Annotated in this window: 41 protein-coding genes, 2 tRNA genes and 2 pseudogenes; 38 read left to right on the top strand and 7 right to left on the bottom strand. The window is 58.0% G+C overall.

Going from position 1 to position 51422, the window contains the following annotated elements; all coding sequences use genetic code 11:
• Positions 1-36: 36 nt before the first annotated feature.
• From DW925_RS10370 to DW925_RS07745, 22 genes and pseudogenes are all read left to right on the top strand, one after another.
• A pseudogene (locus DW925_RS10370) lies at positions 37-120 on the top strand (topoisomerase); the annotation flags it as partial.
• A gap of 12 nt (positions 121-132) precedes the next feature.
• A complete protein-coding gene (locus DW925_RS07840; protein WP_199577064.1) occupies positions 133-327 on the top strand; it encodes a hypothetical protein in 195 nt (64 codons plus the stop codon).
• Position 328: 1 nt separating this feature from the next.
• A complete protein-coding gene (locus tag DW925_RS07835; RefSeq protein WP_117790757.1) occupies positions 329-1078 on the top strand; it encodes a formate hydrogenlyase complex iron-sulfur subunit in 750 nt (249 codons plus the stop codon).
• 2 nt (positions 1079-1080) lie between these two features.
• A complete protein-coding gene (locus tag DW925_RS07830; RefSeq protein ID WP_006234107.1) occupies positions 1081-1863 on the top strand; it encodes an NADH-quinone oxidoreductase subunit B family protein in 783 nt (260 codons plus the stop codon).
• Positions 1864-2445, top strand: coding sequence for a formate hydrogenlyase maturation HycH family protein (locus DW925_RS07825; protein WP_099431578.1), 582 nt, complete (start codon positions 1864-1866; stop codon positions 2443-2445).
• Complete coding sequence (gene hycI, locus DW925_RS07820) at positions 2445-2948, top strand: hydrogenase maturation peptidase HycI (RefSeq protein ID WP_055286177.1); 504 nt, start codon at positions 2445-2447, stop codon at positions 2946-2948. Before DW925_RS07825 ends, hycI begins: the two co-directional genes overlap by 1 nt.
• A 39-nt stretch (positions 2949-2987) precedes the next feature.
• The gene (locus tag DW925_RS07815) at positions 2988-3827 is read left to right on the top strand and encodes a formate/nitrite transporter family protein (protein ID WP_117790756.1); all 840 of its coding nucleotides are present in this window, start codon (positions 2988-2990) and stop codon (positions 3825-3827) included.
• A 122-nt stretch (positions 3828-3949) separates the two neighbouring features.
• A complete protein-coding gene (locus tag DW925_RS07810) occupies positions 3950-6067 on the top strand; it encodes a molybdopterin-dependent oxidoreductase (RefSeq protein ID WP_117790755.1) in 2118 nt (705 codons plus the stop codon).
• A gap of 76 nt (positions 6068-6143) precedes the next feature.
• Positions 6144-7601 carry an L-seryl-tRNA(Sec) selenium transferase gene (gene selA / locus DW925_RS07805; protein ID WP_199577063.1) on the top strand — a complete coding sequence of 486 codons (1458 nt, stop codon included), beginning with the start codon at positions 6144-6146 and terminating at the stop codon, positions 7599-7601.
• The gene (gene selB / locus DW925_RS07800; RefSeq protein WP_117790754.1) at positions 7598-9565 is read left to right on the top strand and encodes a selenocysteine-specific translation elongation factor; all 1968 of its coding nucleotides are present in this window, start codon (positions 7598-7600) and stop codon (positions 9563-9565) included. Before selA ends, selB begins: the two co-directional genes overlap by 4 nt.
• 149 nt (positions 9566-9714) lie before the next feature.
• Positions 9715-9811, top strand: a tRNA-Sec gene (locus tag DW925_RS10135).
• Between the two features lie 155 nt (positions 9812-9966).
• Positions 9967-10599 (top strand): molybdenum cofactor guanylyltransferase, encoded by a 633-nt coding sequence (locus DW925_RS07795; protein WP_158565758.1) that lies wholly within the window; start codon positions 9967-9969, stop codon positions 10597-10599.
• Positions 10600-10614: 15 nt separating this feature from the next.
• Positions 10615-11010 (top strand): DUF3343 domain-containing protein, encoded by a 396-nt coding sequence (locus DW925_RS07790; RefSeq protein ID WP_117790752.1) that lies wholly within the window; start codon positions 10615-10617, stop codon positions 11008-11010.
• 333 nt (positions 11011-11343) lie between these two features.
• Positions 11344-12699 (top strand): NADP-specific glutamate dehydrogenase, encoded by a 1356-nt coding sequence (gene gdhA, locus DW925_RS07785; protein ID WP_117790751.1) that lies wholly within the window; start codon positions 11344-11346, stop codon positions 12697-12699.
• A 153-nt stretch (positions 12700-12852) separates the two neighbouring features.
• Positions 12853-13755 carry a xanthine dehydrogenase family protein subunit M gene (locus tag DW925_RS07780; RefSeq protein ID WP_199577062.1) on the top strand — a complete coding sequence of 301 codons (903 nt, stop codon included), beginning with the start codon at positions 12853-12855 and terminating at the stop codon, positions 13753-13755.
• Entirely contained in the window at positions 13755-16586 is a 2832-nt protein-coding gene (locus DW925_RS07775) for a molybdopterin cofactor-binding domain-containing protein (RefSeq protein ID WP_117790749.1), read from the top strand. The genes DW925_RS07780 and DW925_RS07775 overlap by 1 nt, the downstream gene beginning before the upstream one ends.
• A 140-nt stretch (positions 16587-16726) precedes the next feature.
• Positions 16727-16810: transfer RNA gene (locus DW925_RS07770), tRNA-Leu, on the top strand.
• 88 nt (positions 16811-16898) lie between these two features.
• Positions 16899-18200 (top strand): trigger factor, encoded by a 1302-nt coding sequence (gene tig / locus DW925_RS07765; protein ID WP_233540259.1) that lies wholly within the window; start codon positions 16899-16901, stop codon positions 18198-18200.
• Positions 18201-18362: 162 nt separating this feature from the next.
• A complete protein-coding gene (locus tag DW925_RS07760; protein ID WP_022095182.1) occupies positions 18363-18983 on the top strand; it encodes an ATP-dependent Clp protease proteolytic subunit in 621 nt (206 codons plus the stop codon).
• Between the two features lies 1 nt (position 18984).
• Positions 18985-20397: an ATP-dependent Clp protease ATP-binding subunit ClpX gene (gene clpX / locus DW925_RS07755; protein ID WP_117790747.1), complete on the top strand. Its 1413-nt coding sequence runs from the start codon at positions 18985-18987 to the stop codon at positions 20395-20397.
• Between the two features lie 210 nt (positions 20398-20607).
• On the top strand, positions 20608-23304 hold the full coding sequence (locus DW925_RS07750) for a valine--tRNA ligase (protein WP_117790746.1): 2697 nt from the start codon (positions 20608-20610) through the stop codon (positions 23302-23304).
• Between the two features lie 246 nt (positions 23305-23550).
• Positions 23551-24894, top strand: a complete 1344-nt coding sequence (locus DW925_RS07745) for a folylpolyglutamate synthase/dihydrofolate synthase family protein (RefSeq protein WP_117790745.1) — start codon at positions 23551-23553, stop codon at positions 24892-24894.
• A gap of 240 nt (positions 24895-25134) precedes the next feature.
• On the opposite strand, the gene DW925_RS07740 is transcribed toward DW925_RS07745, so the two are convergent.
• The 4 genes from DW925_RS07740 to DW925_RS07725 all read right to left on the bottom strand — a co-directional run bounded on the left by DW925_RS07740 (position 25135) and on the right by DW925_RS07725 (position 29911).
• The gene (locus DW925_RS07740) at positions 25135-26223 is read right to left on the bottom strand and encodes a Xaa-Pro peptidase family protein (protein ID WP_117790744.1); all 1089 of its coding nucleotides are present in this window, start codon (positions 26221-26223) and stop codon (positions 25135-25137) included.
• 467 nt (positions 26224-26690) lie between these two features.
• Positions 26691-27089: a DUF1667 domain-containing protein gene (locus DW925_RS07735; RefSeq protein ID WP_117790743.1), complete on the bottom strand. Its 399-nt coding sequence runs from the start codon at positions 27087-27089 to the stop codon at positions 26691-26693.
• Positions 27090-27093: 4 nt separating this feature from the next.
• The gene (locus DW925_RS07730; protein WP_117790742.1) at positions 27094-28446 is read right to left on the bottom strand and encodes an NAD(P)/FAD-dependent oxidoreductase; all 1353 of its coding nucleotides are present in this window, start codon (positions 28444-28446) and stop codon (positions 27094-27096) included.
• A 1-nt stretch (position 28447) separates the two neighbouring features.
• The gene (locus DW925_RS07725) at positions 28448-29911 is read right to left on the bottom strand and encodes an NAD(P)/FAD-dependent oxidoreductase (protein ID WP_117790741.1); all 1464 of its coding nucleotides are present in this window, start codon (positions 29909-29911) and stop codon (positions 28448-28450) included.
• 485 nt (positions 29912-30396) lie between these two features.
• Between DW925_RS07725 and DW925_RS07720 the strand changes: the two genes are divergently transcribed.
• From DW925_RS07720 to DW925_RS07670, 11 genes are all read left to right on the top strand, one after another.
• Positions 30397-30828 (top strand): zinc ribbon domain-containing protein, encoded by a 432-nt coding sequence (locus DW925_RS07720; RefSeq protein ID WP_117790740.1) that lies wholly within the window; start codon positions 30397-30399, stop codon positions 30826-30828.
• Between the two features lie 228 nt (positions 30829-31056).
• Positions 31057-32820, top strand: coding sequence for a threonine--tRNA ligase (gene thrS, locus DW925_RS07715; RefSeq protein WP_117790739.1), 1764 nt, complete (start codon positions 31057-31059; stop codon positions 32818-32820).
• Positions 32821-33145: 325 nt separating this feature from the next.
• On the top strand, positions 33146-33736 hold the full coding sequence (locus tag DW925_RS07710; protein ID WP_147349529.1) for a hypothetical protein: 591 nt from the start codon (positions 33146-33148) through the stop codon (positions 33734-33736).
• 70 nt (positions 33737-33806) lie between these two features.
• Positions 33807-34520 (top strand): sugar transferase, encoded by a 714-nt coding sequence (locus DW925_RS07705; protein ID WP_199577061.1) that lies wholly within the window; start codon positions 33807-33809, stop codon positions 34518-34520.
• Positions 34521-35351 carry a glycosyltransferase gene (locus DW925_RS07700; RefSeq protein ID WP_117790737.1) on the top strand — a complete coding sequence of 277 codons (831 nt, stop codon included), beginning with the start codon at positions 34521-34523 and terminating at the stop codon, positions 35349-35351.
• A complete protein-coding gene (locus DW925_RS07695) occupies positions 35344-36468 on the top strand; it encodes a glycosyltransferase family 1 protein (protein WP_117790736.1) in 1125 nt (374 codons plus the stop codon). The genes DW925_RS07700 and DW925_RS07695 overlap by 8 nt, the downstream gene beginning before the upstream one ends.
• On the top strand, positions 36449-37555 hold the full coding sequence (locus DW925_RS07690) for an EpsG family protein (protein ID WP_117790735.1): 1107 nt from the start codon (positions 36449-36451) through the stop codon (positions 37553-37555). The genes DW925_RS07695 and DW925_RS07690 overlap by 20 nt, the downstream gene beginning before the upstream one ends.
• The gene (locus tag DW925_RS07685) at positions 37552-38514 is read left to right on the top strand and encodes a glycosyltransferase (RefSeq protein ID WP_117790734.1); all 963 of its coding nucleotides are present in this window, start codon (positions 37552-37554) and stop codon (positions 38512-38514) included. Before DW925_RS07690 ends, DW925_RS07685 begins: the two co-directional genes overlap by 4 nt.
• Before the next feature lie 3 nt (positions 38515-38517).
• Complete coding sequence (locus DW925_RS07680) at positions 38518-39645, top strand: polysaccharide pyruvyl transferase family protein (RefSeq protein ID WP_117790733.1); 1128 nt, start codon at positions 38518-38520, stop codon at positions 39643-39645.
• 2 nt (positions 39646-39647) lie between these two features.
• Positions 39648-41069 carry a lipopolysaccharide biosynthesis protein gene (locus DW925_RS07675; RefSeq protein WP_117790732.1) on the top strand — a complete coding sequence of 474 codons (1422 nt, stop codon included), beginning with the start codon at positions 39648-39650 and terminating at the stop codon, positions 41067-41069.
• A 3-nt stretch (positions 41070-41072) separates the two neighbouring features.
• Positions 41073-42113: a Coenzyme F420 hydrogenase/dehydrogenase, beta subunit C-terminal domain gene (locus DW925_RS07670; protein ID WP_117790731.1), complete on the top strand. Its 1041-nt coding sequence runs from the start codon at positions 41073-41075 to the stop codon at positions 42111-42113.
• A 533-nt stretch (positions 42114-42646) separates the two neighbouring features.
• On the opposite strand, the pseudogene DW925_RS10365 reads toward DW925_RS07670, so the two are convergent.
• Positions 42647-42785 (bottom strand): annotated as a pseudogene (locus DW925_RS10365) (transposase); the annotation flags it as partial.
• A 107-nt stretch (positions 42786-42892) separates the two neighbouring features.
• Between DW925_RS10365 and DW925_RS07660 the strand changes: the two are divergent.
• Entirely contained in the window at positions 42893-43150 is a 258-nt protein-coding gene (locus DW925_RS07660) for a hypothetical protein (protein ID WP_199577060.1), read from the top strand.
• A gap of 391 nt (positions 43151-43541) precedes the next feature.
• Complete coding sequence (locus DW925_RS07655; protein WP_158565757.1) at positions 43542-44513, top strand: DUF2806 domain-containing protein; 972 nt, start codon at positions 43542-43544, stop codon at positions 44511-44513.
• Positions 44514-44548: 35 nt separating this feature from the next.
• Here the strand turns inward: DW925_RS07655 and DW925_RS07650 are convergent, their stop codons facing one another.
• Positions 44549-45439, bottom strand: a complete 891-nt coding sequence (locus DW925_RS07650) for a hypothetical protein (RefSeq protein ID WP_117790728.1) — start codon at positions 45437-45439, stop codon at positions 44549-44551.
• A gap of 787 nt (positions 45440-46226) precedes the next feature.
• Between DW925_RS07650 and DW925_RS07645 the strand changes: the two genes are divergently transcribed.
• A complete protein-coding gene (locus DW925_RS07645) occupies positions 46227-47681 on the top strand; it encodes a reverse transcriptase domain-containing protein (protein WP_117790727.1) in 1455 nt (484 codons plus the stop codon).
• A 224-nt stretch (positions 47682-47905) separates the two neighbouring features.
• Here DW925_RS07645 and DW925_RS10330 read toward each other — a convergent pair whose 3' ends face one another.
• Positions 47906-48037 carry a hypothetical protein gene (locus tag DW925_RS10330; protein ID WP_255413169.1) on the bottom strand — a complete coding sequence of 44 codons (132 nt, stop codon included), beginning with the start codon at positions 48035-48037 and terminating at the stop codon, positions 47906-47908.
• 208 nt (positions 48038-48245) lie between these two features.
• Between DW925_RS10330 and DW925_RS07640 the strand changes: the two genes are divergently transcribed.
• Together DW925_RS07640 and DW925_RS07630 are read left to right on the top strand one after the other, a co-directional pair.
• On the top strand, positions 48246-49064 hold the full coding sequence (locus DW925_RS07640) for a hypothetical protein (protein ID WP_117635105.1): 819 nt from the start codon (positions 48246-48248) through the stop codon (positions 49062-49064).
• Positions 49065-49547: 483 nt separating this feature from the next.
• The gene (locus tag DW925_RS07630) at positions 49548-50957 is read left to right on the top strand and encodes a hypothetical protein (protein ID WP_117790726.1); all 1410 of its coding nucleotides are present in this window, start codon (positions 49548-49550) and stop codon (positions 50955-50957) included.
• Positions 50958-51422 lie beyond the last annotated feature (465 nt).

The following is a 51422-nucleotide window of genomic DNA, read 5'->3' as shown; positions in this document are numbered from 1 at the left end:
GCTGAGTCCTGAGGCTGTTGCAATGAAGATGAGAATCAAGGAATCAAAACGAAAGATAGAAAGTCCTACAATGCCGTTGTAAAAATCGGAGAAAAGGGATATATTGATTTTATCTCTTTCCGCGGCAACACCGTGGGCGACGCGGCGCTGATCGTCGGCTCGCTCGACCCGTGCTACTCCTGCACCGACCGCGTGACGGTGACCGATGTCGCCGCCAAGCGCGACCACGTGCTCGACAAGGAGCAGTTCGAGAACGTCTGGCGCGACAAGTCGCCGCTTGCGGGCGAGGGCACCATGGCCGCTCCGCTCGATGAGGAGGCGCTCTAATATGCTGAAGCTTTGGAAGGTTAACGCCAAGGCCGGCGACGCGACGGTCAAGTACCCGTTTGCGCCGTTTCCCACCAACAAGGACATGCGCGGCAAGCCCGAGCACAACGCCGAGCTCTGCATCGCCTGCGGTGCCTGCGGCGTGGCGTGCCCGGCCGATGCCATTCGCATGGACACCGACCTTGCGGCCGATACCATTCGCATGGACACCGACCTTGCGGCCGATACCATCACCTGGTCGATTGACTACGGTCGCTGCATCTTCTGCGGCCGCTGTGAGGAAGCCTGTCCCATGGAGGCCATCAAGCTCACCGAAGAGTTTGAGCTGGCCGTTATGAGCAAGGACGACCTCACCAGCAAGAGCGTCTATACGCTCGAGCACTGCTCGCGTTGCGGCAAGCCGTTCGCCCCGCACAAGGAGATCGACTACGCCAAGCGCCTGCTGCAAAAGGCCGGCGGCATGGAGGCCATCCAGGCCGCCCGTACCGTCGGTATGTGCCAGGAGTGCAAGCGCGAGCTCGACGCCCTGCGCGCCGCTTCGGCCGTAAAGACCGGCAACGCGCACGGCATGGCTGCCAACGAGACGCTTGCGTCCGGTGAGCCCCAGGGCCCCGGCATGGAGTATCTGGGCGGCCACGGCGTGAACCCGGAGTATATCGACCGCGAGCTCAACCCCGATGCGCCCGAGATTCCCGCCGGTCCTGCGCCGGTCGAGGGCATCATCATAGATTTTGATACGAAGGAGGAGTAACCATGGCCGAACCCACGCTTTTGCCCGAGCGGCTTCAGTACCGCCCGACCAAGATCGAGCTCGATGAGAGCATCGAGAAGGCCAAGGCGACCCTTCTTAAGAAGATCAAGCGCTCGGTGTACGTCTACCGTGTTGACTGCGGCGGCTGCAACGGCTGCGAGATCGAGATCTTCGGTTCCATCACGCCCGTCTTCGACGTCGAGCGTTTTGGCATCAAGGTCGTGCCCTCGCCCCGTCATGCCGATGTGCTGCTGTACACCGGCGCCGTGACGCGCGCCATGCGCATGCCGGCGCTGCGCGCCTTTGAGGCCGCACCCGATCCCAAGATCGTGGTGTCCTATGGCGCGTGCGGCTGCACCGGCGGCATCTTCTACGACAACTACTGCGTCTGGGGCGGCACGGACAAGATTCTGCCGGTCGATGTCTACATCCCCGGCTGCCCGCCCAGCCCCGCGCAGACCGTCTACGGCTTTGCCATGGCACTTGGCCTGCTGGACCAAAAGCTCCATGCCGAGACCACGGTGGAGGCTGCCGGCGAGCAGGCCGACATCTTGCACCCCGGCGTGCCGTACAAGCTGCGCGTTGCCATCGAGCGCGAGGCTCGCGCCATGAGCGGCTACCGTTACGGCCGCGATCTCGCCAACGAGTTTATGGATACGCTCGAGGGCGCGCCCAAGGGCGATATCCGCGGTGCCATGGCGCTGCTCATCGACAAGCAGGACGATCCGCGCCGCGTTGAGGTCTACTCAGCGCTGCAGGATCTGGTGCTGGCCGGAGGTCGCTAGATGGAGCTCACGGACCGCTCTGGTTACTTTGCGGGCCCCGGCATGCTCGGCGGCTCCTTTGGCGATGCCTCGCGCGCAAGCGACGAGGCTGCCGAGGGCGTCGCCGACCCCTGCCTGGGCCATGCGCCCGACCAGGTGGTCTTCTATGAGCTCACGCGTAAGTTTGTGGAGACCGAGGAAGACGTTCCCCAGGAGGCCTGCGACGTGCTGTACTACACGCTCGCCGTGGGCCACCACACCGGCGTGCTCGACTGCTTTGAGCCGCGCCTGTCGGTGCCGGTGGATGTCTTCTATTCGCTCGTCGACGCGCTGCCGGAGGGGGAGGCCAAGACCAAGTTCGAGGCCATCCGCTCCTTTGGCGAGTGCCAGCTCGACAAGGCGGCGGTGCCGTCGCTGCTCGAAGCCTGCGATGCGCTGCTCGACGAGCGCGGTTTTCGCGGTTCTGCCAAGGCCGGCATCTCGGTGTTCGACGACGACTTTGGCCTGCATGCCCAGCAGGTCGCGTTCTTAATGAAGTTCCGCGATTTGGTGGAGCGCGTGCGCGATGTGTCGGGCGTGTATCTGACGGGAAGGTTGCAGTAATGGGTCGCGTTGTGGATGGACGCGTGAACGGCGCCCCGTTTGCGGGTATCGTGCTCACGGCGGGAAGCGTGCTGCGTGCCGACGATGCCGCCGGCCCCGTGCTCTCCAAAAAGATGGAAGACGCACCCATCGCCGGTTGGTACACCATCGACGGCGGCCAAACGCCCGAGGACGACATCATCGAGGTCAAGCGCGAGCGTCCGCCGCGTCTGGTCTTGGTCGATGCTGCCGACATGGCGCTGCCCGTCGGGTCCATCCGCTTGCTCGACAAGCGCGATGTGGCCCGCAAGTCGATGTTCACCACGCATTCGCTTCCCTTGTCGATTCTGATCGAAGAGATTGAGCAATCGTGTGATGATATCGTCTTCGTTGGAATTCAGCCGGGCGACACGGAGTTCTACAACCCCATGTCCCCGGAAGTCTTTGACGCCGTCGACGCCGTGTACGACGCCGTGGCCGCCAACGACTTTTCCCACTTTGTCCGCTTGGGGCAAGAGCAATAGGAGCGCTTGTCCCTGCTGATTAGGAAAGAAGTGATTGACATGGCAGATTCCAAGGTGGAGTACCCCGCCCCCGATTGCCTGGCACCCGCCGCGATCGAGGCCAAGACCGAGGCCGCCGGCGTGACTAAGGCCAACCTGCCGGTCGCAAAGGCCTTTCTGTTGGCAATGTTCGCCGGTGCGTTCATCGCCTTCGGCGGCCTGTTCTTTACCGTGTTCTTGAGCGATAGCACGCTGGGCTGGGGCGCCCAGCGCGTCGTGGGCGGCCTGTGCTTTTGCCTGGGCCTGGTGCTCGTGCTGGTGTGCGGCGCCGAGCTGTTCACCGGTAATTCGCTTATGGTCTGCGCGCTCAAGAGCAAAAAGATCACCCTGGTCCAGATGCTCAAGGCTTGGGTCGTCGTGTGGCTTGGTAACTTTGCTGGTGCCCTGTTCATCGTCTTTTTGGTGTACATGGCCGGCATTTACAAGCTCAACGGCGAGGCGGTCGCCAATTCCATGGTGAGCGTCGCCGCCGGCAAGGTGACGGTCGACTGGGTGACGATCTTCTTCCGCGGCATCCTGTGCAATATCTTTGTGTGCCTGGCCGTGTGGATCGGTACCGCCGGCAAGACCGTGGTCGATAAGGTCGTGGGCATTCTGCTGCCCATCGCCGCCTTTGTGGCCTGCGGTTTTGAGCACTGCGTTGCCAACATGTACTTTTTGCCCATGGGTGCCGTGATGCACGCGTGCGGCTATGGTGCCGACGTCGCCGGCGCCGATGCGCTCAACGCCGCGGGCATTGCGTTTAACCTGTCCGCCGCCACGCTGGGCAACATCGTGGGCGGTGCGGTTCTGGTCGCGCTCGGCTACTGGTTTATCTACGCCAAGAAGTCCGAGGCGTAAGGTACCGTCTGTTTGACGTTGGGCCTCCCGCGGGGCGTTGCCGTGCGGGAGGCTTTTTGGGCCTGGGGCTCGTTGCCGGGCTGTTGACCTGTTGTGTTTGGCTGGTGAAAGGGGTAATCGAGATGGCATCTGCTGTGGAGCGTAACGGTCGCGCCGTGGTGACCACATGCGGGGGATGCTATGCCGATTGCGCCTTTGCGGCACGCGTCGAGGATGGGCGTGTGGTGGCCGAGTTGCCGGTGCCGGGGCATCCGTGCGCGGCGCGTGCCCTGTGCGCCCGCGGTCGGCATCGCCTGTCTATGCCGTTTGACGAGCGCGACCGGATTTTGCATCCCATGCGCCGACGAGCTGATGGCTCGGGGTTCGATGCGATTTCGTGGGACGAGGCGTTCGCGCAGATCGCAGCGCGCCTTTTGGGGATTGTTGACGGGCATGGTCCGCGTGCGCTGGGCATGACGCTCGGCGTGCCCTCGTTTGACCGCTACTGGGCGTATTGTTTTATGCGTGCGCTGGGCTCGCCCAACGTATACGGTGCCGACGGTGCCTGCGAGGTAAGCCGACTTACCGGTTGGGAGCACAGCCTGGGCTACAGCCCCGCCTCCGACCTGGCGCATACCGATTGCATCATGTATTTGGGGCGTTCCATCGTCGATTCGTCGACGATGGGGGCCGTTGATGCGCTCAACGATGCCCGTCGCCGTGGGGCGAAGATCATCGTGGTCGACCCCCGGCGCAGTGGCTCGGCCGCGCTTGCCGACCGCTGGCTGCGCGTGCGCCCGGGCTGCGACCTGGCCTTGCTGCTGGGCATTGCGCATGTGCTCATTGCCGAGGACTTGTACGACCGCGAGTTTGTTGCCCGCTATACCTCGGGTTTTGACGAGCTGGCGCAGGCGGCTGCTGTTTGGACGCCTGAGTGGGCCGAGTCGATGTGCGACGTGCCGGCCGCAGAGATTGTCGCCACGGCGCGCGATCTGGCTGCTGCCGCGCCTGCCGCCGTGGTGGATGCGGGCTTTCATGGTGGCATCGGTATCGCGTATGCCAATAGCACCCAGACCGCGCGCGCTATCTGCTTGGTCGATGTGCTGCTGGGCTGCATCGGACACGCGGGCGGCGCGCTCAATCCGCCCACGCCGCTTGTGTTGGGCGACCTCGATCCCGCGCGCTTTGCGACGCCGCCGGTGCCTCGCGGGCCCAAGTTGGGGTCCGAGCGCTATCCACTGGTCGATCCGGCGCGCGGCCTGTGCACGACCATCGGTCAGTCGATTCTTGCCGGCGATTTGCGTGGGCTCATCGTCTATGCCAGTAACCCCGGTGTGGGCTATGGCAATGCGCAGGCTTGGTTGAGTATTTTGCAGCAGCTCGACTTGCTCGTGACGATTGATATTCGCTGGTCCGAGACGGCGCGTGCTTCCGACTTTCTGCTGCCCGACGTGACGTATCTGGAGGCCGACCGCGGCGTGGGAACGGTGATAGGCTCCAACGATGCGCGTGTGTTCTACCGCAACGCCGTGCTGCCCGTGCTGCATGACGACACGCGTCCCGGTCGGGAGATCTTTGCCGGTCTGGCGCAGGCCTGCGGCGTGGGTGAGTACTTTCGGTTTACGTCCGACAATCTGGCGGCTGCCCAGGTGGCGCCGTTTGGGATTGATCTGGACGAGCTCAAGGAGCGCGGCTGGGCCGATACAGGTGTTGCGTTGCCGTCGCGTACGGGCGAGCCGGCGATTCCCTTGGACGGCGGCAAAATTGCGCTGGTAAGTGACGTGTGGGAGCGTGCCGGTTTGGGTCGCGTGCCCAACTGGATCGCGCCCATGGTGGAGCCCGGCCCGGGGATGTTTCGCCTCATTAGCGGCAACCGTCCCTTTGAGTCGCATACCTCGCGAAGGATTGCGGCCCAAGGTGCCGCCGAGGCTGGATCGGACCTGGATGCCGTGCAGATGAATGCCGATGTCGCCGCTCGCATGGGTATCGCTGATGGCGAGGTCGTCGAGCTTGTGAGCGATATGGGCCGCGATCGCGTACGCGTGGAGACGACGCCCTATCTGCATCCGGCGTGCATCTTCACGTCGGCCGCTCCCGGCGGGCGTTCGTTTGGCGCCGATGCCGGTGGCGCTCAAGTCTTGGGCGTGGGCCCGCTCGACCATACGCCGTTGCGTTGGGACCCGTTGACGGGCGCCGCGCTCACCCAGGAAAACGCCGTTCGCGTGGAAAAGATCGCGGCGCGCGAGGATAATAGCGGATGATTGACTCAGCCGATCGAATTGGCTGATAGTTTGACGTTCGAACGATTGATTCACCTTTGGTTTTGAAAGGCCGCACATGAGCGATAGCCAGAACATGTCCGATGAGGTACGCGCCCGCCTGCGCGCCATTCCCTCCGTCAACGAGCTGCTTGCCGAGTGGCCGGTAGTGAAGGCGGCGGGGGAGACTTGCGACGCGGTGGTGCATGCCGCCGTCACGGCCGAGCTCGACGAGGAGCGCGCCGCCATTCGCGCCGGTGCCGCCCCGCGCTCCAAGCGCGAGCTGGCCTCGGCCATCGAGTGGCGTGCACATCGCTCCGCGCTGCCGAGCCTGCGCCCCGCCGTCAACGCCACGGGTGTGGTCATCCATACCAACTTGGGTCGCGCCCCGCTCGCGGAGTCGGCGGCAAAGGCCGTGGCCGAGGTCGCACGTGGGTACAGCACGCTCGAGTACAGCGTGGACACCTGCTCGCGTGGGTCGCGCAAGGAACATGCCGCGCAGCTGATCCGCTCGCTTACCGGTGCCGAGGATGCGCTGGTCGTTAACAATAACGCGGCCGCCGTGCTGCTGGTGCTGGCGACCCATGCCGCAGGCAAGGAGGTCATCGTCAGCCGCGGCGAGCTTGTCGAGATCGGCGGCAGCTTCCGCATCCCCGATGTCATGGCGGCTTCGGGCGCCAAACTCGTCGAGGTCGGCGCCACCAACCGCACGCATTTGAGCGACTACGAGAGCGCCATCACGCCCGATACGGCGATGATCCTCAAGGTCCATCCTTCCAACTATCGCATCGAGGGTTTCCACGAGGAGGTAGGTTCTCGGGAACTTGCGGCGCTTGCTCACAAGCATGGCCTGTTGTTCTACGAGGACCAGGGATCGGGCGCGCTGTTGCCCGATGACATCCTGGTGCGCGGCGGTGAGGAGCCCACGCCGGCTTCGGTCGCGGCGGGGCTCGATATCGTGTCGTGCTCGGGCGATAAGCTGCTGGGCGCCGCGCAGGCAGGCATTATCATGGGCCGTCGCGATCTGGTCCAGGCCTGCGGGTCGCATCCGCTTATGCGTGCCCTGCGTCCGGGCAAGTTGGCGCTCACGGCGCTCGAGGCCACACTGCGCATCTACATGGACGGGGCGGATGTGGCCCATCGTGATGTCCCGGTGCTCAGCATGCTCACGCTTCCGCAGGCTCATCTGGAGCGTCGTGCTTGCAAGCTGCGCGATCGTATGGTCGCCGGGCTCGATAAGGCCGGTTGCCCGTGTGCCGTCCAGGTGGAGATCGTCGAGGAATCGTCGACCCCCGGCGGTGGCTCGCTGCCTACCGTCGAGCTGCCCACGATGTGCGTGGCCGTCTGCCCGGTCGACGGGCGCCTGTCCGTCGACGCGCTCAAGCGCTTGCTCGTCCAAGACTTCGATACGCCGGTCGTCACGCGCGCCTCGCACGATCGTATCCTGTTTGATGTGCGCACGCTTGTGGGCGACCGCGATATCGAGACGGCGGCATCGACGCTCGTCGCGTGCGTTGAGAAGGCGGTTGCACGATGAGTGAGGTTCAAGCGCTGGTGGAGTGTCCCGTTATCGTTGGCACGGCGGGCCACGTCGACCACGGTAAGTCGGCGCTGATCGAGGCACTGACCGGCAAGAATCCCGATCGTCTGGAAGTTGAGCGCCGTCGCGGTATGACCGTGGAGCTGGGCTTTGGCGAGCTGGCGCTGCCGAGTGGCAAGATCGTGGGCCTGGTCGACGTGCCGGGCCACGCGCATTACTTGCGCGCCATGGTGCAGGGTGCCACGGGTATCGACGTGGCCGTGCTGGTGGTTTCGGCCGTCGAGGGCGTGATGCCGCAGACACGCGAGCACGTGCATGTGCTGGAGCTGCTGGGCGTCACACACATGGTGGTCGCGATGACGATGTGCGACCTGGCCGATAGCGAAATGATTGAGCTGGCCGAACTCGACGTGGACGATTTTCTTTCGGATACCGTGTTTGCGGACGCGCCGATCGTGCCTGTGTCGTCCAAGACCGGCGCGGGAATCGATGACCTGCTGGCTGCGCTCGACGAGCAGGTTGCCGCTTGCTGGGATGCCTGCCGTGCCCGTGCCGAGCTCACCGATGCCGCACCACGTCTGCCCATCGACCGCTGCTTTACGATCAAGGGCGCCGGTACCGTGGTGACGGGAACGTTGCACGATGCGCCCGTCGCGGTGGGGGATGAGCTCGTCGCGCTGCCGTCGCGTACGGTCTGTCGCGTGCGCGGGATTCAGGTGCATGGTGATACGCCGCGGGCGTTGCCCGGTCAGCGTGTGGCGCTCAACTTGGTGGGCGATGCCGTCGCCGCGCTCGATCGCGGTGAGATGCTCGGCGTGGCGGGCCGCTTTGGCCAGACGATGCGCTTTATGATGACGTTTACGTATTTGGGCCGCGAGGGAGCCAAGCCGCGTGTGCTCGAGTCGGGTGCGCGTGTGCACGTGATGGCGGGTACGGCCGAGGTCGTCGGTCGCATCATGTTCATGGAGGGTGAGGCCCCCATGGCGGTGGGCGAGACCCGTATCGTTCAGGTGCGCTTGGAAAACTCGCTGCCGCTACGTGCCGGGGACCATGCCGTGGTGCTGTCCTATTCGCCCGTGATGCTTGTTGGCGGCGGGCGCGTGCTGCTTTCGCGCTGCCGTCGCTCGCGCGAACTTACTGAGGGGGAGCGCGTGCTGTACACGGCGCTTGAGGCCGGAGATATTGCGGGCGGTGTGGGCGCTTGGCTGGCGTTGCAGACGCTGCCGGTTACGGCGATTGATGTTGCCGAGGCTTTAGATCTTGGTGTCGGCGAGGTCGATGCCGCACTGCGCGGGTTGGTGGCGCAGGGCTCCGTTCGCAAGCTTGCCGTAGGTGATGCAGACCTCTTGGCGGACGCCGTGGTGCTCGACGCCGCGATGGATGCACTGGCGGCGACCCTGTCAGCCATGCACGCGGCGGCTCCCAAGGAGACGGGCTTTACGCCCGGCGCCGTTGCCCATGCTGCGTGGCCTGCCGCTGATGAAGACGTTGCCGCGGCTCTGATTGCCGAGGGCTGCTCGCGCGGCGTATGCGCCGCCGAGGGCGCCGAAGTGTTCGACCCGCACTCCGCTGCCGCCGCGGCGCGCGTGGTGTACGAGTCTTGCGAGCGCATCGTTTCCTTGCTGGATGAAGCCGGCCTCGATGCACCGACGTTGCCCGAGGTGGGCGAGCAATTGCAGCTCGATCGCGACACCATGACGCGTGCCCTGCGCGAGCTTTCGCTCAACCGCTCTATCGTAAAGGTCGAGCGCGATGTGGCCCTGTCTGCAGCTGCTGAGGCCTGCGCGCGTGAGCTCGTCGCCTCTGCCATTGCCGACGCCGGTGGCGCTGCTACCACGAGCGTGCTGCGCGAGGCGCTGGGCGTGTCGCGCAAGCGTGCCATCAGCATCTTGGAGCACCTGGATGCCGTGCGCTTCACGGTGCTCGACAAAGAAGCCGGCGGCCTGAGGTCCCTGCGCTAGGCCGGTCACTCGCTCCCGCCTCCTCAGTTGCGGTGAAATAGTTCCTATTTGGAGGCTTTGGCAGCAAATACAGGAACTATTCCACCGCAACTTCTTGTTCGTCTTTTTGGGATGGAGCCGTTTCGGTTTGGTAAAATACCGCCGCACTTGGGAACGGATGGGCTCCGGTGGGCTCCGCGGTCCTCAAAACCGTTGCGAGGCGTGCAAAACGTCTTGGATGTGTTCGATTCACATACGTTCCCGCCATACGCTACCAGCGCTTTTGTGCTCGCGGTCTTGCTGCGTGCCGCAAAAGCGCTGTTTTGTTTTTGCATGGGTTTGCCGTGCCGCCCGCTTTATCGGCGACGGTATTTGGCTTCGTGTGTTGGGTTTTGAGCATGCCGATGGGGGTGGTTTGCCGTATGACTACCGTAAGACGGGCTGATCTTTCTTGTGTCGTTCAAGCGGGCGGGTTGTCGTCGCGCATGGGCTGCGATAAGGCGCGCATGGCGTTTTGCGGCGAGCCGCTCATCGAGCGCGTGCTGGGTCGACTGGCGCCAGTTGCCGGCGAGCTGGTCGTGACGACGTCGCGCCCTTGCGAGCTTGCCTACCTTGAGGAGCTTATGTTTGATGGCCTGCGCCCCCGCGTGGTGATGGACGTCGACGGTCCCGCCGGTGCCATGCGCGGCATCGCGAGCTCGTTGGCCGCGGCCCGATTGCCGCTCGTGGCGATCGTCGCCTGCGATATGCCGTTTGTCTCGCCGGAGCTCATCGGCGCGCTTGCCGATCGTGTTGAGGCCGAGGCGCTCGACGTGTGCGTACCGCGCGAGGAGCGGGGGATTGAGCCGCTTTGCGCCGTCTGGCGCCGTGACGCGTGTGCGCCGGTTGCCCAAGAGTTGCTCGCCTGTGACCGCCAGCGCATTCGCTGCCTGATCAATCGCGTTCAGGCTGGTTATATGGATGAGCCGCAGATCGTTAAGTCCGCGGGTTCGACGCTCTGCTTCGAGAACGTCAATACGCCCGAGGAGTTTGCGGCGGCCGAGTTACTCGCCTAGACGATTGGAGTTGCCATGTCTCACGATATTTGCCCCGACACGGGAGAGCCTTGCACTTGCGATGGCTCCGAGCCCTGTACCTGCGGCTGCGGTGGCTGTGGACATACTGCTGAAGAGGAAGCGGCCGCCGCGGCGTATCGCGAGGCACACCGCGAAGGCCCATCCGGTGATGCCCTCGACCACGAGCGCAAGATTATCGTGTCGTTTGACAGCACCTTCGACGTGATGGAATGCGAGCAGCTGTGCCTTGATGCCGGCGTGCCCGGGCGCATCATGCCTTTGCCCGGCTCCATTACCGCCGGCTGTGGGCTTTGCTGGGTCATGCCGTTCTCGGGCGATGCGCTCGCCGCCTTTCGCGCTGCCACCGAAGGCCGCGTAACCCCCGCCGACTACCATCAGCTCGTCCTCTAACCGCCAACACCACCACATTGGGGACAGGCACCTTTGTGGTGGTTTCGCTGCTTGAATGGCCTTCTTGTGGCATTACGAGTCAAAACCACCACAAAGGTGCCTGTCCCCAATGTGGTGGTTTGGAACACGTGGACGAAACAGGTTTGAAACACGGGTTTTGCGCGTCAGACACTCAAAAACGCTTCTACCTGCATCGTAATCAAAATGAAACATCTGCTCGTCGGCTTATGCGAAACTTTGCTGCAACAGTGCGATATTATCCATACTCGATAAAGTTCGCGGCGCATAGGGTGCCGCGACCAACATTTTTCGTTTCCCATCATTGGAGGAAGCATGAGCTACACGCAGAAAGTTCTCGAAGAGCTCAAGGCCCGCTATCCCGAGCAGCCTGAGTTCATCCAGGCCGCGACCGAGATCCTCGGCACCATCCAGCCGGCGCTCGACGCCCACCCCGAGTACGAGGAGGCCGCCCTGCTGGAGCGCCTCGTCGAGCCCGAGCGCATCGTCATGTTCCGTGTTCCCTGGGTCGACGACCAGGGCAAGGTTCAGGTCAACCGCGGCTATCGCGTCGAGTTCAACTCTGCCATTGGACCCTACAAGGGCGGCCTGCGCTTTAACCCGACGGTCACCCTGGGTATGCTCAAGTTCCTGGGCCTGGAGCAGATCCTCAAGAACAGCCTGACCACCCTTCCCATGGGCGGCGGCAAGGGCGGCTCCGACTTTGACCCCAAGGGCAAGTCCAACAACGAGATCATGCACTTCTGCCAGTCCTTCATGACCGAGCTCTATCGCCACATCGGCCCCAACACCGACGTTCCCGCCGGCGACCTGGGCGTTGGCGGCCGCGAGGTTGCCTACCTGTTCGGTCAGTACAAGCGCCTGACCAACGAGTGGACCGGCGTCCTTACCGGCAAGGGCCTCTCTTTTGGCGGCTCGCTCGCCCGTACCGAGGCCACCGGCTACGGTCTGGTCTACTTTGTGGACGAGTACCTCAAGAGCCGCGGCGACTCCTTCGAGGGCAAGAACGTCGTCGTTCACGGCTCCGGTAACGTCGCCATCTACGCGGTCCAGAAGGTCGCCCAGCTCGGCGGCAAGGTGCTCGCCTGCTCCGACACCCATGGCTGGGTCGAGGATCCCGACGGCATCGACTACACCGTGCTCGAGCATGTCTACAACAAGAAGCGCTCTGGCCACGACAAGGGCGTCACGCTCGCCATGTACGTTGACGAGAAGCCCAACGCCGTGTGGCACGAGGGCGACGGCCGCGGCGTGTGGCAGCTGCCCTGCGACATCGCGCTGCCCTGCGCTCGCGAGAACACGCTGCTGCTCGAGGACGCCCAGGCGCTCGTCGCCAACGGCTGCAAGGTGGTCGGCGAGGGCGCGAACATGCCCACGACCATCGAGGCCACGACCTACTTCCAGGAGAACGGCGTCGCCTTTATGCCCGGTAAGGCTGCCAACGCCGGCGGCGTGCTCGTGTCCGGCCTCGAGATGAGCCAGAACGCCGAGCACCTGTCCTGGACCTTCGAGGAGGTCGACGGCAAGCTCGAGCAGCTCATGCGCGGCATGTTCCACAACGTGGACGACACCGCCAAGGAGTATGGCCAGGAGGGCAACTTTGTCATGGGCGCCAACATCGCCGGCTTCCTGAAGGTCGCCGACGCCATGCTCGCCCAGGGCGTCTGCTAATCCTTTGCTCGACATAGCTCCGCACAGCACCAGCTGATGATCTTAAGGCTCCCGACCATATTGGCCGGGAGCCTTTTTCTATGGTGGTGAGGGTCGTGCGCCCTCGTTTGGTACACTTAGAGGTACTGGACAAGTAAAGAGATGGGGGAGAACGTGCTCAAGTTCGGTACCTACGTCCGTGTTGGAAACGCGGCCGAAGCCTATGAGCTCTTACAGAAGAACCGCAACAACAAGATTGTGGGCGGCGGCATCTGGATGCGCCTGGGTTCGCGTCGCGTGGCGACGGCGATTGACCTTTCGGCCTGTGGACTCGATCAGATCGAGGAGACCGAGACCGAGTTTCGCATCGGTGCCATGTGCACCCTGCGCCAGCTTGAGCGCCATGCCGAGCTCAACGCGCTCGTCAACAACGTATTTGAGTTTGCCGTCCACGACATCGTGGGCGTGCAGCTGCGCAACACCGCCACGGTGGGCGGCAGCATCTACGGCCGCTTCGGTTTCTCGGACGTGCTCTCGGCCTTTTTGGCGCTCGACTCGTACGTTGAGCTGACGGGTGCCGGCCGCGTGCCGCTCGCTGAGTTCGTGGATATGGGCTATGTGCGCGACGTGATCGAGCACGTCGTGGTCGTCAAGCACGATTACCGTGCGAGTTACGAGGCCGTGCGCAAGGCCGCGACCGACTTCCCCTCGCTGAACGTCACTGCCGCCTGGTGGGACAACAGCTGGCATGTCACCGTGGGTGCCCGCCCGCTGCGCGCGACCCTGCTGCGGGGCGAGGCATGCGGCCTGGTGAACGAGCAGCCTTCCGAGGACGAGCTGCGTGCCCTGGCGGCGTCCGTACGCGCGCTGGGCTACGGCACCAACCTGTGGGGCTCGGCCGACTACCGCCGCCGCATCTCGGCCCCGCTCGCCGTCCAGGCCGTGCGCCGCGCCGCTGGCATCGAGCTTTCGGCCGCGCTTGCCCGCGAGCTCGAGACCGTTCAGGTCCCCAAGTTTGCCACGGACGAGTATTCCTGCCGCCGCGTGCCCGGCGTCGATTCTAGCGAGGTGCGCTAATGGCTGCCAAACTCATCGATCTTTCCTTTACGCTCAACGGTCGCAAGGTCAAGGTTCAGATTTCCCCCGATACCATGCTCTTTGCGCTGCTGCGCGAACAGGGTTGCGCGTCGGTGCGCTGCGCCTGCGAGACCACCAACTGCGGCCTGTGCACGGTGTGGCTCGACGACGATCCGGTGCTGAGCTGCTCGGTTCCCGCCGCGCGCGTCGAGGGCCGCTCCGTCACCACGCTCGAGGGTCTCAAGGCCGAGTCCGAGACGCTCGCTCGCGCCATGGCTGCCGAAGGTGCCGAGCAGTGCGGTTTTTGCGCTCCCGGCCTCATCATGAACGTGCTGGCGCTTGCCCGCGCCGCCAAGGAGGACCCGAGCCTTGTCGCCACGCGCGAGGAGCTCTCGCGCCAGCTGGCTGGCAACCTCTGCCGTTGCGGCGGCTACGAGAGCCAGCTGCGCGCCATCGTCCGCTTCCTTAACGAGTCCGGCGTGCAGGTGGGCTTCGAGATGACCGAGCTGCCGGTCAACGACACGAGCTCTGACGGCGTCACCTACAAGCAGATTACCCACAAGCAGCCTAAGAAGGACTCGAAGGCCCTGCTCGAGGGCCGTCCCGTCTACACGGGCGACATGGTGCCCGCCGGTGCGCTCGTCGTCAAACTTAAGCGCAGCCCGTATGCCCGCGCCAAGATCCGCTCCATCGATACGTCGCGCGCCCTGAAGGTGCCCGGCGTGGTGGGCGTCTACACCTACGAGGACGTTCCCAAGCGCCGTTTTACCATTGCCGGCCAGAGCTATCCGCAGCCGAGTCCCTACGACCGTCTGATTCTCGAGAACCTCGTCCGTTATCAAAACGAAGAGGTGGCGATCGTCGCCGCCGAGACCGAGGAGGCCGCCGATAAGGCGCTCAAGCTCATCAAGGTCGACTACGAGGTGCTCGAGCCTCTGCTCGACTTTACCCAGGCGCTCGATAACGACATCGTGGTCCACCCCGAGGGCGACGTGACCTTTATGTTCCCGCAGGGCGGCGATGTTCCGCGCAACCTGGTGTGCAGCGGTACCAGCGATTATGGCGATCTGGACGAGGCCTTCGCCCAGAGCGACATCGTCTTTGAGCGCACCTACACCAGCCAGGCCACGCAGACCGCGCCCATGGAGACCTTCCGCGCCTTTGCGACGACCGATGCGTTCGGGCGCATTTCGGTGACCACCTCCACGCAGGTGCCCTTCCACGTGCGCCGCATGGTCGCGCAGTCGCTCGACATTCCGCAGTCGCAGGTGCAGGTCATTAAGCCGCGCATCGGCGGCGGCTTTGGCTCCAAGCAGACGGGCTGCTGCGAGATCTTCGTGGCGTTCGTCACCCAGCAGACCGGCCGTCCGAGCTATTGCTGCTACACCCGCGAGGAGACCATCACTGCAGGCAACTCGCGCCACCAGATGCAGATGACCGTTAAGCTGGGCGCCATGAACGACGGCACCATCACGGCCATCGACCTGCACACGCTGTCCAACGCCGGCGCCTATGGTGAGCATGCCACCACGACGATCGGGCTTTCGGGCCACAAGAGCCTGCCGATTTACAACCATGTGAGGGCGAGCCGCTTTAGCTGGGACGCCGTCTACACCAATACCAACCGCGGCGGTGCGTATCGTGGCTACGGTGCCACCCAGGGCCAGTTTGCCGTGGAGAGCGCCGTTAACGAGCTCGCCGACATGCTGCACATGGACCCCGCCGATCTGCGCCTTAAGAACATCGTGCGCGAAGGCGAGATCATGCCGCAGTATTACAACGAGAAGCTCAACGCCTGTGCGCTCGACCGCTGCCTGCTGCGCGCGATGGACATGATCGGTTGGCGCGACAAGCCGCTGGCCGTCGACCTGGGCGACCGCGTGCGTGCCTTGGGCTGCGCGCTCACCATGCAGGGCTCGGGCATTTCCAACGTGGATATTGCCGGCATCGACATGCGCCTGGAAGAGGACGGCTTCATTACCATCGGCACCGGCGCCACCGATAACGGCATGGGCGTCGACACGATCCTGGCGCAGATTGCCGCCGAGGAGCTGGGCGTGGAGAGCTCGCTGATCGTGGTGCGCGGCGTGGACACCGACGTGTCGCCGTTCGACGCCGGCTCGTACGCGAGCTCGGGTACGTACGTGACGGGCCTGGCAGCCAAGAACGCCGCGACCGAGCTGCGCCAGAAGATTTGCGCCAAGGCCGCGCAGATGTGGGACGTGGACGCCGCCGACGTGGTCTTCGACGGCCAGTACGTGCGCCTGTCCGACGAGCGTGCCGCGCGCGAGCAGAACCGCTACCTCACGCTGCGCGACTTTGCCAACCTGTGCGTCAAGAACATCGCGGGCGGCGACGCGCTGACCTCGCATGCCTCTGCCTGCCTGCCCGTTTCGCCCCCGCCGTTTATGGCCGGCATTGCCGAGGTCGAGGTTGACAAGGCCACCGGCAAGGTGACCGTGGTGGATTACGCCGCTGCCGTCGATTGCGGCACCGTGATCAACGAGGCGCTCGCGCGCGTCCAGGCCGAGGGCGGCATTGCCCAGGGCATCGGTCACGCGCTCTACGAGATCGTCGAGCATGACGACCGCGGTCGCCTGCGCACCGGCAACTTTATGAGCTACAAGCTGCCTACGCGCCTGGATATCGGCAGCATTCGCGTGGCCTTTGAGCCGAGCTACGAGCCGACGGGCCCGTTTGGCGCCAAGTCGATCGGCGAGGTCGTCATCAACACGCCGCTCGCCGCCGTGGCCTCGGCCGTCGCACACGCCACCGGCCACCAGGTCCGCTCGCTGCCGATCACGCCGGAGAAAGCGCTGCTGGGGGAGTAGCGGGTCAGCGAACAAGTCGTAATTGGCGGGACGGGGCAACTCGTTCCGCCTTTCGCACTCGTGGTGAGGTCGTGAGCCTGTAAAAGGTGTGCGTGCGCTTGCCGTTCGTATCTGCTATCATTCCTAGTCTGTGCGCTCATGCGGGCGTGGCGGAATTGGTAGACGCGCCAGATTTAGGTTCTGGTGGGATTCCCGTGAAGGTTCGAGTCCTTTCGCCCGCACCAACGCATCTGCGTCGGCTTCGGCCGTCGCGACTCTTTGTTGCATAAAGGTACCAGCACCTCAGATAAGCTGGGCAGTATGAGGAGGAACGTGTTGAACATCACCGCTTCTGACGTCAAGGACGCCAAGCTCACCGCTACGGTCACCATCCCGGCCGCCGACGTCGACGCCGCGATCAAGAAGGCCTACAAGGACACCGCCAAGAAGTACCGCTTCCCGGGCTTCCGTGCCGGCAAGGCTCCCCGTCCGGTCATCGACTCTGCTCTTGGCGCCGAGGCTACCCTCGCTCAGGCCACCAACGACCTGATCGCCGCCAACGAGCCCGTCGTCCTCAACGAGCTGGACATCGTCCCCACCAAGAACGGTGACTACAAGGAGCTCGACCTCGCCAAGGATCACGAGGACTACACCTACACCGTCGAGTTCTCCCTGCGTCCTGCTGCCGAGCTCTCCTCCTTCGACGCCGTTGAGATCGAGATGCCTCCCGCGGAGGTCACCGAGTCCGAGATCAACAACCAGGTCGAGATGCTCCTCAACTACCGTGCCACCTTCGAGGACGTCGAGGGCCGCGCTGTCGAGGCTGACGACTACGTGACCGTCGACCTCAAGGCCATCGAGAACGCCGACAACTTTGCCGCCGAGGGCCGCATGCTCATCGCCGGTAGCGACAGCAACCCCAAGGAGTTCAACGAGGCCCTGATTGGTGCCAACGTCGACGATGTCAAGTCCGTTACCTGGACCGACGAGGTCGAGGAGGGCGAAAAGGCCGAGACCCACACCGTCGAGGTCACCGTCAAGGGCATCAAGGTCCGCAACACCCCCGAGCTCACCGACGAGCTCGTCAAGTCCGACTTTGGCTTCGACAGCATCGACGCCATGCGCGACGCCGTCAAGATCGAGATCGAGCAGGACAAGGCTTCCCGCCTCCCGGCTGAGAAGGAGAACCGTTGCGTCTCCGCTCTCGCCGAGCGCCTGCAGCTCGACGAGATGGATGCCGACTACGAGCAGTCCGTCTTTGAGGAGCTCGGCCAGAACTTCCTGTCCAACCTCGCTGCCCGCGGCATGACCCTGGACACCTGGCTGCCCGCTTCCGGTCTGACCATGGAGCAGTTCATCGGCGACCTGCACCAGCAGGCCAACGACGTCGCCCGTGAGTCCCTGGCCCTCGACGCCCTCGCCCGCGAGCTCAAGATCGAGGTCACCGAGGACGACATCAACGCCGAGTTCGAGAAGGCTGGCGTCAAGGACGTCGAGGCTTCCAAGGCCGAGTTCATTGCCGATGGCCGCATGCCTGCCGTCCGCGAGTCCATCCGTCGCTCCAAGGCCGTCGACCACCTGGTCGAGAACGCCAAGGTGACCGAGGTCGACGAGACCGCCAAGGACGCTGAGTAATTCTCGCCACCTTTCCCGCGAGCGCATGGACGCGCCCGTGATGGGGTAAAGTTATAAGCCGGTTATCCGGTTGCTTCGTACGGTGCCAGCCAATGCATAGCATGCGGGCACCGTACGTTTGTCTAGAACCACTATTGGTCCGTAAGAGAAATGGAGATGCGTATGATCGCTAAGTTCGATTCCGCCCTCGTGCCATACGTTATCGAGCAGACGCCGCGCGGCGAGCGCAGCTACGATATCTATTCGCGCCTGCTCAACGACCGCATCATCTTCTTGGGCGAGGAGATCAACTCCGTCAGCGCCAATCTGGTCGTTGCCCAGCTGCTGCATCTTGAGAGCCAGGATGCCGAGAAGGATATCTCGCTCTACATCAATTCGCCCGGTGGCGAGGTCTACTCCGGCCTGGCGATTCTTGACACCATGAACTTCATTAAACCGCAGGTCTCCACCATCTGCGTCGGTATGGCCGCGTCTATGGCCGCCGTGCTGCTTTCGGCCGGCGCCAAGGGCAAGCGCTTCTGCCTGCCGCACTCCAAGGTTATGATTCACCAGCCCAGCGGCGGTGCCCAGGGTCAGCAGACCGAGATCGAGATCGTGGCCGAGGAGATCAAGAAGACCCGCCGCGAGCTCAATCAGATCCTGTCCGATGCCTCGGGCCAGCCGATCGAGAAGGTCCAGGCCGATACCGAGCGCGACAACTACCTGACCGCTGCCGAGGCCCTCGACTACGGCCTGATCGACCGTATCGTCACCTCGCGCGACCTCGCCGCGAAGGACGCCTAGGATGGCCAGTAACATGCAGGACAACTTTGACGAGAACGGCAACCCCATCCGCTGCTCCTTCTGCGGAAAAGAGCAGGGCCAGGTCCGTCGTCTCGTAAAGGGTCCGACCAACATCTTTATCTGCGACGAGTGTGTCGCCGCCTGCTCTGAGATCTTGGAGGAGTCGCTGGCTTCGGACTTTATGGACGCCGCCCGCAACGGCAATCTGCCGGGCTTCCTCAACGATCACGGCCAAGCTGCGTCCCAGCCCGCCGTTGACCCCGAGACCGAGGGCTTTGAGCTTGAGGACGACCGTCAGGTCATCACGCACGTGCCGACACCGCACGAGATCTATGACGAGCTTTCGGCCTATGTTATGGGCCAGGAGGACGCCAAGCGCGCCATGTCAGTGGCCGTGTACAACCACTACCGTCGCGTGATCGAGGGCGGTGCCGCGGTGTCCGCCTTTGACGAGGCATCGGGCATGGGCGGCCAGTTTGACGACGATATGGACGAGGTGGAGCTCGCCAAGTCCAATATTTTGCTGCTTGGCCCCACCGGCACTGGTAAGACCCTGCTCGCCCAGACGCTCGCGCGCATCCTCGAGGTGCCGTTTGCCATCGCCGACGCCACCGCGCTCACCGAGGCTGGCTACGTTGGCGAGGACGTGGAGAACATCCTGCTCAAGCTCATCAACGCTGCCGATGGCGACATTGAGCGCGCGCAGGTGGGCATCATCTACGTGGACGAGATCGATAAGATCGCCCGCAAGGCGGAGAATCTCTCCATCACCCGTGATGTCTCGGGCGAGGGCGTTCAGCAGGCACTGCTTAAGATTCTTGAGGGCACGGTGGCCAGCGTTCCGCCCACCGGCGGCCGCAAGCATCCCCAGCAGGAGCTGCTGCAGATCGACACGACGAACATCCTGTTTATCTGCGGCGGTGCCTTTGTGGGCCTGGATAAGATCATTGCTGATCGCGTGGGCAACAAGGGCGTGGGCTTTAACTCCGAGATCGCCGGCCCCACCTCGGTCGACGAGAACGACCTGCTGCGCCAGGTGCTCCCGCAGGACCTTAACGCCTTTGGCATGATTCCCGAGTTTGTGGGACGTACACCCGTCGTCACCCAGACGCAGGCGCTCGACGAGGACGACCTGGTGTCGATCCTGACCGAGCCCAAGAATGCCGTGGTGCGTCAGTACCGCAAGATGTTCCAGCTCGAGGACGTTGAGCTTGAGTTTGAGGACGCCGCCCTGCACGAGATCGCCCGTATGGCGCTTGCCCGCAAGACCGGCGCCCGCGGCCTGCGGTCCATCTGCGAGGATGTGCTGCAGCAGACGATGTTCGACCTCCCCAGCGAGGAGGGCGTTTCCAAGGTCGTCGTAACCGAAGCCTCCGTCAAGGGCACCGAACAGCCCCAGCGCATCTACGGCTAGACCTGTCTAAAACGTGTTTGCAAATAGCCTTCGACCACCCGCGGTCGGAGGCTATTTTATATAAACGCAATAACCCCAACTACCTGTGTTATTCTGTGTGTTTGTTTAAGCCTCAGCGAAGTCATTCAGACTGAAGTAATCGATACCTAAGGGGAGGAATGTAGGCCCTGGCGGGCCTACATTCCTCCCCGGTGGGACAGGGAGAGATATATGGAAGAAATGCCCAAGAACTACGATCCGTCGACCAACGAGCCGGCGATCCTGCAGAAGTGGCTCGACGGCGGCTACTACAAGCGCCGTGAGGGCGTGGGCGACTGCACCGTCACCATTCCGCCTCCCAACGTGACCGGCAAGCTCCATATGGGTCACGCCACCGACGACTCCATCCAGGACGCCATCATCCGTATGGCCCGCATGCGCGGCAAGTCCACGCGCTGGGTGCTCGGCACCGACCACGCCGGTATCGCTACGCAGACCAAGGTCGACAAGAAGCTCAAGAGCGAGGGCATTAGCCGCCTGGAGATTGGTCGTGACAAGTTTGTCGATGCCTGCTGGGACTGGACCCACGAGTACGGCGGCATCATCGTCGAGCAGATCAAGCGCATGGGCTGCTCCGTCGACTTCGATAACGAGCGCTTCACCATGGACGAGGACTACGCGCAGGCCGTGCGCAAGGTCTTCTGCGACTGGTACCACGACGGTCTGATCTACCGCGGCAAGCGCATCGTCAACTGGTGCCCCAACTGCACCACCGCCATCTCGGACGACGAGGCCGAGTATAAGGACGAGAAGGGCCACCTGTGGCACCTGCGCTACCCGCTGACCGAGCCGGTCAATGGCCAGGATTACATCGTCGTCGCCACCACGCGCCCCGAGACCATGCTCGGCGACACGGGCGTTGCCGTCTCCCCGAAGGACCCCGAGAAGGCCGCCTTTGTGGGTAAGACCGTCAAGCTTCCCATCGTCGACCGCGAGATTCCCATCTTTGAGGATTGGCATGTCGACGCCAACTTCGGCTCCGGCTTCGTTAAGGTCACCCCGGCCCACGACCCCAACGACTACGCCATGGGTCAGGCCCACGACCTGCCGCAGATCAACATCTTCGACGAGCACGCGGTGGTCGTCGAGGGCTACGGTGAGTTTACCGGCATGAACCGCGACGAGTGCCGCGAGGCTGTCGTCAAGTGGTTCGAGGAGCACGGTCTGCTCGATCACGTCGAAGAGCTCGATCACTCCGTCATGCACTGCTACCGTTGCGACTCCGCCCTGGAGCCGTGGCTGTCCGAGCAGTGGTTTGTGGCCGTCGACAAGCTCAAGGGGCCGGCGCTCGACGCCGTCAACTCCGGCAAGGTGACCTTCCACCCCGCGCGCTGGACGCAGACCTACACCACCTGGATGGAGAACCTTAAGGACTGGTGCATCAGCCGTCAGCTGTGGTGGGGCCACCGCATCCCCGTGTTCTACTGCGAGGACTGTGGCTGGGAGGACGCCCTTACCGAGGACACCGACGTGTGCCCCAAGTGCGGCAGCCATCACGTGCATCAGGACGAGAACGTGCTGGACACCTGGTTCAGCTCGCAGCTGTGGACCTTCGCCACGCAGGGCTGGCCGCAAAAGCCGGAGCTGCTCGAGGGCCATCACCCCACGACGGCGCTCGTCACCGCGCGCGACATCATCGCGCTGTGGGTCGCCCGCATGGTCATGAGCTCGCTGTATTTCTTGGACGAGGTTCCGTTTAAGGACGTCGTCATTTACCCGACGATCTTGGCCAAGGACGGCAGCCGCATGTCCAAGTCCAAGGGCAACGGCGTTGACCCCATGGACCTCATCGGTATGTACGGTGCTGACGCCATGCGTTACAACCTGCTTACGCTGTGCACCAACAACCAGGACGTCAAGTTCGACGCGAACATCGACAAGAAGACCAAGAAGCTTATCGACAGCCCGCGCACCGAGCAGGCCAAGTCGTTTGTGACCAAGATCTGGAACGCCAGCCGCTTCCTGCTTATGAACATGGAGGGCTACACGCCCGGCGAGCCCGTCGTGGAGACGCCGGCAGACGCCTGGATGTTCAGCCGTCTGGCCAAGGCCGTAAAGATGGTCACCGAGGGCATCGAGAAGTACACCTTTGGCGATATGGCCCGCGGCGTGCAGCAGTTCTTCTGGAATGAGGTCTGCGACTGGTACGTCGAGGTCACCAAGGCCCGCCTGAAGGGCGAGGGCCGTCTGCAGGCGCAGCGCAACCTGATCTTTGTGCTCGATACCTCCATTCGCCTGATGCACCCGCTCATGCCGTTTGTCACCGAGGAGATCTGGGACAACATGCCGGCGAGCGTGCTCGACCTGGATGCCGAGGGCAACGTGGATCGCGCCGAGGCGCTCATGATCGCCAAGTGGCCCGAGCCCGCCGACTACGCCAAGTACGTCGACGAGCCCGCCGAGCGCGCGTTTGAGCTGTGCCGTACCGTCGTTTCCGCCGCCCGCGCCACGCGTTCGCGTTATCGCTTAAGCCCCAAGGCGGAGCTCGACGTGGTCGTGCGCGCCGGTGCCGAGGACATCGAGAAGCTCGAGAGCCTGCGCTCCACGATTGAGCCGCTGGCCAACACGGCTTCGCTGGTTATGGGCACTGACGTTGAGAAGCCGGCGGCGAGCATTGCCGTGGTCGACAGCGGCGTCGAGGTCTTTGTGGTTCTCGAGGGCAAGGTTGACCTTTCGGCCGAGAAGGCGCGCCTGGAGAAAGAGATTGCCGCGGCCCAGAAGGAGCTCGCCGGCTGCGAGAAGACGCTCGCCAACGAGGGCTTTGTGGCCAAGGCCGCGCCCGCGGTGGTCCAGAAGAAGAGGGACCGTGCAGCTGAGCTCAAGGAGATCCTGGCGGCGCTGACTGCTCAGGTTGCTGACTTCTCGTAGGGCTTACTGGGGGACGCGGTTTGGGGCATTGCTCGCTACTGCGGACACCTATTCCGCCGTTCTAACGAACGGCGGCTGACTCGACGCTGCAAACGCCTCTGATGGCCAATCTGCCGTTCAACTTCGGGCGCATGGGCATAAGCCCTATGCGCCCTTGTTTCACGGCACCTTGGCTCATCAGAGGCGTTTTCGCTGACTATCCTCAACCTATACTGTTTTATTTTTCTATGAATGGCGGTTCTAAAAATGCCTAAGCGTTCTGGCTTGTATACCGTTCCTTTTGAGTTTGATTTGCTTTCGTTTGATGAGGCTGTGGGGCTTGCTGCTGATACGGGGCGGATTTCTGGGGATGCTGGGCCTCTGCTTGAGACGGTTGTCGATATGCTCGATGAGCTGGGACGTCCGAACGAGTACTTTGATTGCATTCAGGTTGCCGGTACTAATGGCAAGACTTCGACCACGCGTTTTTCGGCTGCCATCCTTCGTGGTGAGGGACTCAAGACCGCGCTGTATACGTCGCCGCAGCTTGTTCGCTATCCCGAGCGCATGGAGGTCGATGGGCGCGTTGTGAGCGACGAGACCTTTGCTCGTGGCGTTTCTGCTGCCGTCGAGGCGGGGCGTCGCGTGAATGCGCACCGTGTGGCGGCGGGGGAGCGCGCCTATTCCATCACGCCGTTTGACCTGCTGACGGCTGCTGCGCTTGTGGTGTTTGCTGAGGCCGCGGTGGATGTTGCCGTGCTCGAGGTCGGCATGGGCGGACGCTGGGATGCTACGAGTGCGACCGATCCCGTCGCCGTTGCCATTACGGGCATTGGACTCGATCACACACGCATTTTGGGTGACACGCTCGAGGCCATTGCGGGGGAGAAGGCTGCGGTTATCAAACCCGGGCGTTTGGTTGTTTTGGGTGAGGGCACGCACGAGGCGAGCGTTCAGCGCGTGATGGATGCCCGTTGTCGCGAGTGCGGCGTCGTGCCGCTCGTGGTGAGCCACGCCACGACTAAGGTGCCGGCGCATGTGGGCGACACGGTTGAGTTTAGCTGCACCACGCCGCGTGCGATCTATACGTCGAGCATGGTCAAGCCGGCCTATCAGCCGCAGAATGCCGCGTGTGCGATCATGCTGTGCGAGGGCTATCTGGGTCGCGAGCTCGACCACGACAAGCTCGATGCGTCGCTTATAGCCTGCCCCACGCCGGGTCGCTTTGATGTGCTGGGAACTGATCCACTCAACCTGATCGACGCCTGCCATAACCCTCAGAGCTGCGAGAACTTTGTGAGTGCGTTGGACGAGATCGACCCGTGCGTGGAGAACCGCCCCACGCTGCTGTGCGCTGCGCTGGCCGACAAGGACGTGGCGGGTATCGTTGACGTTTTGGTTCCGGCGTTCCCCCGCGTGGTCGTGACCCAGACCGATTCCGACCGCGCCCTGCCGGCAGAGGAGCTCGCTGCCCTGGTGGGTGCCGATAAGCTCGCGGGCGTATACCCGAGCGTGTCCGAGGCCCTCGCTGCCTTCAATGCCGCGGGCGAGCCTTTCGTTGCCGCCGGCACCATCACCCTAGCAGGCGAAGTGGCGGGGCTGCTGCGCTAGCCCCACCCGTGGGTAGCTTATTTGGGCTGCTCGCCAGGAAATGGGCCTATCTACTACGTTTAATCGACTGCCCTCGACCACGACGAGATTTGCGAAATTAAAATCGCAGGTAGAAGGCTTGCCAATTTTCAAAAAAGACCCGCATGGTCGACCCATGCGGGTTAAACGTAGTAGATAGTCCTTTTTCGTGGTGCAGCGTTGGTGGGATGCGGCAAAGGGACAGCGCCTTTGCCGCATTGCCTAGTCCAGACGGACCGGATCGTGTGGGTAGGCGTTGAGAATCTCGACGCCGGACTCGGTAACCAGGACCAGGTCTTCGATGCGGACACCGGTGTGGCCGGGGAGGTAGATGCCCGGCTCGATAGAGAACGTCATGCCTGGCTCTACGACCTGCTCGTTGACGAGCGAGACGTCGCCCGGCTCGTGGTCCTGCAGGCCGATCGAGTGTCCCAGACGGTGCGTAAAGAACTGCCCATAGCCAGCATCCTCAATCACGTCGCGCGCGGCACGGTCCAGATCGCACATGCGCACGCCCGGCGCGATAAGCGCCTCGGCGGCCTCGTTGGCGCGGCGAACGATGTCGTAGATGCGTGCGGTCTCCTCGTCCGGCTCGCCCCAAAAGAATGTACGCGTCATGTCCGAGCAGTAGTTGCAGCGGCGTCCGCCAATGTCGAACAGCACCACGTCGCCACGCTTGAGTACGGTGTCGTCGGGCTCGTGGTGCGGATCGCCGGCGTTGGCGCCAAAGCTCACGATGGGCGGAAAGCTAAAGCCCTCGCAGTCGTGCTTGCGGTACAGGCCGAGCATCTGGTCGGCAATTTCGCGCTCCGTCACGCCCTCGTGGACGAGCTTGATGGCGTCGGCCATCACAGCGTCGTTTGCGGCCGAGGATACGCGCATGAGCTCCTGCTCGGCTTCGTCCTTGTGGGTGCGTGCGGCGGTGACGGCAAAGTCGCCCAGGAAGAACTCACTCGCGGCGTGACGATCCATAAGGGGCATCAAAAAGCCGGAACGCATGACGGTGTCGATGCCGAGGGGCTTGGATGGATTGACCTCGCGAGCGATGGCGTTGGTCACGACGTCGGTGTCGTTGTGGTAGGCCACGCGGGCATTGTCGTACTCGGGCAGCTGATGCAGGGCGTTGACTAAGATCACCGGCTCGGCATCGCGCGCGAGCAGCACGCCGCAAAAACGCTCGAACATATCGGCATAAAAGCCGGTCAGGTAATAGATCGACCACGGGTCGTTTACGAGCAGCTGCGCGCCGGGGCGCTGAGCCTCGAGCGCATCGAGCACGCTCGCCACACGCTGGTCATCGACATGTGCCATGAAACATCCTTTCGCTAGGGTGTCACCATGGTATCCCCAACGCCAGGGTAGTCAATTTGGGACGGGGCTATTTTAGCTGCATCAAACATGCGAGCTGATAGGTAAAAGTAGTCATAAGCGACCCGTCCCAAATGGGCTGGTTTCAAAAGTATGGCGGATTACGGGGCTGGACCTGCATTACTTGACCATGGGAAAAATTGCGAAATTAAAACCGCAGGTAGACGGCTTATCAAAAATCGAAAAATGCCGGTATGGATGGGGGTCTCCGAATCAGCCCCGTAATCCGGCATAGTTTTGAAATGGCACTAAAGTAGACACAAGCTAAATATCGATTCCAAGGATAGTTGCGGTGGAATAGTTCCTGGATGCCGGGGTTTTGGCGGAAATCAGGAACTATTTCACCGCAATTGAGGAGGGGCGGGGTGGATGGCGGGGTAGCTAAAAGAGCCCCGTCCCAAATTAGCTGCTTAGGTTGGATCGATGTTCATGCTGGCGACTAGGTCAATGTTGGTGCCGAGAAGATCTTCCTGCACGACGTCGCCCATGCGGATGGGGGCGTCGACGACTAGGCCGCGGATGAGGTCCATCGCCTGGGCATGGAGTTCGAGCGGGATGGCTTCGGCCGTGCGCACGGGCAGCAGCGCCTCGTCGCCGCCGGATACGGCCACGGTGGTGGTAAGCACGCGCATGGGACAGGTGAGCTCCTGATGCGCGAACGTATCGCCACGTGGGCAGCTGTTGCCGGTTACGGAGTGCACCTCTGCCACGGCGCCGTCTGTGTCGCGCTCCACCTCTACGGTCAGGAGGCACTCGGATGGGCAGGTGGTGCAGTTGAACTGCAGCGTTTCAATCGCGTTTGTGCTCATGACTCTACGCCTCCTCAACGGGGTCGACGGACAGGACAATCTCGCTAACACCCAAGTCGAGTGCGTGCTGAATCACCTTTGCCGGCAGCGGGAAGCTCTCCATTACGCTCGGTTTAAACGGGCGGACCTTGCCTGTAAGCAGTTCCTCGCCGCCTGCCAGAATGCGCACGCGGGCGGCATCGACCGGCCGGCGCACGCGGAAGTTCAGCTTGGTGAGCGCCGCAGCCGTAATGCGTCCCGGCAGCGCGTATCCCGCAATGCCGGCAGGGGAGACCATCAGCTCGCAGCTCGTGCCCGCAGCGCTCGCCCCGCCGTCGCCGCCCAACGCCCACGTCGCCGCAGCCGCACCGGCGCGCTCGGACTCGGTCGTCACGTTGTCGGCCAGGTCGTGCACGTGCAGCACGTTGCCACAGGCAAAGATGCCCGGCACGCCTGTCTGGAGGCTCTGGTCAACTACGGCACCGCGTGTGCGCGGGTCAAGTTCCACGCCTGCGGCAACCGAAAGCTCGTTCTCGGGAATCAGACCTACCGAAAGCAGCAGCGTGTCGCACGGAACGATGTGCTCCGTCCCGGCAATGGGCGCCAGGTGCTCGTCGACCTGGCTTACCTCGACGGCCTCCACGCGGTCGTGCCCGATCACGCGCGTGACGGTGGTGGACAGGTGCAGTGGAATTCCAAAGTCGTCCAGGCAGTTCTTGACGTTGCGGCGCAGTCCGTTGGCGTACGGCATGAGCTCGTACACGCCCTCGACCGAAATCCCCTCGAGCGTGCAGCGACGTGCCATGATCAGCCCGATATCGCCCGAACCCAAAATGACGGCGCGCGAGCCGGGTTTGAGGTTCTCGATATTGATGTATCGCTGCGCCAGACCGGCCGTAAACACGCCGGCGGGACGACTGCCGGGGATCTTGATCTCGCTGCGGGTGCGCTCACGGCAACCCATGGCAAGGACGACCGCGCGCCCGGTGAGCTGCAGCATGCCGGCAGGGCTCATGAGCGTGACGGTATGGACCGCGGTGGCTCCCGTCGGCTCGCCTGAATCAATCCCAAGCACCATACTGTTCAGGAACAGCGCAATGTCGGTTGCGTGCACCTGGTCGATAAAGCGCTGCGCGTACTCGGGACCGGTGAGCTCCTGTTTAAAGTGCGACAGGCCAAAGCCGGGGTGGATGCACTGGCGCAGGATACCGCCCAGATGCTGCTCGCGCTCCACGATGGCCACGCGCGCACCGGCCTTTTGCGCGGCAAGCGCGGCCGCCATGCCGGCAGGTCCGCCGCCGATAACGACCACGTCGAAGGCTTGCGTTGCCACGGCGCTCGCCTCCGCGCGTTCGTCGCGCATATCAAACGTCGCCATTCTAGCGCACCCCCTTCAGCGGTCCCTCGACCAACCAAGATCCGGCATCTTCCAACAGCACTTCGCTGGGGTCGCAGCCCAGCTCGCGCGCCAGGATCGCCACCACGCGGCTCTGGCAAAAGCCGCTTTGGCACCGACCCATGCCGGCTCGGCAGCGGCGCTTGACGCCCTCGACCGAAACCGCGCCCGGGTGGCGTCGGATCGCGGCCACTATCTCGGCCTCGGGCACCGTCTCGCAGCGGCAGACGATCTGCCCCCACGCGGGGTCGGACTCGATCAGCTCCTCCTTGCGCGCCAGCGGTGCGCGGTCAAAGTCGTCCGGCTCGCGGCGAATTGGATTCCAGTCCGCCCGCTCGCGCAGCTCCACGCCCGACTCACGCATCACAAGTTCTATACGCTCGGCAATCGCAGGCGCGCTCGCCACGCCTGGGGACTGAATGCCCGCCGCTTGGAAGAGCCCCGGCACCACGGCCGACTGTCCAATAAAGAAGTCGTTCGTTCCCCGAATGACCGGACGCCCGCCGGCAAACGCACGCACCACGCGGTGCGTCTCCAGGTCGGGCACCAGCTTGCGCGCGCCGTTCAGGAGCGCGTTTACATCGCTCGCATAGGTCTGCGTGTCGCCCGGCTCGCGCACGGCGGCCGTCGCGGTAATCACGGTGTTGCCGTGCACGGTTCCCGTGACGATAACGCCCTTGGACACCGGCGTGGGAACGGGGTAGAGCGGCATGAGCGCCCGCGGCTCCTTGTCCAGCACCACGATGTTGCCCTGGCGCCAGACCATCTGAAACTCTTCGGCGCCCGCCATATGCGAGATGTCCGCGGCGCCGTTGCCCGCGGCGTTGATCAGGTAGCGGCAGCGCACCTCTCCGGCGGGCGTCGCCAGCGTAAAGCGCACAGCCCCGTCGGTAGCCTCGCCGCCAGCAACCTCAATCGCTTCCACCGGCGCAGACCGCATAAATGTCACGCCGTTGGCGACGGCGTTCTCCAGCGCAGCGATGGCGACCTCAAACGTATCCACAAAGCCAGTGGAGGGACACCACAGCGCGCACGTCGCCTTGGCACTTGCGCGTGGTTCCAGCTCGTGAATGTGCCCGGGGCCGATAATCGACAGTTCGGGCACGCCGTTGGCGTGGCCGTTGCGGGACAGTTTCTCCAGTTGCGCACGGTCCTCGTCGCTAAATCCCAGCACCATGGATCCGGTGCGGCAAAACAAAAAGCCCAGTTCCTGGGCCCACGTGCCATATAGCTCGCAGCCGCGGGCGTTGACCTGCGCCTTTACGGTGCCCGGCGACGGATCGTAGCCGGCGTGTACCAGGCCGCCGTTGGCCTTCGATGCGCCTAGGGCGACATCGTTGGCCGCCTCGACCACGCAAATGGACAGGTCAAATCGCGCGAGCTGCCGCGCGATGGCACACCCGGTAATGCCCGCGCCCACAATTGCGATATCAAACGTTTCTGCCACGGTGCCTCCCAGATAAGTTGACAGGCTGTCAATAAGACTATCCTACGGTCTGCACACCCCCAGCGCGGCGGCAATGCGGCGAACAGCCCCGCAACACCCGCCAACGGCAGACGAGGGGAGATCCAGCAACGTCGACAAGCTCGTCTGCCGACAGCTACGGCAACCGTTTGTCTCGACCTGTAACAGTTAGACGAGGATTTGGGTTCTAGATGTTACAGATCAAGACAAACCTTCCGGCGGATTTTGAATGTCTCGATCTGTAACAGTAAGAGGGATTTTGGGGCCCAAGATGTTACAGATCGAGATTGAAGTCGGGGAGGGACCCCTGTGTCTCGATCTGTAACACCTATACCCGGATTCCGCCTCCACCTGTTACAGATTGAGATGTTTGTGTCCGCACCAGCCCCGCCCCTAGCCGTGGTCCCATATAAACAAACCCCGTGGTAAACTTGACCGGACTGTAAATATTCCGAAAGGTACCCGTAATGTCCAAGTACATCTCTGAGCTCATGTCGCCGCAGCTTATGGGCGTCGTCTATGCCTTCGTTGGCTTTATCATCGCCCTGTATGTGCTGTCGGTCGTCTATGTGTTCATCGATGCCCGCCGCCGCGGCGCCAGCGCCTACGTGGCATGGGGCATCATCGCCCTCATCCCGTTTGTAGGCCTCATCGCCTACCTGGTCCTGCGCCCGCACTCCTACGCATCCGACCGCGAGGAGCAGGAGCTGGACATGGCCCTGCGCGAGCGCCAGCTTGCCCAGTACGGCACCTGCCCGCAGTGCGGGGCGCCCATCGAGAAGGACTTCGTCGTCTGCCCGGTGTGCGATACCCAGGTTCGCAACGTGTGTCCCAGCTGCCATCGCCCGCTCGATGCGCATTGGAAGGTCTGCCTCTACTGCCGAACTCGCATCCAGTAGCGCATCCATCGCCGGGCCGGCCGCAAGCCACGGGCACGCCGCAAACCGCACGCGCGCTCCGCAGCCCCGCCCCACACGATGAAGCATGCGTAGAAAATCGCCCGCCGTGCCATTAAGGTGCGGCGGGCGCTTGTATACCAAGGCAACCTGCCTATAATGATGCAAGTCAAAAATGCCGAGCGCATCGCACGCACTTGCACCAGGCATCCGAGAGGAGAAAACATACCCATGAAGGCACTCTACAATGACGGTTCGGTGGCCGAGCTCCCGCAGGACGAGGTCACGCACGTCATCCGCCACTCCGCCGCGCACATCATGGCGCAGGCCATCAAGCGCTTGTACCCCGAGGCCGACTTTGCCTACGGCCCCGCGACCGACAACGGCTTCTACTACGACGTCGACCTGCCCGAGGGCGTTAAGATTAGCGAGGACGACTTCCCCGCGATCGAGGCCGAGATGAAGAAGATCGTTAAGGAGAACCTCAAGTTCTCCGTGTACGAGAAGCCCCGCGCCGAGGCCATCGCCCTTATGGAGGAGCGCGGCGAAAAGTACAAGGTCGAGCACATCGGCGACCTGGACGACGACGCCCGCATCACCTTCTACCAGCAGGGCGACTACATCGATATGTGCGTCGGCCCCCACATCTGCTACACCAAGGCGCTCAAGGCCTTTAAGCTCACCGGCGTCTCGGGCGCTTACTGGAAGGGTGACAAGGACAACAAGATGCTCACCCGCATCAACGGCGTCGCCTTTGCCACCAAGGAAGAGCTCGACGAGCACATGCACATGCTGGAGGAGGCCAAGAAGCGCGACCACCGCAAGATCGGCCGCGAGATGGACCTCTTTATGATGCGCGACGAGGCCCCCGGCTTCCCGTTCTTCCTGCCTAACGGCATGATCCTTAAGAACACGCTGCTGGACTACTGGCGCGAGATCCACCACAAGGCCGGCTACGTGGAGATCTCCACGCCGCTCATCATGAACAAGCAGCTGTGGAAGACCTCGGGCCACTGGGACCACTACAAGGACAACATGTACTCCACCGTCATCGACGACGAAGAGTACTGCATTAAGCCCATGAACTGCCCGGGCGGCGTGCTGGTGTACGCCTCCAAGCCGCACTCCTATCGCGAGCTGCCCATCCGCGCCGGCGAGATTGGCCTGGTGCACCGCCACGAGCTGCGCGGCGCCCTGCACGGCCTGTTCCGCGTGCGCTGCTTTAACCAGGACGACGCCCACCTGTTTGTGCGTCCCGACCAGCTGACCGACGAGATCGTGGGCGTGGTCAACCTCATCGACTCCGTGTACCAGAAGTTTGGCTTTAAGTACCACGTTGAGCTTTCCACCCGCCCCGAGGACTCCATGGGTTCGGACGAGGACTGGACTCGCGCCGAGGAGGGCCTGCGCACCGCTCTGGAGAAGCTGGGCATGGACTACGAGGTCAACGAGGGCGACGGCGCCTTCTATGGCCCCAAGATCGACTTCCACCTGGAGGACTCGCTCGGCCGTACCTGGCAGTGCGGCACCGTCCAGCTCGACTTCCAGATGCCGCTCAACTTTGACCTGGAGTACGTGGACGCCGACGGCACCAAGAAGCGCCCCATCATGCTGCATCGCGTGTGCTTTGGCTCCATCGAGCGCTTCATCGGTATTCTGATTGAGCACTTTGCGGGCAAGTTCCCCACCTGGCTGGCTCCCGTGCAGGTCAAGGCACTTCCGGTTTCCGAGAAGAGCCGCGACTACGCCCACGAGGTGTGCGCCAAGCTGGAGGAGGCCGGCATTCGCGTGGTCTGCGACGACCGCGACGAGAAGATCGGCTACAAGATCCGCGAGGCCCGCAGCATCGACCGCGTGCCCTACATGCTCATCCTGGGCGAAAAGGAGGTCGAGGCCGGCAACATTTCCGTCCGCGATCGTTCCAACGAGACCGTTCAGATGGGCGTTGACGAGTTTGTGGCCAAGGTGCTCGAGGAGATCAAGACTCGCGCCTAGCACAAACTATACAAGAATTAACAAAGGCGATCGTCCTCGCGGGCGGTCGCCTTTTTTGTTGTCTATAGAAGAAAAGCCGCTGGTTAGAGCGGCTTTTTTGTTGTGCAAAAAGGTACAGGTTTTTGTAGGGGCGTATGGAGATGCACCCATTCGCGGCGCATTTTGTGCAATCTGGGAAAACGCGAGCAGTTTGCTCGTATAATGAGCAACGTCGAAAGATACAAAAAACTGTACTTTTGCGACTGCGCCTAGCTGCGAGCGAGAAGCCTGTTCTTAACGCCCCTGCATCCGCGTGCGTCGCGGATGCAAGTTAAGGGGGCGAGAGATGGAACAGACAATGCGGCGCCAAGAGCAGCTGCCCGGTGCCTTTAGCGGCGCCACCACCAACAGCCAGCACGGCCGCGTCCGCTGGTATCTGGTCCACACTCCCAACGGTAAAGAGCGCGAGACCTGCGAAAAGGTCCGCCGCATTATCCCGCACAAGCTGATGCAGGACGCTTTTGTGATGCAAAAGGAGTTCTGGTTTAAGCGGGACGGCGCCTGGTCGCTCCAAACCAAACCCATGTACAAGGAATACTTCTTCGTCGCCACGCGCGATGCCGCTCTGCTCGATAAGGCTTTGGCCCACTTGAGCTTTGGCTGCCGCATTGCCGGCAGTAGGGAGCGGGCCTATGCGCCCATGCCGGACGATGCGCAGGACTGGTACCGCAGCGTGCTCGACGACAACGGCGTGGTGCGCAACAGCGTCGCCCGAATAGAAGACGGCGTGCTGCACATAGAGCAGGGTCCCTTGGTGGGGCAAGAGGCCCGCGTTAAAAAGATCGACCGTCATAAACGCTGGTGCCTGGTAGACGTTGGCGAGGGTGACTCCGCATTTAGGGAGCTGCTACCGCTTGACGTTCCCAGCAAAACGTAAGGGAGACGTTGCACCAGCAATTCATTTGGTTTTTGGATTCATAGATGGGGGGGTTCCTGGGGACAGGAACGTGAGTTTTATTGTGGCTGCTAAAGAGGTAACAGAGAGTTGTACATCAACGGTGGGTGCGCTGGCCTTCAATCGGATAAAGCCGAGCGGCACGCTTGGATATCGCATCGTCAAGAGACTGTTTGACCTTGTGTTTAGTCTTTTGATGAGTGTTCTGCTGCTGATTCCTCTTGCTGTAGTGTGTGCGCTCATTAGCCTTGAATCGCCCGGCAGTCCTATGTATACGCAAGAGCGCGTTGGCAAGGGCGGAAAGACAATCAGGATTTTTAAGCTTCGCAGCATGGTCGCCGATGCTGGCAACGTGCAGAAGTATCTGAGCCCTGAGCAGCTGCATCAGTGGGAAGTCGAGCGCAAGGTCGATGATGATCCCCGCATCACCAAGATTGGTCAATTCATTCGTAAATGTTCTATCGACGAGATGCCGCAGTTTCTCAATGTGCTAAACGGTGATCTGTCTGTAATTGGCCCGCGTCCCATCACAAGGGATGAACTTGAACAACATTTTACTGACGGGGAGAAGGCCGAGCTGCTTTCTGTTCAGCCTGGCATTACTGGGCTTTGGCAGGCGACTGACCGAAACGCCGCGACCTTCGAGAGCGGCTTACGCCAGAAGATCGAGCTCCGCTACGTGTGTAATCGCTGCTTCCGCATGGACTGGAAATGCTTCACTGGCACCTTTGGTGCCATGTTCGGCAAGAAGAGGACGGGGCGATAGATGGCTTCTCAGGCTTATAGCGTTCTCATGAGCATTTATCTTAAGGAGAACCCTGCGTATCTTCGTGCTTCTTTGGACAGCATTATTAACCAGACGATTCCACCTGCGGAAATCGTTATGGTTAAGGATGGACCGTTAACAAAAGAACTCGATTCAGTTCTGGCTGAGTATGACCGCCGTTATCCTGGCATCTTTAGTTTTATTGCCTACGAGGAAAACCACGGTCTTGGCTATGCGTTACACAGGGGAATAGTTGCTTGTACTAACGATATTGTTGCACGTATGGATACAGACGATATTGCACGTTCTGATCGTATGGAGAAACAACTAAAGGCGATTCAAGATGGTCTTGATATGGTTGGGAGTCAAGTAATTGAATTCGTCGAGTCTCCTGACAAGCCGATTGCACGAACGGATCTCCCCGAAGGTCTCAACAAAATTATTGCTTGTTCAAAGCGTAGAAATCCATTTCGTCATCCGCCAATGACATTCAAACGATCCAAGGTGTTGAAAGCGGGCAATTACAGTTCCGAGTATCTGTATTTCGAAGATTGGGATTTATTTAATCGAATGCTTGCAGCTGGTTGCCGAGCTGAGAATCTTCACGAAACGCTTGTGGCCATGAGAGTTAGTCCTGATTTTTATGAGAGGCGCGGAGGCCTGGGTTATTTGGCTCATGTTTGGAAGTTCAAATCTGCTCAGTTGCGTATTGGTTATTTTACGGTAGCAGATTTCCTGATTTCCTTTTTGCCCCAACTGATTGTTTGCCTGATGCCCAATTGCCTGCGTGGCTTTGTATATACGAATATGCTCAGGAGGAGCGATGATTAAAGTCCTTCATGCTGTTCCAGATATGAATTCTGGCGGTATTGAAAACTACATCATGAATATGTATCGAATTATTGATCGCGATACTGTGCATTTTGACTTTCTAGTCCATCACAATTCACGAGGGTTCTTCGATGATGAGATAGAGGAGCTTGGAGGCCGTATTTATCGTTTGCCTGTTTTGGATAATAAGAATGTTATCTCTTATTGGCGCGAGCTAAAGAGGTTTTACTCTGAAAACAAATGGGATGTGGTTCATGGCCATGCCGCGAGTCTTGCGGGCCTTTATCTGTTTGCTGCCGAGAATGCTGGCGTACGTGCCCGCATAGCACATAGCCACGGAGCTTCCTATCTTCGAACACCAAAGGGGTATACAAAAAAACTGCTCTTTAAGACTGCTGGAATTCACGCGAATATTCGCCTTGCGTGTTCTACAGAAGCGGGCAAATATCTTTTTGGCGATAGACAATTCTATTTAGCTAAGAATGCAATTGATTCTGAGCGGTTTTCATTTAATCAAGATGATCGCGATCGTATTAGGCGCAGCTTGGGGATTGTTCCGGGACAATTGTTGGTTGGTCATATGGGTCGCTTTAATTTGCAGAAAAATCATCAGTTTTTGATTGAGATTTTTGAAGAGATTGTTCGGTTGAAACCAGATAGCTGTCTATTGCTGGTGGGTACCGGCGAACGTGAGGGCTCGATACGAAATCTCGTTTCTAGTAAAGGGCTGAATGGCAAGGTTATCTTTCAGTCTGTTACTGATGAGCCCCAGGCCTACTATTCAGCTATGGATGCATTTGTTTTGCCCTCCCTGTTCGAGGGTCTTCCCTTGGTGGGAATTGAGGCGCAATGCAGCGGTTTACCGAGCTATTTTTCCTCTGAGATTACGAAAGAAGTTGTCATTTCTGATATTACAGAGTTTTTAGATTTGAATGCTGGTCCCGTTGCCTGGGCACAACAAATCGTTGGCGCATCATCGTGCATCAATCGTAGAGCCTATGCAGATTGCGCCGCTATTCACGGTTTTGATTTTAGGGATAACACGAAAAAGATGACGGATTTTTATTTGGCTGCTGCTACAGGGAGGTTTGAGTCTATTGGCTCCATACTGGATTAGCCTTCTGCTTGCGGTTGGTTTTATGCTACTAGCTCAGAGACCTTTGAACTCAGTGGCGGCGACATCCCGGTCTGCAATCTCTGCCCGCGACGGACGAGATTATTCGCGCTGGGGCGTTGTCGCCTCCGCACTTGTTTTCATTATTCTTACTGGCTTTCGTTATGGTGTTGGGCAAGATTATTTTTATACTTACGTGCCTTACTTCTATCGTGTGCGTTCGGGTTTGGGGTTCCAGGAAATGGAAATCGGCTATTACGCCCTCAATTACCTTGTCGCTCGTTTTACAGATAACCCTCTGCCCGTATTCCTGGTATGTTCTGTAGCATTTTTCGCGTTGACATATGCTGCCATTATGCGTGAATCTTCTCATCCCGTATTCTCCGTCTTCCTCCTATTTGGGATGTCTTATTTGTTTATCTACATGAACGCCATGAGGCAGATGCTTGCGGTTTCCATTTTGTTGTTTTCGCTTCGTTATATAGAGGAGAGAGATCCGGTTAAATTTGCGGTCTGCGTTGCGATAGCGAGCACGTTTCACTCAAGTTCGCTTGTATTTATCGCTGCATACTATTTTCCGCGTCTTAAAATTACTCCATGCATTTGTTTGGTTTTGGTGTCGGGATTTTTGCTTCTTAAGGTCCCCATTGCATCTTTCGTTAATACCATCATTGCCAAAACTCAATACGCTGGCTATATCGGATCCATCTTTGATACGGGCGAAAGTGGGAATGTCGTTATCGCGTTGAATGTCGTGGTCCTATTATTTTCCGCGATTGTGCCTAAGCTGTATGGCGGTGCTTATTCCGAACGCTATCGTATTCTTCTCTGGTGCCAGCTTGTTGCGACATCAATTGCAATCTTATCCGGTCTGATTCCGCTTTCTCAGCGTTTGCGCTGGGTTTTTTCTCTGCCTTCTGTAATTCTTTTGCCTCTGGCAATCGATTCGATATCGAATATCAAATTGAAGTTCCTGATTCAGTTGGTGATTGTTGTTCTATATATCGTGTATATCGCTATCACAATCGGGATGTGGAATGGCAATAACGTCGTCCCATATCACTCCATATTAATGAAAGGCTCCTTATGAGATCTCCTAATATAAGTTTGATAATCCCTGTCTATAACGTTGAGGATTATTTGCCTGATTGTTTAGATAGTGTTCTTGCGCAAAGCTATGCCGATTTTGAAGTAGTAGCGGTGAACGATGGTTCTACGGACAGATCGCGAGAGATTCTTGCTGATTATGCGAAAAAGGATTCGCGTATTCGGATTATTGACCAAGCGAATAGGGGTCTTGCTGGCGCGCGCAATACTGGAGTTGCTGCGGCGAATGGTATGTATATCGCTTTTGTTGATTCAGATGACTACATTGATTCCGACTATTTATCTGTTATGTATTCAAATGCCAATGAGTTTAATGCCGATATTTCCATTTCTGGGCGATATATCGATTGCGGTGGACAGTCTAGCCATGAAAATCGTCCGGCTTTTACGAGTAAACGCCTTGGGCCGATTGAGGCTGCTCGAGCTCTAAACTCGTACCGTTCCTTTGATATGTCAATGAACGGAAAGTTATTTCTTGCCAGCTTATTTAAAGGCCTGGCGTTTCCGGAAGGCAAGAACTCCGAAGATCAATTCATGTGCTATCGCTTAATTTTAAGATCAAATTGTTCTTATTATGAGGATAGGCCGTTATATTACTATCGGCATAGAGAAGGAAGTATATCGAGAAGTTCTCGTGTTAACGTGTTTCCAATCGAGGCATCCCATGAACAGCTCGAATATATCCGCAGGCATGTGCCTGCTTTGATTAATGTCGCTGAGACTTCATGCTTTTTTTCTCAGGTCGCTGTTTACAATGCGTTTGCCGTAAGAGACCTCGAAATGCCGAATGAAATCGCAAATGTTGTTCTAAAGGAGCCAAAACGTTTTCTCGGAAGCGTTATCCGGAATGAGGATATTCCTGGCTACAAAAAAATACAGGCTATTACATATTGTTTTGCGAGGCCTGTTTACAAAGCTGTTTATCTTGCTAAGAAAGGATAATTTATGTCAAAAGTTGCTTTGATTACCCTGCACACCGTTTCAAATTACGGGTCCTGCTTGCAAACCTTTGCGACTCAAAAAATATTTGAATCGCTCGGATGGGAAGTTGAGGTTATTGATTACTATCGAGCAGATAATCTGCCTGAGTATGCAGTTGAGAAAGCATTTATGGGTAGAAGAATGCAGAAGTTTCAAGGTGTTTGGGATAGGGCTCCTTGGTTGAAGCGTTTGCTCTCTGTTCCTATGGGTGCGATCGTTAAGCGTCAAAGGAAACCGTTTGATGATTTTAGGTCTAAGTATCTTCACCTTTCTAAGCGTATGTATCGCTCTGCCGATGAGCTCGAACTTTATCCCCCTGTAGCGGATGTATATTGCACCGGTTCTGATCAGGTTTGGAATAGTGTTTGGAACAATGGCTTCGAAAAGCCTTTCTATCTTACGTTTGCACCGGAGGGGAAACCGCGTATTTCTTTTGCCGCAAGCATCGGAAGAAATGAAGTTGATGATTGGGAGAAGCCTTTGATGAAGGAGGCTTTGTCGCAATACAAGGCTATTTCCATGCGTGAATCATCTGGAATTGGGATTTTAAATGATTTAGGATTCAGCGATGCGCAGCTGGTCTTGGACCCAACCCTCATGCTTAATAAGCATGATTGGGAATCCATTGCCAAGATGCCTGAGGGAATTGATGGCCCTTATTTACTTGTATATCAACTTAACAAGAGCAAGGCATTCGTTGACTACGTCGAGGCGGTCGCAAAGAAGTATGGTTTGAATGTAGTTAAAATCTCATACGGCATTTATGATGTCATGAAATCTGCCAAGACACTCATCGCCCCGTCTGTTGAGGAGTTTGTTGGTCTATTTCTCAATGCTTCATATGTGATTACTGACTCTTTTCATGCGACAGCGTATTCTTTGAATTTTGGAGTTCCGTTTACCGCCATTGCACCTGAACGCTTTAGCACTCGCATTGCGAGTGTTCTTGCGCTGACTGGCACGGAGGATCGGATGTTGGCTTCACAACAGGACATTGCCATGTATGAGCGCCAAATTGACTTCGAGTATGCTACCGAGAAATTGGATGAGATGCGGAAAAAGAGCATCGCATTCCTTGAGGAGGCGTTGTAGATTTGGGAGATACCTTAGTTAATAGCAAGAGTTCTGGATTCCTTTCGTTTGCAAAATCGACCGGTATCTTTTTTGTGGGTAGCTCGATGAGTAAAATAATTACCCTATTGCTAATTCCTCTCTACACAAATGTGCTTCCGACTCAGGACTATGGCTACTATGACTTGTCGATTACATACGCCACTCTACTGACCTCGTTTTTGTACTGTGATATCTGGTCAAGTGTCATGCGTATGATGCGTGACGATCTAGAGGGCGAGGCGCCCTGGAAAGTAATTGCATCTGGTTGGGTTATTTTTGCTGTTTCTACCATCTTATACATATTAATTGCCCTCGGCCTCTCTCTGTTCATTGATATCCCGTCGCTCGGTTTGATTTTGATTTATGGAGTGACAACTAACTGCCAGTCAATGTTTTCCGGTATTGCCAGAGGCAAGGGGAATAATGTTGATTTTGCCATTTCGGGTGTTCTTTGCACTTTGCTCAATGTGGGCCTGAACCTATTTTTGATTCTGCTCCTTCATTTGGGTTATGAATCTTTATATATTTCGTACGCAGCGGGTTTTACGATTCAATGCGTGTATCTATTTTGCCGTATGGAAATGTGGAATCATATTCATAAACCAGATTCAAACCAAGTGCGTGATTTGTTCATTTATTCTGCCCCGTTGGGTATTAACTCTGTTGCTTACTGGTTTCTTACAAGTTTGAGTCGCGTTGCAGTATCGACGGTGCTTTCACTTTCGGCAAATGGCGTCTTTGCGATAGGTTCAAAATTTGGATCGACGGTTGCATTGGCGACGACTTGTTTTACACTTGCCTGGCAGGATGTCGCTTTTACGAGTGAAATTAAGCCCGCTTCATTTTATTCTCGTGCAATTTCACAATACACCGGATTTCTTTTGTCGAGTACAGCTGTTCTTCTTCCGGTGATCTCTCTCGCATTTCCTATCCTTGTGGGTTCGTCATATTCAGCTGCATATTCTGTCGTGCCTTCGTTTCTTTGGGTTGCGGTTGTGAGTGCGGTCTCTACATTCATTGGAAACATTTTTTATGTCATCAAGGATACAAAGACTATTGGCGTATCGATGGTCATTTCATGTATTGCGAATGGCATTCTCGTATATCCCTTAACTGAATATTTTGGCTGCTTTGGCGCAAATTTATCGGTTTTAATTTCTTTCATATTGAACATTGTCATTCGATGCGCAATTCTTGAAAAGAGAATTGGTATTTCTGTTGAGCTTCGTTCGTTCCTTCTTCCAGCAGTGCTTTTGATTGTCTGTTCTGCAGCTTATTTCTCTGGGTCATTTGATTTAAATGCTTTGAGCCTCGTATTCTCTATATTCGGTACTTTTATGTTGTACAGATCTAGAATCTCTACGCTCTTATCGGCAGTCTTTTTGAAAGTATCTAGGAGGTAGTTAATGGAATTTCATGAGCCCCTTGCTGTTTATGCTATTAAAGATCGGGATGAAGTATCACTTCAGCGCGCCGCTTCTGGAGGAGCTTTCTCTGTCCTGGCTCGACCGATTATTGCAATGGGCGGTATCGTCTTTGGGGCAAAAATGCAGGATGGAGGATTTGTCGCTCATGAAAAGGCAGAAACGCTTCAGGAGCTTGCTAGTTTGCAGGGCAGCGCCTATGTTCAAAGTGACATCTCTTGCATATTTGATTCCGTGGTTGAGTGCTTGAAATCAGACCGGCTTGTTATGTTTGTCGGGCTTCCGTGTCAGTGCGCTGCCGTGTTGGCGTACGTTCAGTTGAAGTTGCATTCAGATTCTTTTCTTAAGCGATTGCTGCTCTGCGACCTTATCTGTCATGGTGCCCCTAATAATGAGCTATTTCGGGCTCATCAGCTCTGGTTGGCGCGTAAGCAAAAAGCGGATGACGGAATCCATTCATTTCGTTTTCGTACGAAGAAAAAAGGCTGGGGTCTCTACTACTACTACTACTACTACAGGAACGGTAAAAAAATAGAGGTATGTGAGCCGGGCGATAATGATCCATATTATGCAGCCTTTCTCAGGGGAGAGACGTACAGAGAGTCATGCTATAAATGCCCGTTTTCCAAGCGCGAGCGTGTAACTGACTTTACGATAGGAGATTATTGGGGTATTGAGTCTGCTCATCCTGATTTTTACGACCCGAATGGTGTTTCCCTGCTCTTGGTTAACAGCTTGAAGGGGGTGCAGTTTTTCAAGCGGTATTCTTCTAGGGAATGCAAATATATTGTTTCCAATATACAGCTTGCCTCTAGGGAAAACCATAATTTGAATAGCCCGACAGTTAGGCCAACATCGAGGGACGATCTGCTTTGCGCGATTGCCAACCATAGGTCTTATGGAGATCTTGAGGCGTTGTTTGATACTACCCTTAAGCCAAGGTTGACTGTTAAACGTCTTGCAAAACAGATGCTGCCTTCTGGTCTTTATGGTTCAATTAAGAGAATCGTGAGGAAGGGATAATGGAATATAAGCAGACTGTGGAGGTAGTAATAGAAAGCTCTCTCTGCTGCGGTTGTTTGTGTTGTGGAACGGCGTGCCCGTTCAACGCCATTGAACCTACATGCGACAAATATGGGTATGTTGTTCCTATTGTTGATGGTGACAAATGTCGCGAATGTGGCATTTGCCTTAGATGTTGTCCCATGTCAGATTTTATTAGTGGATAAGCTTTACATCATCATTGGATGTTTTTTTATGGGCGCCGGGGTGGGCTTTCACCCTGGCGTTCTTTCTTTTATGGCGGCATGCTGGATATAAATGGCCTTAAATAAGCCTGTCATTTAAAGACTGACGTTTAAGGAAAGGTACCGTCAAGATTTTTTCGCAAATTGATTTAGCCGTCCTCGGCCCCGTCCTCTTCTAGCCCTCCGCCTTTCCCCTCAGCTCGTCCATCTCCTCCAGCTTTGACATGTCCAGGTACCTCCTCTTGCCCCGCTCGTGCTCCACTATGTACTTCAGCTTCGCCGTCACTAGCATGAGGGCCGAGTTGCCGTCCGGGAAAGTCCCGACGACCCTCGTCCTCCTCCTGATCTCGCGGTTGATGCGCTCGATCCCGTTGTTCGTCCTGATCCGGCGCCAGTGATCGGGCGGGAATTCCGTGTAGGCCAGCGTCTCGACGAACCCGTCGCGCACCGTCCTCGCGGCCGCTCCGAGTTGCATCGACTCCAACTTGTCCGCCACCACCCCCGGCCTTCCTGCCGCATGCCTCGCGCGATTTCCGCGCGTGGATCGCCTTCAACATGCACGCCACGGCCTTCCGTCTGGTCATGGCCGACCTGGCGCTGGCCATGTCGCACGTGAACTCCGAGCCCCGCGGCGCGCTTGGCTTCGCGGCGCCCGCGCGCGCCTTCAGGGCGATGCTCGGGGAGGACGCGGTGGCGTTGCTGGACGCCTGCGGCGTGGGGGACGTGCCGCTCGGCGATCTCGACCTGACACCGCGGCTCATCGAGGGGGCACGCGCAGAGAGGGGCGATGCCCCACTGGCTGGCCTAGCCTAGAAGAAAAACGGAATAGACGGACCGACCGTCCGGCTGAGTCTGGGAAGAGGTGCCGGGCGGCGGGCGGAGCATGACCACCGGACCTATCAAACACATTTCCACCGTTCCTTCAACTGGGAAAATGTCGCCCCCGGTTCCCGGATGGGGCCTAGGGGGCGTTCGGCTAACTGCGGGAGCGTGCCGTCAGCTCAATGTGTTCGGCTGAGATCGGAAATCAACCTACAAAGTGCGTTAACATCTTTAGTGCGTACGTTCAGATGAATCATAGTTTTACGCATTTCGATAATTGTGTAATTGTATAGAAGTATTCAAAACTAACTGCTTATTTGTTGCTTACGGGAATGAGTGGAATTCAGGCGTGAGCGCTTATTACCTGATGAGGGGAGACGCAATGAATGACTTGCATAATAACGATATCAAAGTTAATGCCCAGGCGGGCGCTGTAAATATTTCGACAAATGACGTGTCCTTTCAACCAACTGTTAACCTAGGCTTTAATGGACGCGGTGATCTTGCGTCGTTCCCTGCGCGGTTTATTCGTAACGCACGTAAGGCTCTTAACCCCATTGGGGCCGCGCGTGACGAGGCGGAGATGCGGAGTATCGAAGCGAGTTCTATAGCGGATGTTGTTGCAATCTATAAACGGGCGTTTCCGACTTTTACTGATGGCCAGCTATGTTTAGTGGCCCATGGTTATAACACGAGCGCTTCTCAGGCAGATAATTTGCTAAATGTTCTTGAGCGCGCGGGAAGAATGTCAGATTCGAATAGAGTTGATGAACTGCCGGAGTCCTGCATTGATCTTGACATTCAGGGAGCTCAGACAGCCTATGACGATGATCTGAGGGAAATATGGGCAAAATTGATTTCGCAGGAAGTATCATCAGGTCGCGCGCGCTCTAAAAGAACGAAGAAAATACTCGAACAAATGGATTCGGAAGAAGCGAATCAGCTGTTTTCAATTCTTCGGTGCTGTCTATGGGCGAAAGTGGGGCCCAATTCGGTACTTACTCCAATCCCGGTTCTCCTTAAAACCTCAGAAGATGATTCTTGGACATACAATGGGGGCACAATTTCATTTGAATCTATCGTCGCCATGGATTCGCTGGGACTACTTTCGTCTAATGACTGGATAACGTTCACGCTTGAGCCTAAAGGCGGTTTGAATCTATTTTCTTCATCGTCTCATGTGCTTCTTATAAATAATAAGGATGAGAAAATCGAAATTAATCTCGGCTATGCCAAATTTTTGAAACCGGGGATAGAGCTCATTGAGATTCTTGACGTGCCGATGGACGATCGGCTCATGTCCGTAATGGATGAGGTTCTGGAGACTGACGTGATTTATAGGCCCTTAGCCTAGCTCAAGTAGATGCACTGGTAGCTCTCGCAGGTGCCCTAGCGGCGCGTGAGGCCGCTTTCGGCCGAGCACCAATTGAGGCTGTGGTCGTACTCCAGTTGGTCGAGCGTCCAGTCGTGGAGCCACGGCGCCATGTCGTATTCCGAGCCGTTTGTCTGTTGCCTGCACTGGGCTACGGCACCGTTGACGATCTGCGTGACGTTTGGGCGGGCGACGTCGTTTACGGTCACCTCCGCGGTGGTGCGCAGGTAGTAGATCCCCTTGTCGTTTTGGGGGTCGTTTCTGTCGTTGTCCATAAAGTAGAAGTGGATGCGGTACGTGCCCGATGCCGTGAAGTCGAAGGTGAAGTCGTGGCCCGCGGTGCCCAGGCTGTAGTAGCCGGCCCATGCCGCGCGCGACGGGTCGCAGACGCTTTCCTGGCTACCGCCGTCCCAATAGGTGGGCACGTCCATGCGCGCCTTGGCCTGGGACGAGCCGTTGGCCTGGGTTACGTGGAAGGTCGTCGCGGTGCCCGCGGGGGCGTCGTTCCACGAGACGGTGAAGGTGACGCCGTTTTGGGTTGCCGTGGCGGAATGGGCGTAGCCGGTTTGTGACGCGGCGGAGATCGCCTCGGGCGTGGGATTGGCTTGGGCTCGGAGGGATGAGGTGGGGGTGCCGGTTGCGGCGGCGGTGCCGTCGGCGCTTTCCGTGTTGACGGCACTGGTGTCGGTGGATGGTGAGGTGCTGTTCTCTACGGTATCTGCTGTCGCGCTTGTGTTGGTGCCGTCTTCGGCCTTGCCTGTGTCGCTGCTCGTGGCGTCGGCTTGCGCCTGCTGCTCGGCGGTTGCCCGAGGCTGCATGGCTTCTGCGATGGCCGCCATGGGCACCGTCGCGCCGACCATGGACGTGCACGCGATCGCGCAGAGCAGGTAGTAAAGGGGTCGTTTCATAGCGGAGCCTCTCGGTGAGCAGCCAATAGGGTCCGAAGGCAGCTCCAGGCCAGCACTCCGCACATATTTTATTGGGTTTATTTTACGGGAACCCCAGTCGACATCAGCGATCTTTCTGGGGAATGTTGGGGGGAGGGGGAGGGAGTTGGTCCTCGGCCTCGCTGTGCGCTGATGTCTTTGCCCTCAACGATGTGCCCGTCGGCGAGGAGCGCGAAGCGACCAATCTGAACAATGACAATCCACCCGTCTGTGCATCCAAACTCCTGGATTATGCACATCGGGATTTTCACGGTCTTGTCGGTGATATTGTCTCGCGGACCGTGTGCATGCATTAGCGTGCATGCATTAGATGGAGGAGTCCTTGTATCCGTAGAGGCGCACCAGCATTTTCGATGCGACCGCCGTCAAGACAATTGGGTGTGCATCAAGGCGCTGTTAACTGCATGAGCCGATTTCTTATATCCTGTTTAAGCAAAGCAAGAATGGGGAATAAAGCTAACTGCCCATCGCGAACTGGCGATGGGGTACGCTACTGCCGTCAATATCGCAAACGACGAAATTCCGACGTTCGCAACATTGACACCAGCGTTGCCTGCTGCTAGCTGGATAAGAGCCTCGATGGTCATAAGTACCAATTCCTCGCTTTCGTCTAGTATGCCATAGGCAAGCATTGTTTTAGGTGGCCGCGAAAGCGTTGGTTGCACTTGCTGCGCCTTTGATTAGCCTGTCCGGGGAGGGTTAGCCGCCGCTTGTTGATCCGGACAGGTTGATTTATTTGGGGGGTATTTTGGCCGAGTTCGATATCGCTCGTATTCCTCGATATAGTTCCAAAAGTTCATATGCCCATTTCGATCATAGGGCCTCTTTTGCCGAAGTTCAGGCCAAGATTTTAGATTCAGGGTACGTTTCTCATCATGCGTTCTACCCTCTTATTTCCAACGAGATCATTACTGTTCGGTATCGTGGAGGTAAGCGAAGCTGCAAAGTTCGCAATATCGCTTATGCCTCGCATTTCGATCACCGCGTCTTCCAGTACTACTCTTATCTGTGGTCGGACTTATATAACAAGAAGGCTATTGCCGAAGAGTTTAATGAGGTTGCCGTAGCGTACCGCTCTTCGCTTTCATCAGACAGCGCCGTAACTGCTGGCAGCAATATTTCCTCAGCTAAAAAGGCATTCGACTATATGCGTGAGCAAGATTCGGCTTTTGTGCTTACGGGTGATTTCGAGAGCTTCTTCGACAACCTAAATCATGCCCATCTAATAGCGTCGTTGCGTTCGTTGTTTCCCAGTGGACGCTTGCCGGACGATCACTATCAAGTTATTAAAAATATCCTTCGCTATTCGTGCTGGCCTATTGCTGATTTGGCTGCTCGACATGAATTTCCATGGCCAGTAATCGATCCTACTCGGGAGAAAATGATCAATGAAGCGGCTATCGAACTTCGGTTCAAGTCTATTCGTGAACTTAATAAGCTGGATGTTATCTTGCCAAGGTCTGAGTTTCTTGCAAACAAAAGTAAAGTCATCACCAGGCCGTGGCGGCGAACGGGTATTGATCTCGGCATTCCTCAGGGTCTTGCTGCAAGTGGAGTGCTCGCTAACATCTATATGACCGATATCGATATGAAGGTCAGGCTTGCCGTTGAACGGGTTGGTGGCTTGTATCTTCGTTATTGCGATGACTTTATTATTGCCGTTCCAAAATCTGGCTTTGATGCACTTGTAGAGGCAATCAATCTAATGGCCGATGTCGATTCCGTTAAACTGCAATCTGAGAAAACCAAGGTGTTCCGGGTTGATGGCAACGGAGTTGCTCAGCTTGATTTTGAAAGCGTTTGCGCGGGTGAGGTTCTTTCGTATTCCGGTGCACATCCGGCGCAGAAAGTCAGTTTCCTGGGGTTTGACTTTGACGGGCGCATTGTAAGACTTCGACAGTCTACGGTTGGAAAGTACCACAAACGTCTCCGTGAGGCGGCCACTGCGATTGCGCGTTCTAATGAGGGAGAGGGGAGACACGCATCAAAAAAGCGCGTCTCCGCTCTATATCAACATTATTCACCACTCGGTATTAAGGGAAGAAGGCTATGCCCCTCGGGTGATGCTGACCCTTCTGCATTTTCTCGCTATGGGAACTTTCTTTCCTACGTAGCGAGAGCCCAAAAGGCGTTTCCAAATGATCCGATTGCCCCCGACGAGGCTAAGATTTATAGGAAGATTAAACGCTTGAGTGCTCGGTAAACGATGGCTTTAGCGCTGGATTATTCATAGCCATAAATACTAAATCGATATCGGCCAATTCCGATCACTAGGTAACAATTGATGTGCCTTCACGCGGTCGCGGAACGATGCCTCTGAAACTCGAGCCGAACATCAGAATGATATGACAAGAACGGTAGTGTCGCGAAAGTTGGTGTAATGGACTCCTTGGCCCCTGTGTCCAGGATCCGGAATCTATCGATATCCTAGGCCGACTCCACTCTGTCGGCAAGCTCAAGGCTGGATTCGACCATCTTCCCGGCAGTCTTTTCCAGCTCGGCCCAGTCATGACAGCACGATGCTCCCCTTCGCAGCGCCGCGTCGTGCAACTCGGCCATCTTCCTCTCCGAGAAGTAGCGCGAGGTTGCCATGGAAACGGCCAGGATAACCCCGAAAGCGGCCTGAACGCGCCATGGTGCGCGTATTCTAGGCGAAGGCACGGACCCTTCCGAGCCAGGACGGGCCGCTCGCTCGGCCAACTTTGGCGTACCCTGCTGGAACGGCTTCCGTCAACATCCGTAAAACTACCGCAAAGAGGAGGCCACAGTGATAGATAAGAGGCTTATTGAAGCCGTTCCCGGAGCCGAGAGACTTAAATCCGCAATGATTACCCCAGAATTGTTTGTTAAGGACCTCATGCAAGACTATTCTGGGCGTCCGTTATATACATACGAGGAATGGACGCGCGAGCTCATCAACCACTCTAACGCTTTCAAGGAACTGACCAGAGGTGCGGAGTTTCATGCGCCCGTATCCGAGGCAAATGGGGAGTGTGATGCGGTATCAGACGCGTATCAGTTAGATTTCAAGCTCATCTTCGGAAAATCCATGATGCGCGCCGTAAGTCTCACTTCGTCAAGGCGAGTTTCAGACCGCGGAATAACTTTAGAACAACTTTGCAGAAGTCATGTAAAAGAACAGAGAGGCTTACGCCTGCATGCAATTCTCAGGGATTACAGCCTCGCCAAGCTTGACGAGCTTCTAAAAACTGAGAGTAATAAACAATTGAGCGAAGAAGACCGTGAGGCCCGAGGACTTCTTCGCTCAATCAGTCATTCGAAAAACTTGCTGCTAATTTATCCTTGCCGCTTTGAAGGCATCGACAGACTGCCTGAACTTGAGGAAACCGCCAACGCCGCACTTTACTATGACTTCCGGAACGTGCTCGACGTCCGACGGATACACCATCCCGGCAAGGACACCTTCCTTTCATATTTTTGCGACGACCGCATGGTTGTCACAAGAGCGAGCGGGCACGGCCTATCCAAGTTCGACGATATCATGGTCGCAAAAAGCAGAACATACATGGATATTATGCGTATGCGTGATCCCGGAGAGTATCAAAGGCTGCTCAAACTTGTTTAACCGACCGCAAGGGCTAGTTTTGTGGACATCAACCCAAGATGGGACCTGCCAAGAGGACCGGACGCCGCTGCGTTCGGACTCGTTTTTCTGCATTCAAAAGCAACGCTGAGCTCGACCTCACGGCTTGCGCCTGCTGCTCGGCGGCCTTCTGAGGCTGAACCCCCTCTGCAATGGCTGCCATAGGCATCGTCGCGTTGACCATGGACGTGCACGCGGTCGCACAGAGCGGGTGGTAAAGGGGGCGTTTCATAGCGGAGCCTCTCGGTGTGCAGCCAATAGGGTCCGAAGGCAGTTTCAGGCCGGCACTCCGCACATTTTTTGTTGGGGTTTTACGGGAACCCCAGTCAACATCAGCGACCTTTCTGGGGTATGTTGGTTGATCCGGGGTGCGCAAAACAACAGTTTCAAATATTGTTGCTTCCTGTTCAATTCTGTCTATCTACAATTAATCGCAAGCGTATGACCTGAGGAGATTGTTTACAGGTGGAATCGGTCACTATTCATTGGATTGTCTTTTATGTCTCTATCGGTTTGTCGAGCGTTCAGCTTGTCCGCTTTGCTGGGCCCTTGGCGATCGGAGGGCAATACACCGTCGAAGAACTGTATCCCTCCGATGAGTCGGGCAGGCTGAACGTTGCCTACCGAATTCTCGCTCCAACAATTTGTTGCCAGCTCCCGGTGTTTATTATGGCTGCGATTTGCGATGCGTTTTCAGTTCCAGGTCCTTCGCTGCGATACATGCCTACCCTTTTCTATTGGTTGTTTCTTGGGGTAATCAAGCATGCAAGGGGTAAATTGCGGTACCGGACTCTTCCTTTCTCATTCGAGGCGTTCATGTCTCTTTTGCTGTCCGTCGCATTCGATCACTTTGTTATCGATGGCTATCTCGGAGGCCAGGGGCTAGATGTGCTTGATACTTCGAGTATTGCCTTTGAGTTTGAGCTGGCATTATTTGGTGTTGTGACCTTTTGGATTTCAACCTTTTTTAAGCGTTATCAAATTAAGTTTAGCCGTGTGTACTCAAATGCCGCTCCATCATATGTCGTTCCTTCGGACTCCGTATTTGGTTACTCTTCAATCGATACGGGTGAGGCCAGGCTCTTCTCATACGAGCGCGAATATGGCGATCTCTTACCTCAGCGATTTTCAAGTGATCTTCTGTTGAGAAGTGTTTTCTTTGCAATTATGGCGATTGAGGACGGGAATCGGCCCGAGTTTATCCGAACGATCGAGCGCATGGCAGCTCATTTCCATTTGGCAAAAACCACTGGAATAATGCAGCAGACGAGCGATGCTCCTTTGTCTGATATGGATAGCGTTAAACTCGCAATTCCCTATATTGAGCGCATGTGGGACCAGTTTCTTGTTGAATTCGCCCGTTCTGCCGAAGGGGCAGGGGGAGACGCCCTACGAATCTTCAAGTGTTACTACACCTACGATTACTGTATGTTGTCGCGGACTATCCGCAATCATTTTGCGCCGTTTTACGGGGACTATTGTGGAACGAGATTACTTAATGCTAATCGCGTATTTTGCGATGTTCTTGAATTTGAGGAAAGGCAGCGCTACGGATTGCTTCCAAAGACGGTTTCTGCGACTGGATCGATATGCGCCACTGAGCTTGGATGGCTTTCTGGGGAGTACTGTTATTGGGCCGATTACAATACGGTTGTATCCTGCCTGAATGAAAATGATGGCAATGGCGTTAAACTGGTCAGCAAAAATGATGTGAATAAAACCCAGATAACCGAGACGACCTTAAGGCTTAAGGAGCAAGGTGTTTCCGTTCTTGAGGCCAAGTATGTGCCCGGCGCTTCGGCGACCATCGTGTGCATCGGCGATTCCTCGAAGATTTCGAGTACTGTCGGTAGTGACTGGATGGTTGTTAGCTAGGTGAATCATCTTTGCCTTTCCGCATATTGATTGCGCATTCTCGTGCACGGACGCGAAAATGCTTCGCATTAGTTTCAACGCGAAGAGTATTTGCTACATGATTAACTTTTTTGGATGCGCAATTACTGCGCATCTAGGTTAACATCCAGTTAGTGATGCAGTTGTCGTGGGCTCTACGTGAGGCGATGACAAAGGAGGGTCGTTGTTTGGTTGTTATCGGCAACGGCCCTTTGATTTTAGGAGTTACTTTGGCGATGGAATTTTAGACTTTCGCTCAACTTATCGAACTCCTAGAGAGTCATGGCGTTCTAACTGATGCCGCTGCGCTAGATTGCCTGAGGCGCGAAATGAATATTTGCTCGTCGGAACACTGCTGAATATTGGGTCACTTGTGCGGTTCGAATTTTCAATTGTCGAGCAGCTTTGGGTTGATTTTCAATCTCAACGCAACAGCCTGAACGGGCC

Origin of the sequence: Collinsella sp. AM43-1, assembly GCF_003467925.1 — a bacterium.
GTDB lineage: Bacteria > Actinomycetota > Coriobacteriia > Coriobacteriales > Coriobacteriaceae > Collinsella.
The sequence above is the reverse complement of the archived record's forward strand: the minus strand, read 5'-3'. Positions and strand labels throughout refer to the sequence as shown.

Bases quoted from the DNA above. Each gene is read 5' to 3' on its own strand.
- DW925_RS07835 (WP_117790757.1), top strand. From the start codon at position 329: ATGCTGAAGCTTTGGAAGGTTAACGCCAAGGCCGGCGACGCGACGGTC.
- DW925_RS07655 (WP_158565757.1), top strand. From the start codon at position 43,542: ATGAATGACTTGCATAATAACGATATCAAAGTTAATGCCCAGGCGGGC.
- DW925_RS07730 (WP_117790742.1), bottom strand. From the start codon at position 28,446: ATGGCGACGTTTGATATGCGCGACGAACGCGCGGAGGCGAGCGCCGTG.
- DW925_RS07735 (WP_117790743.1), bottom strand. From the start codon at position 27,089: ATGAGCACAAACGCGATTGAAACGCTGCAGTTCAACTGCACCACCTGC.
- DW925_RS07695 (WP_117790736.1), top strand. From the start codon at position 35,344: ATGATTAAAGTCCTTCATGCTGTTCCAGATATGAATTCTGGCGGTATT.
- DW925_RS07750 (WP_117790746.1), top strand. From the start codon at position 20,608: ATGGAAGAAATGCCCAAGAACTACGATCCGTCGACCAACGAGCCGGCG.
- DW925_RS07825 (WP_099431578.1), top strand. From the start codon at position 1,864: ATGGAGCTCACGGACCGCTCTGGTTACTTTGCGGGCCCCGGCATGCTC.
- clpX (WP_117790747.1), top strand. From the start codon at position 18,985: ATGGCCAGTAACATGCAGGACAACTTTGACGAGAACGGCAACCCCATC.
- DW925_RS07830 (WP_006234107.1), top strand. From the start codon at position 1,081: ATGGCCGAACCCACGCTTTTGCCCGAGCGGCTTCAGTACCGCCCGACC.
- DW925_RS07660 (WP_199577060.1), top strand. From the start codon at position 42,893: ATGCACGCCACGGCCTTCCGTCTGGTCATGGCCGACCTGGCGCTGGCC.
- DW925_RS07815 (WP_117790756.1), top strand. From the start codon at position 2,988: ATGGCAGATTCCAAGGTGGAGTACCCCGCCCCCGATTGCCTGGCACCC.
- DW925_RS10330 (WP_255413169.1), bottom strand. From the start codon at position 48,037: ATGGCCGAGTTGCACGACGCGGCGCTGCGAAGGGGAGCATCGTGCTGT.
- DW925_RS07810 (WP_117790755.1), top strand. From the start codon at position 3,950: ATGGCATCTGCTGTGGAGCGTAACGGTCGCGCCGTGGTGACCACATGC.
- DW925_RS07790 (WP_117790752.1), top strand. From the start codon at position 10,615: ATGTCTCACGATATTTGCCCCGACACGGGAGAGCCTTGCACTTGCGAT.
- DW925_RS07745 (WP_117790745.1), top strand. From the start codon at position 23,551: ATGCCTAAGCGTTCTGGCTTGTATACCGTTCCTTTTGAGTTTGATTTG.
- DW925_RS07740 (WP_117790744.1), bottom strand. From the start codon at position 26,223: ATGGCACATGTCGATGACCAGCGTGTGGCGAGCGTGCTCGATGCGCTC.
- DW925_RS07680 (WP_117790733.1), top strand. From the start codon at position 38,518: ATGTCAAAAGTTGCTTTGATTACCCTGCACACCGTTTCAAATTACGGG.
- DW925_RS07670 (WP_117790731.1), top strand. From the start codon at position 41,073: ATGGAATTTCATGAGCCCCTTGCTGTTTATGCTATTAAAGATCGGGAT.
- DW925_RS07650 (WP_117790728.1), bottom strand. From the start codon at position 45,439: ATGAAACGACCCCTTTACTACCTGCTCTGCGCGATCGCGTGCACGTCC.
- DW925_RS07710 (WP_147349529.1), top strand. From the start codon at position 33,146: ATGGAACAGACAATGCGGCGCCAAGAGCAGCTGCCCGGTGCCTTTAGC.
- DW925_RS07700 (WP_117790737.1), top strand. From the start codon at position 34,521: ATGGCTTCTCAGGCTTATAGCGTTCTCATGAGCATTTATCTTAAGGAG.
- DW925_RS07795 (WP_158565758.1), top strand. From the start codon at position 9,967: ATGACTACCGTAAGACGGGCTGATCTTTCTTGTGTCGTTCAAGCGGGC.
- thrS (WP_117790739.1), top strand. From the start codon at position 31,057: ATGAAGGCACTCTACAATGACGGTTCGGTGGCCGAGCTCCCGCAGGAC.
- DW925_RS07775 (WP_117790749.1), top strand. From the start codon at position 13,755: ATGGCTGCCAAACTCATCGATCTTTCCTTTACGCTCAACGGTCGCAAG.
- DW925_RS07720 (WP_117790740.1), top strand. From the start codon at position 30,397: ATGTCCAAGTACATCTCTGAGCTCATGTCGCCGCAGCTTATGGGCGTC.
- selA (WP_199577063.1), top strand. From the start codon at position 6,144: ATGAGCGATAGCCAGAACATGTCCGATGAGGTACGCGCCCGCCTGCGC.
- DW925_RS07760 (WP_022095182.1), top strand. From the start codon at position 18,363: ATGATCGCTAAGTTCGATTCCGCCCTCGTGCCATACGTTATCGAGCAG.
- DW925_RS07685 (WP_117790734.1), top strand. From the start codon at position 37,552: ATGAGATCTCCTAATATAAGTTTGATAATCCCTGTCTATAACGTTGAG.
- gdhA (WP_117790751.1), top strand. From the start codon at position 11,344: ATGAGCTACACGCAGAAAGTTCTCGAAGAGCTCAAGGCCCGCTATCCC.
- selB (WP_117790754.1), top strand. From the start codon at position 7,598: ATGAGTGAGGTTCAAGCGCTGGTGGAGTGTCCCGTTATCGTTGGCACG.
- hycI (WP_055286177.1), top strand. From the start codon at position 2,445: ATGGGTCGCGTTGTGGATGGACGCGTGAACGGCGCCCCGTTTGCGGGT.